50 protein-coding genes and 2 tRNA genes are annotated in these 54,775 nt (G+C 49.3%); 40 read left to right on the forward strand and 12 right to left on the reverse strand.

Annotated features, from left to right (window positions below):
* The first annotated feature begins 45 nt into the window (after positions 1–45).
* Positions 46–122: transfer RNA gene (locus tag UF06_RS06180), tRNA-Met, on the forward strand.
* Positions 123–164: 42 nt separating this feature from the next.
* A tRNA-Met gene (locus tag UF06_RS06185) sits at positions 165–241 on the forward strand.
* 522 nt (positions 242–763) lie between these two features.
* Here the strand turns inward: UF06_RS06185 and queG are convergent.
* Positions 764–1,885, reverse strand: a complete 1,122-nt coding sequence (gene queG, locus UF06_RS06190) for a tRNA epoxyqueuosine(34) reductase QueG (protein ID WP_045569670.1) — start codon at positions 1,883–1,885, stop codon at positions 764–766.
* Between the two features lie 192 nt (positions 1,886–2,077).
* On the opposite strand from queG, the gene tsaE reads away from it, so the two are divergent.
* The 8 genes from tsaE (at position 2,078) to hflC (ending at position 11,176) form a co-directional block, all read left to right on the forward strand.
* Positions 2,078–2,542 (forward strand): tRNA (adenosine(37)-N6)-threonylcarbamoyltransferase complex ATPase subunit type 1 TsaE, encoded by a 465-nt coding sequence (gene tsaE / locus UF06_RS06195; protein WP_039436869.1) that lies wholly within the window; start codon positions 2,078–2,080, stop codon positions 2,540–2,542.
* Between the two features lie 11 nt (positions 2,543–2,553).
* Positions 2,554–4,245, forward strand: coding sequence for an N-acetylmuramoyl-L-alanine amidase (locus UF06_RS06200; RefSeq protein WP_242401993.1), 1,692 nt, complete (start codon positions 2,554–2,556; stop codon positions 4,243–4,245).
* An 8-nt stretch (positions 4,246–4,253) separates the two neighbouring features.
* Positions 4,254–6,233 (forward strand): DNA mismatch repair endonuclease MutL, encoded by a 1,980-nt coding sequence (gene mutL, locus UF06_RS06205; protein ID WP_045569672.1) that lies wholly within the window; start codon positions 4,254–4,256, stop codon positions 6,231–6,233.
* Positions 6,230–7,162 (forward strand): tRNA (adenosine(37)-N6)-dimethylallyltransferase MiaA, encoded by a 933-nt coding sequence (gene miaA / locus UF06_RS06210; RefSeq protein WP_045569673.1) that lies wholly within the window; start codon positions 6,230–6,232, stop codon positions 7,160–7,162. The genes mutL and miaA overlap by 4 nt, the downstream gene beginning before the upstream one ends.
* Positions 7,163–7,353: 191 nt before the next feature.
* Entirely contained in the window at positions 7,354–7,617 is a 264-nt protein-coding gene (hfq, locus tag UF06_RS06215) for an RNA chaperone Hfq (RefSeq protein ID WP_039431220.1), read from the forward strand.
* A 41-nt stretch (positions 7,618–7,658) separates the two neighbouring features.
* The gene (hflX, locus tag UF06_RS06220) at positions 7,659–8,948 is read left to right on the forward strand and encodes a ribosome rescue GTPase HflX (RefSeq protein WP_045569674.1); all 1,290 of its coding nucleotides are present in this window, start codon (positions 7,659–7,661) and stop codon (positions 8,946–8,948) included.
* A gap of 45 nt (positions 8,949–8,993) precedes the next feature.
* On the forward strand, positions 8,994–10,193 hold the full coding sequence (gene hflK, locus UF06_RS06225; RefSeq protein WP_045569675.1) for an FtsH protease activity modulator HflK: 1,200 nt from the start codon (positions 8,994–8,996) through the stop codon (positions 10,191–10,193).
* A 2-nt stretch (positions 10,194–10,195) separates the two neighbouring features.
* Positions 10,196–11,176, forward strand: coding sequence for a protease modulator HflC (gene hflC, locus UF06_RS06230; RefSeq protein ID WP_045569676.1), 981 nt, complete (start codon positions 10,196–10,198; stop codon positions 11,174–11,176).
* Between the two features lie 47 nt (positions 11,177–11,223).
* On the opposite strand, the gene UF06_RS06235 is transcribed toward hflC, so the two are convergent.
* Positions 11,224–11,415, reverse strand: a complete 192-nt coding sequence (locus UF06_RS06235) for a DUF2065 domain-containing protein (protein ID WP_045569677.1) — start codon at positions 11,413–11,415, stop codon at positions 11,224–11,226.
* A gap of 175 nt (positions 11,416–11,590) precedes the next feature.
* Here UF06_RS06235 and UF06_RS06240 point away from each other — a divergent pair, with 175 nt between their 5' ends.
* On the forward strand, positions 11,591–12,889 hold the full coding sequence (locus UF06_RS06240; RefSeq protein ID WP_045569678.1) for an adenylosuccinate synthase: 1,299 nt from the start codon (positions 11,591–11,593) through the stop codon (positions 12,887–12,889).
* A 235-nt stretch (positions 12,890–13,124) separates the two neighbouring features.
* Positions 13,125–13,760 (forward strand): tetratricopeptide repeat protein, encoded by a 636-nt coding sequence (locus tag UF06_RS06245; protein WP_045569679.1) that lies wholly within the window; start codon positions 13,125–13,127, stop codon positions 13,758–13,760.
* Between the two features lie 90 nt (positions 13,761–13,850).
* Here UF06_RS06245 and hmpA read toward each other — a convergent pair whose 3' ends face one another.
* Positions 13,851–15,035 carry an NO-inducible flavohemoprotein gene (hmpA, locus tag UF06_RS06250; RefSeq protein ID WP_045569680.1) on the reverse strand — a complete coding sequence of 395 codons (1,185 nt, stop codon included), beginning with the start codon at positions 15,033–15,035 and terminating at the stop codon, positions 13,851–13,853.
* Positions 15,036–15,181: 146 nt separating this feature from the next.
* Here hmpA and nsrR point away from each other — a divergent pair, with 146 nt between their 5' ends.
* The 9 genes from nsrR (at position 15,182) to UF06_RS06295 (ending at position 29,601) form a co-directional block, all read left to right on the forward strand.
* Positions 15,182–15,607 (forward strand): nitric oxide-sensing transcriptional repressor NsrR, encoded by a 426-nt coding sequence (gene nsrR / locus UF06_RS06255; protein ID WP_045569681.1) that lies wholly within the window; start codon positions 15,182–15,184, stop codon positions 15,605–15,607.
* An 85-nt stretch (positions 15,608–15,692) separates the two neighbouring features.
* Entirely contained in the window at positions 15,693–18,152 is a 2,460-nt protein-coding gene (gene rnr, locus UF06_RS06260) for a ribonuclease R (protein WP_045569682.1), read from the forward strand.
* 39 nt (positions 18,153–18,191) lie between these two features.
* The gene (rlmB, locus tag UF06_RS06265; RefSeq protein ID WP_045569683.1) at positions 18,192–18,935 is read left to right on the forward strand and encodes a 23S rRNA (guanosine(2251)-2'-O)-methyltransferase RlmB; all 744 of its coding nucleotides are present in this window, start codon (positions 18,192–18,194) and stop codon (positions 18,933–18,935) included.
* 81 nt (positions 18,936–19,016) lie between these two features.
* Positions 19,017–19,703: a phosphoglycolate phosphatase gene (locus UF06_RS06270; protein WP_082069592.1), complete on the forward strand. Its 687-nt coding sequence runs from the start codon at positions 19,017–19,019 to the stop codon at positions 19,701–19,703.
* A gap of 135 nt (positions 19,704–19,838) precedes the next feature.
* Positions 19,839–20,855 (forward strand): tryptophan--tRNA ligase, encoded by a 1,017-nt coding sequence (gene trpS, locus UF06_RS06275; protein WP_045569685.1) that lies wholly within the window; start codon positions 19,839–19,841, stop codon positions 20,853–20,855.
* 474 nt (positions 20,856–21,329) lie between these two features.
* Positions 21,330–22,418 (forward strand): hypothetical protein, encoded by a 1,089-nt coding sequence (locus UF06_RS06280; protein WP_045569686.1) that lies wholly within the window; start codon positions 21,330–21,332, stop codon positions 22,416–22,418.
* A 23-nt stretch (positions 22,419–22,441) separates the two neighbouring features.
* Positions 22,442–25,633 (forward strand): ExeM/NucH family extracellular endonuclease, encoded by a 3,192-nt coding sequence (locus UF06_RS06285; RefSeq protein WP_045569687.1) that lies wholly within the window; start codon positions 22,442–22,444, stop codon positions 25,631–25,633.
* 112 nt (positions 25,634–25,745) lie between these two features.
* The gene (locus UF06_RS06290; protein ID WP_045569688.1) at positions 25,746–28,658 is read left to right on the forward strand and encodes an ExeM/NucH family extracellular endonuclease; all 2,913 of its coding nucleotides are present in this window, start codon (positions 25,746–25,748) and stop codon (positions 28,656–28,658) included.
* 46 nt (positions 28,659–28,704) lie between these two features.
* The gene (locus tag UF06_RS06295) at positions 28,705–29,601 is read left to right on the forward strand and encodes an endonuclease (RefSeq protein WP_045569689.1); all 897 of its coding nucleotides are present in this window, start codon (positions 28,705–28,707) and stop codon (positions 29,599–29,601) included.
* An 85-nt stretch (positions 29,602–29,686) separates the two neighbouring features.
* Here UF06_RS06295 and UF06_RS06300 read toward each other — a convergent pair whose 3' ends face one another.
* Positions 29,687–30,958, reverse strand: coding sequence for an FAD/NAD(P)-binding oxidoreductase (locus tag UF06_RS06300; RefSeq protein WP_045569690.1), 1,272 nt, complete (start codon positions 30,956–30,958; stop codon positions 29,687–29,689).
* A 171-nt stretch (positions 30,959–31,129) separates the two neighbouring features.
* On the opposite strand from UF06_RS06300, the gene UF06_RS06305 reads away from it, so the two are divergent.
* From UF06_RS06305 to UF06_RS06325, 5 genes are all read left to right on the forward strand, one after another.
* The gene (locus UF06_RS06305) at positions 31,130–31,708 is read left to right on the forward strand and encodes an aminodeoxychorismate/anthranilate synthase component II (RefSeq protein WP_045569691.1); all 579 of its coding nucleotides are present in this window, start codon (positions 31,130–31,132) and stop codon (positions 31,706–31,708) included.
* 367 nt (positions 31,709–32,075) lie between these two features.
* Positions 32,076–33,287, forward strand: coding sequence for an aspartate aminotransferase family protein (locus UF06_RS06310; protein WP_045569692.1), 1,212 nt, complete (start codon positions 32,076–32,078; stop codon positions 33,285–33,287).
* Positions 33,288–33,386: 99 nt separating this feature from the next.
* A complete protein-coding gene (gene astA / locus UF06_RS06315) occupies positions 33,387–34,406 on the forward strand; it encodes an arginine N-succinyltransferase (protein ID WP_045569693.1) in 1,020 nt (339 codons plus the stop codon).
* 17 nt (positions 34,407–34,423) lie between these two features.
* Positions 34,424–35,881, forward strand: a complete 1,458-nt coding sequence (astD, locus tag UF06_RS06320; protein WP_045569694.1) for a succinylglutamate-semialdehyde dehydrogenase — start codon at positions 34,424–34,426, stop codon at positions 35,879–35,881.
* A gap of 183 nt (positions 35,882–36,064) precedes the next feature.
* Positions 36,065–36,856: a DUF1338 domain-containing protein gene (locus UF06_RS06325; RefSeq protein WP_045569695.1), complete on the forward strand. Its 792-nt coding sequence runs from the start codon at positions 36,065–36,067 to the stop codon at positions 36,854–36,856.
* A 75-nt stretch (positions 36,857–36,931) separates the two neighbouring features.
* Here UF06_RS06325 and crp read toward each other — a convergent pair whose 3' ends face one another.
* The 6 genes from crp to UF06_RS06355 form a co-directional block, all read right to left on the reverse strand.
* Entirely contained in the window at positions 36,932–37,564 is a 633-nt protein-coding gene (gene crp / locus UF06_RS06330) for a cAMP-activated global transcriptional regulator CRP (RefSeq protein ID WP_011079297.1), read from the reverse strand.
* 242 nt (positions 37,565–37,806) lie between these two features.
* Positions 37,807–38,676 carry a phosphoribulokinase gene (locus UF06_RS06335; protein ID WP_039436832.1) on the reverse strand — a complete coding sequence of 290 codons (870 nt, stop codon included), beginning with the start codon at positions 38,674–38,676 and terminating at the stop codon, positions 37,807–37,809.
* A gap of 130 nt (positions 38,677–38,806) precedes the next feature.
* Positions 38,807–39,019, reverse strand: coding sequence for a YheU family protein (locus tag UF06_RS06340; protein ID WP_045569696.1), 213 nt, complete (start codon positions 39,017–39,019; stop codon positions 38,807–38,809).
* A 43-nt stretch (positions 39,020–39,062) separates the two neighbouring features.
* On the reverse strand, positions 39,063–40,040 hold the full coding sequence (locus UF06_RS06345) for a hydrolase (RefSeq protein ID WP_045569697.1): 978 nt from the start codon (positions 40,038–40,040) through the stop codon (positions 39,063–39,065).
* A gap of 171 nt (positions 40,041–40,211) precedes the next feature.
* Positions 40,212–40,694: a TIGR02444 family protein gene (locus UF06_RS06350; RefSeq protein WP_045569698.1), complete on the reverse strand. Its 483-nt coding sequence runs from the start codon at positions 40,692–40,694 to the stop codon at positions 40,212–40,214.
* On the reverse strand, positions 40,691–42,613 hold the full coding sequence (locus UF06_RS06355) for an ABC transporter ATP-binding protein (RefSeq protein ID WP_045569699.1): 1,923 nt from the start codon (positions 42,611–42,613) through the stop codon (positions 40,691–40,693). Before UF06_RS06355 ends, UF06_RS06350 begins: the two co-directional genes overlap by 4 nt.
* A gap of 165 nt (positions 42,614–42,778) precedes the next feature.
* Between UF06_RS06355 and kefG the strand changes: the two genes are divergently transcribed.
* From kefG to UF06_RS06380, 5 genes are all read left to right on the forward strand, one after another.
* Positions 42,779–43,357 carry a glutathione-regulated potassium-efflux system ancillary protein KefG gene (gene kefG, locus UF06_RS06360; protein ID WP_045569700.1) on the forward strand — a complete coding sequence of 193 codons (579 nt, stop codon included), beginning with the start codon at positions 42,779–42,781 and terminating at the stop codon, positions 43,355–43,357.
* Positions 43,341–45,143, forward strand: coding sequence for a glutathione-regulated potassium-efflux system protein KefB (gene kefB / locus UF06_RS06365; RefSeq protein WP_045569701.1), 1,803 nt, complete (start codon positions 43,341–43,343; stop codon positions 45,141–45,143). Before kefG ends, kefB begins: the two co-directional genes overlap by 17 nt.
* A gap of 8 nt (positions 45,144–45,151) precedes the next feature.
* The gene (locus UF06_RS06370; RefSeq protein ID WP_039439307.1) at positions 45,152–45,352 is read left to right on the forward strand and encodes a YheV family putative zinc ribbon protein; all 201 of its coding nucleotides are present in this window, start codon (positions 45,152–45,154) and stop codon (positions 45,350–45,352) included.
* Between the two features lie 93 nt (positions 45,353–45,445).
* Positions 45,446–46,048, forward strand: a complete 603-nt coding sequence (slyD, locus tag UF06_RS06375) for a peptidylprolyl isomerase (protein ID WP_045569702.1) — start codon at positions 45,446–45,448, stop codon at positions 46,046–46,048.
* A 134-nt stretch (positions 46,049–46,182) separates the two neighbouring features.
* Positions 46,183–47,124 carry an isoaspartyl peptidase/L-asparaginase gene (locus UF06_RS06380; RefSeq protein ID WP_045569703.1) on the forward strand — a complete coding sequence of 314 codons (942 nt, stop codon included), beginning with the start codon at positions 46,183–46,185 and terminating at the stop codon, positions 47,122–47,124.
* Positions 47,125–47,162: 38 nt separating this feature from the next.
* Here UF06_RS06380 and UF06_RS06385 read toward each other — a convergent pair whose 3' ends face one another.
* Both UF06_RS06385 and UF06_RS06390 read right to left on the reverse strand, forming a co-directional pair.
* Positions 47,163–47,390 carry a SlyX family protein gene (locus UF06_RS06385; protein ID WP_045569704.1) on the reverse strand — a complete coding sequence of 76 codons (228 nt, stop codon included), beginning with the start codon at positions 47,388–47,390 and terminating at the stop codon, positions 47,163–47,165.
* Position 47,391: 1 nt separating this feature from the next.
* Positions 47,392–48,372 (reverse strand): lipoprotein, encoded by a 981-nt coding sequence (locus UF06_RS06390; RefSeq protein WP_045569705.1) that lies wholly within the window; start codon positions 48,370–48,372, stop codon positions 47,392–47,394.
* 129 nt (positions 48,373–48,501) lie between these two features.
* Here UF06_RS06390 and fkpA point away from each other — a divergent pair, with 129 nt between their 5' ends.
* The 9 genes from fkpA to UF06_RS23805 form a co-directional block, all read left to right on the forward strand.
* Positions 48,502–49,284 (forward strand): FKBP-type peptidyl-prolyl cis-trans isomerase, encoded by a 783-nt coding sequence (fkpA, locus tag UF06_RS06395; RefSeq protein ID WP_045569706.1) that lies wholly within the window; start codon positions 48,502–48,504, stop codon positions 49,282–49,284.
* 150 nt (positions 49,285–49,434) lie between these two features.
* Complete coding sequence (locus UF06_RS06400; protein ID WP_039431150.1) at positions 49,435–50,157, forward strand: transcriptional regulator; 723 nt, start codon at positions 49,435–49,437, stop codon at positions 50,155–50,157.
* The gene (gene tusD, locus UF06_RS06405) at positions 50,154–50,549 is read left to right on the forward strand and encodes a sulfurtransferase complex subunit TusD (RefSeq protein ID WP_045569707.1); all 396 of its coding nucleotides are present in this window, start codon (positions 50,154–50,156) and stop codon (positions 50,547–50,549) included. Before UF06_RS06400 ends, tusD begins: the two co-directional genes overlap by 4 nt.
* A complete protein-coding gene (tusC, locus tag UF06_RS06410; RefSeq protein WP_045569708.1) occupies positions 50,546–50,902 on the forward strand; it encodes a sulfurtransferase complex subunit TusC in 357 nt (118 codons plus the stop codon). Before tusD ends, tusC begins: the two co-directional genes overlap by 4 nt.
* A 9-nt stretch (positions 50,903–50,911) precedes the next feature.
* Positions 50,912–51,187 carry a sulfurtransferase complex subunit TusB gene (gene tusB, locus UF06_RS06415; RefSeq protein ID WP_045569709.1) on the forward strand — a complete coding sequence of 92 codons (276 nt, stop codon included), beginning with the start codon at positions 50,912–50,914 and terminating at the stop codon, positions 51,185–51,187.
* A 175-nt stretch (positions 51,188–51,362) separates the two neighbouring features.
* A complete protein-coding gene (gene rpsL, locus UF06_RS06420) occupies positions 51,363–51,737 on the forward strand; it encodes a 30S ribosomal protein S12 (RefSeq protein WP_039436813.1) in 375 nt (124 codons plus the stop codon).
* A gap of 112 nt (positions 51,738–51,849) precedes the next feature.
* Positions 51,850–52,320: a 30S ribosomal protein S7 gene (rpsG, locus tag UF06_RS06425; RefSeq protein ID WP_011079316.1), complete on the forward strand. Its 471-nt coding sequence runs from the start codon at positions 51,850–51,852 to the stop codon at positions 52,318–52,320.
* A 75-nt stretch (positions 52,321–52,395) separates the two neighbouring features.
* Entirely contained in the window at positions 52,396–54,495 is a 2,100-nt protein-coding gene (gene fusA, locus UF06_RS06430) for an elongation factor G (RefSeq protein WP_045569710.1), read from the forward strand.
* 152 nt (positions 54,496–54,647) lie between these two features.
* Positions 54,648–54,775: GTP-binding protein (locus tag UF06_RS23805; RefSeq protein ID WP_228842096.1), on the forward strand; the 128-nt coding region annotated here is incomplete at its 3' end.

A 54,775-nucleotide genomic window follows, 5' to 3' on the forward strand; every position in this document is an offset into this window, starting at 1 on the left:
AAGTAAAATGGTGTAGCTCTTATCGTGCTTAACGGTAATATCGGACGCGGGATGGAGCAGCTTGGTAGCTCGTCGGGCTCATAACCCGAAGGTCGTTGGTTCAAATCCAGCTCCCGCAACCACATTCAAAGCTCTCACTGTGCTTAACAGTGACACAATACGGACGCGGGGTGGAGCAGCTTGGTAGCTCGTCGGGCTCATAACCCGAAGGTCGTCGGTTCAAATCCGGCCCCCGCAACCAATTTCTTCTGGCTTATAAGCCATCGCTCTTTAGTAATGCTGAGAAGCATGAACCCCAAAGAATGAAATAAATATCCGGAAAACGCTTTCGGATATTTTTTTGTTGCCTCTTGTTTTTGAGTCACTTATTTAGCCTAGCTTTCTCAAGAAAACTGGGCATTTCCCTATTTCGCTAACAGACTTATCCACAGAAATTATATTGTGGATAACTTAGTTGATAACATGTTCTGCAGTAGTTGACTTTCTTCTGAAAAAAGGATCTTTGCTCTCCCCTTTAATAAGCTGTTAGTGGCTAATTCTGTTAACTATATGTTTTTTATTGTTTTTTATTGTGATGGTTAGTCATTCATGCGTTATATTTGGATCATAATGGCATCTTTTTTTGATCCTAGTCATTGATTGGATATGTGCTTAACTTTTCCGAGAAGGCTGTAGAATGCGTTGCTCCTGGATTTTTTCCACATTTTGGAAAATTGAGAGGGAGGTCAAATATTGCACTGTGTTTCTGTGCTCTGCCCACGCCTCATGCGTCCCTAGGCAGACCTTTTTCAACGATACGGATTAGCCTTTGGTTTTTGATATCGATAGTAGAGTGATCGGCCGATTGGTTCAGTTGTTCTGCTAGAGCCCAATCGATGTGAACATCCAGTAGTTCATTTTGTCCCTTGCGTTCTTGTAATGCTTGCACAATTTTCAGTGAATAAGGGGCGTTCCCCATGGCTATCGCCAAGTTTCTCAGCCACTGCAAGTGACCAATGCGACGGATCGCCGAACCTTCCATCTTTTTCAGAAAGGTGGGCTCATCCCATAGAAACAAATTCACAAGGTCAGCTTGACGTAGCGAGTCACGGCGATGGAAGTCGCTCTGCTCGGTGAGTTCCGCTTCACGATTCCAAGGGCAAACTAACTGACAATCGTCACAGCCGTAAATTCGGTTGCCCATTGCTTTGCGAAATTCCTCAGGAATGACCCCAGAAAACTCTATGGTCAGGTAGGAGATACAGCGTCTGGCATCGACGATTTTGTCGTCGACGATGGCTTGGGTTGGGCACGAGGTGATACACGCTTTACATTTCCCACAGTCATCGTCACTTGGTTCGTCGACAGGTAAAGGCAAATCGATCAGCAGTTCGCCGAGGAAAAACCAAGAGCCAGCTTCTTTATCTAAGATCAGTGAATGTTTTCCAGTCCAGCCAAGTCCGGCTTTTTGCGCCAAAGGTCGCTCCAAAATGGGGGCTGAATCGACAAAAGGCCGATAACCGAAGGCACCGACCGCATTTTCAATACGTTTGCCGAGTTCACTGAGCTGCTTTCTAACTAGCTTATGATAGTCACGGCCCAGGGCGTAGCGGCTGATGTAGGCTTGAGTTTTGTCAGCCAGATTTGCAGCAAACTGCGCTTGTGGAGGAAGATAGTTGATGCGCACGCTGATCACTCGGATGGTTCCGGGGAGCAACTCGTCGGGGCGAGCACGCATCATGCCGTGTCTGGCCATCCAATCCATGCTGCCGTGATAGCCTGCATCTAGCCACTTTTGCAGCTCGGCCTCGTGTTCACGCAGATCAACATCGCAGATCCCGACTTTTTGAAAACCGAGTTCGGCTCCCCAAATTTTGATCTGTTGCGCGAGTTGCTGGTAGTCCATGCGAGTTGCCTGAAGAAAAACGGACGCGGATCTTACTGGATCTTCGGCCAAGGTTCTAGCTTAGTGAGCGATCTCGGAGGATTTTTCCACGAAATGACATTTAGGCGCTTGTCTCTCAAAACAGACACAGTTTACTATTCCTGTTCTTTTGATTTTTATATAGTCAGTTCCCAGATTCAGAGACCGATGATCATGCACGTAAAGCAGTTCGAACTTAAAGATGAGCAGGCCACCATTAATCTTGGCGCACAGCTTGCCAATCTTTGCTCCCAACAAACCACCATTTATTTGCATGGGGACTTGGGTGCAGGAAAAACCACATTCAGTCGTGGTTTTGTTCGTGCTTTGGGCCATGAGGGCAATGTTAAAAGCCCAACCTACACCTTAGTTGAACCCTATCAGTTAGCCAACTGGCAGGTGTACCACTTCGATCTATATCGTTTGGCTGATCCTGAAGAGCTGGAGTTTATGGGGATTCGCGACTACTTTACCGCCGATGCCGTCTGCTTGGTCGAATGGCCAGAAAAAGGCGCGGGGTTGCTGCCCGAGCCGGATTTAGATATCGATATTCGCTATCAAGGTGAAGCTCGCATCGCACAACTAACAGCAAACAACCCGTATGGCATTGAGCTGCTCAGTAAATTGGAGTTAAGTTGAGTTTAAAGTGCATCAAAACCGCTGCGATATGGCTGTCAGCGGTTTGTCTTCTTCTGCCAGCGTGGGCTTTTGCTAACGTTCTGCAAAGTGTCAGGGTTTGGCCTTCTCCGGATGAAACCCGCGTGGTGATCGATTTGGCGGATGAGGCGGATTTCAGTTATTTCTCCCTCACAAAGCCAGACCGTTTGGTGGTTGATTTAAAGAAGACGAGTTTGGGCGCAAAACTGCCAGTCACGGTGGCAGACAGCCCGGTATTGAGCAAAATCCGTAAAAGTTCGCCCCCAGAATCGGGCACTTACCGACTGGTGTTTGAACTGAAAAAGCGTTCTCAGGCAGAACTGTTTAAGTTGGCACCGACCCCTGGCGGCGGTTATGGTCACCGTTTGGTGATCGATTTACCGCACAAAGAGCGCACAGCGAACGCATCGGCCTCACCGACACCCAGCGTCAGTAAAGACATTCAATCTGTCCATCGAGCGGAAGATATTCTGATTGTGATTGATCCGGGACACGGCGGTGAAGATCCCGGCTCTATTGGCCCAACACGTCGATACGAAAAAAATGCCACTTTAAGTATCTCAAAAAAGATCGCGGCAGAGCTCGACGTCGTGCCGGGAATCAAAACCCAGCTCACTCGCTCTGGCGACTATTTTGTCAATTTAAACCGTCGCGTTGCGATTGCGCGCGAAAACGAGGCTCACTTCCTTATCTCGATTCACGCCGATGCGTTTACCTCGCCACAACCTCGGGGTGGGTCGGTATTCGTTCTCAATACACGTCGCGCCAATACTGAGATTGCTCGTTGGGTCGAAAACCACGAGAAACAGTCGGAGATTTTGGGCGGGGCAGGCACTGCATTTGCGAACGTCAACGACAAAAACGTTAACCAAACCTTGCTGGATCTGCAATTTAGCCATTCGCAGAAAGAGGGTTACAAGCTTGCTACTGAGATCCTCGGCGAAATGGGCAAGGTAGCAAAGCTGCACAACGAAAATCCGATCAATACCAGCCTAGCGGTGCTACGTTCACCACAAATCCCATCGGTGCTGGTCGAAACGGGATTTATCTCCAATCCTACCGAAGAGAAACTGCTGTTCCAACGTGCTCACCAAGACAAGCTCGCGAAAGCCATTGCTAAAGCGGTGATTAAATATTTGCAAGATAACCCACCGGAAGGAACGGTTTTCTCTGCCAATGCGAAACCGATTTGGCACACGGTGAAGCGCGGCGAATCGCTGTCGCTGATCGCCAAACAATATGGCACAACGACGCAAGCGATTATGCGGGACAATAAACTGAAAAGTTCCACTTTGGCGATTGGGCAGACGCTACGCATTGATAATGGCGCGCCGACCGCGGCGATCATTCCGGAAAAGCCAAATACAGTGGAAACGGAGCGCATTACACATACTGTCGGCCGTGGTGAGTATTTAGGCAAGATTGCCGAGCACTATAAGGTGGGTGTCGATGATATTCGGAAGGAAAACAATCTTAAGTCCGATATCTTATGGGTTGGGCAGAAGCTAAAAATCACCGTCAGTTTAAAAGACAAGCCGATCCGCAAACACAAAGTGGTGCGCGGCGAGTATCTGAGCAAAATCGCGGCTAAGTATGATGTCAGCGTTGCCAGTATCCGCTCGGCCAATAATCTGCGTTCCGACGAACTCGCGGTTGGGCAGATATTGATTATTCCCAACAAGTAGGCGGGCGTATGGCAATCAAAATATTACCCGCTAGGCTCGCCAACCAAATTGCTGCCGGGGAAGTGGTTGAAAGGCCCGCTTCGGTGGTGAAAGAGTTAGTGGAAAATAGCCTCGACTCCGGGGCGACTCGCATTGATATCGATATCGAGAAAGGCGGCGCTAAGCTGATTCGAATTCGTGATAACGGTTCGGGTATTTGCAAAGACGAACTGGGTCTGGCGCTCAGCCGTCATGCGACATCGAAAATTCATACTTTAGATGATTTAGAAGCGATCATGAGCCTTGGTTTTCGCGGTGAAGCGCTGGCGAGTATCAGCTCTGTCTCACGTCTTACGCTCACGTCTCGTCCGGCAACCCAAGAGCAAGCTTGGAGTGCGTATACGGAAGGGCGTGACATGCAGGTAAATCTGCAACCGACCGCTCACCCGATCGGCACAACGGTTGAAGTGTTAGACCTGTTTTTTAACACCCCTGCGCGGCGCAAATTCCTGCGCACGGAAAAAACCGAATTTGCCCATATTGATGAACTTCTCAAACGTATTGCACTCAGCCGTTTCGATGTCAGCATCACACTGCGTCACAATGGCAAGGTGGTTCGGCAGTATCGAGCGGCGAAAACGCCCAGCCAAGCAGAAAAGCGCTTGGCTTCAGTTTGTGGCAACGCGTTTGTTCGCCATATGTTGGCGATTGAACTGGAGCATCAAGGGTTAAAACTTCATGGTTGGATCACCACGCCAGAGGGCGCGCGCCAGCAAAGTGATTTGCAGTATTGTTATGTGAATGGACGGATGATGCGCGATAAGCTCATTAACCATGCGATCCGTCAGAGCTACGAAAACAGTTTAAAACCGGAACAGTTCGCCGCCTATGTGCTGTTTATTGAACTGGATCCTCATCAGGTCGATGTCAATGTTCATCCAGCCAAACATGAAGTGCGCTTTCACCAAGCGCGCTTAGTGCATGACTTCATCTACCAAGCGCTGGCCAGTGCTTTGGCACAAAGTGACGTGATTGAAGCGCCGCAGATAAGTGCTTCCGCGTTTCATCATCCCGCCGAGCCAGAAAATGAATCCGCGGCCGATGAAGCGGTTGATGCAGTACCAGAGTCGGTTTATCAAGCGATAGATAAGTCGCCTGCTTATCCTCGCAAGCAAGTGGCGCGTGACAGTGAAGCCGCCTCGGGCGTTGCCGAAGCTTTTGTGCCTCCCACTCGTGGCGAAAAAGCGCCAGCGCGTCAGGCTTGGCAAGAATCTCGTCCATCCTCATCGGGGCGTGGTAACTCAGAATATCATCCCATAGAGACGCCCTCTAAACAGCAAGTCAAAGCTTACCAAGATCTATTGCAGACGCCGGATGTGCCTTCTCCTCCAGAGACAATGACGCGCGTTGAGTCTTTGCAAACGCAGACATCTCATGCGCCGAGTGAGCTGGGTAAGGCTGTCGCGATTGTAGAGCAAGTCTACGTGCTGATGGGCAGCAAATCAGGTAGTTTTCTACTGTCTCTGGCTAGGGCAGAGTATTATCGCTGCCTAGGTCAGCTCAATACCACTGCACAAGCATTAAAATCTCAACCCTTGCTGGTGCCGCTGTCACTCAAATTGACCTCAGAGCAGATGTCAGCCTCTGCGCAGCTAGAGCAAACTTTTGCTCGTTTTGGCCTTCAGTTTAAACCACGCAATGACAGAGCCTTGCTCGTGATGGGTGTCCCTGCGCCGCTTCGGCAACAAAACCTACAACTTCTGATCCCAGATCTGCTATCTTACGCAGCTTCATTTGCTCAGGAAGCTAGGAATGAAGGTTGTGCTTCGTCGCTAGCCCATTGGCTCGCTCTGCGCATCACCAAAGTGAAAAGTCACTATACTCTTTCTGAAGCAATTCAAATTATTTCGGAACTCGAACAGCTCTGGCAGGGTCTACTTCCATTGCAAGATGGCAAATTGCTCACAGAGATCGATTTCTCAGCGACGATAGCAAAACTGAAACCATGACAGACAGATTACCTTTGGCCTTGTTTTTAATGGGGCCTACCGCATCGGGAAAAACGGAACTGGCCATCCGCCTACGTCAGAAATATCCAGTTGAGATCATCAGTGTGGACTCCGCGCTGATCTATAAAGGTATGGATATTGGCACGGCGAAGCCGGACGAGCGGGAGCAGCAGTTAGCGCCGCATCGATTGATCGATATCTTGGATCCGGCGCAATCTTATTCCGCGGCGGATTTTCGCCGAGATGCGTTGCAAGCGATGCACGAGATTGCTGCGCAGGGGAAAATACCGCTATTGGTCGGCGGTACTATGTTGTATTTTAAGGCGTTATTAGAAGGTTTATCACCATTACCTGCCGCAAACCCTGAAATACGTCAGCAAATTGAGCAAGAGGCATTGACTAAAGGTTGGTCAGTATTGCACGATGAACTCAAAGAGATCGATCCTGTGTCGGCGGCGAGAATTCATCCCAATGATCCACAAAGATTATCTAGGGCATTGGAAGTTTTTCGCATTTCAGGTAAAACTCTTACTGAGTTGACGCAAACCAAAGGCGAAAGCCTGCCGTTTCGAGTCAAACAGTTTGCAATAGCTCCTAAGGATAGGGCAGAACTTCATCGTCGTATTGAGCTGCGCTTCGACAAAATGATGGAAGCGGGATTTGAACAAGAGATGAAAACCTTGCACGCACGCGAGGATCTTCATCCGGATCTTCCTTCTATTCGATGTGTCGGTTATCGGCAGATGTGGGACTATTTAGACGGGAATGGCACTCTAGCCGAAGCGATTTATCGCGGCATCTGCGCCACCCGTCAATTGGCCAAGCGACAGATTACCTGGCTGCGCAGCTGGGATAGCCTAACTTGGTTAGATAGCGAGGACATTGAACAGTCATTAGAAACTCTTTCAGAAGCCATAGCATCTGATTGAGATAGCTGTGTATAATGTGATCGTTTTTGCGTGAATACACTCACTGAAGGATCGTTATTGGCGACGTTAGTGACAACTGGCTAATAACTAGAGTGTTATTTTGTTCGTTTAGCTCAGATGCAAAGGCAGTCTCTTTTGCAGTGCACCACTAGCTAAATAATTACAACTACAAATTAAATAAGGAAAATAAAATGGCTAAGGGGCAATCTCTACAAGACCCATTTCTAAATGCACTCCGTCGTGAGCGTATTCCAGTGTCTATCTATTTGGTAAACGGCATCAAACTACAAGGTCAGATTGAATCATTTGATCAGTTTGTCATCCTACTAAAAAACACCGTTAACCAAATGGTTTACAAGCACGCTATCTCTACCGTTGTACCGGCACGTCCAGTAAGCCACCACAGCGGTGAGCGTAGCCCATCGGATCGTCCACAAGATAAATCTGAAGATTAATCTTTTCGTCGATCGTGTTACTACATTAAGGAGTTGATTGCTTGTTTGACCGTTATGAATCCGGTGAGCGAGCCGTACTTGTTCATATCAACTTCACGCAAGAAGGTGAGTGGGAAGACTTGGCAGAATGCGAAATGCTAGTCTCCTCTGCTGGGGTAACGACACTGCAAGTGATTACGGGCAGTCGACGTTCCCCGCACCCGAAATACTACGTCGGAGAGGGCAAGGCTCAGGAGATTGCACAGGCAGTGCAAATGACTGGTGCTGAAATTGTGGTTTTTAATCACGCCCTCTCTCCTGCCCAGGAACGCAACCTCGAAAGACTATGCCAGTGTCGTGTTATCGATCGCACAGGCCTAATTCTTGATATCTTCGCTCAACGAGCACGAACCCATGAAGGTAAACTTCAAGTCGAACTGGCTCAACTGAGACATATATCTACTCGCTTAATTCGTGGTTGGACGCATCTGGAAAGACAAAAAGGTGGTATTGGTCTGCGAGGACCGGGTGAAACCCAGCTAGAAACAGACCGCCGTTTATTGCGTGAGCGGATCAAAGCGATTCTTCGCCGCCTAGAAAAGGTATCGAAGCAACGTGAACAGGGGCGTCGTGCTCGAAATCGCGCCGAAATACCCACCCTTTCATTGGTCGGGTACACCAACGCGGGTAAATCTACCCTATTTAACCGCATTACCGAAGCCGGTGTTTATGCCGCGGATCAACTGTTTGCCACGTTGGATCCTACGCTGCGTAAAATCGACTTGATGGATGTTGGCCCTGCAATTTTGGCTGACACCGTTGGCTTTATTCGACATCTGCCACATGATTTAGTGGCTGCATTTAAAGCCACCTTGCAAGAGACGCAAGAAGCTGACATTTTGTTACATGTTGTTGATGCCAGTGATGAGCGTTTTCGTGAGAATATTCAAGCTGTTCACGATGTGTTGACGGAAATTGATGCACATGAAATCCCGACTTTGGTCGTGATGAACAAGATCGACAACATGGAAGATCAGCATCCACGTATCGAGCGTGATGATGAAGGTGTTCCTCGTGTTGTTTGGGTCTCAGCAATGGAAGGAAAGGGCATCGACTTGTTGTTCGCGGCGCTCACCGAACGGTTAGCGTCCCAGATCATCGAATATCAGTTGCGAATCCCTCCACAGCATCAAGGAAGACTTCGCAGTATATTTTTCCAAATGAAGTGTATTCAGCAGGAAGGATACGACCAAGATGGTAACTTGTTGATCGATATTCGAATGCAGCAAGTAGATTGGTCTAGACTTGAAAAAAAAGAAGGGGCAGTTTTGCGTGACTTTATCGTTACTTAAAGGACTGCTACAGTATAACGTCATATCAAATGATGGAGCTTTCTAATGGCGTGGAATGAGCCTGGAAATAACAACGGCAATAATGGCCGCGATAATGACCCTTGGGGTAACAATAATCGCGGTGGCCAGCGTCCGGGGGGCCGAGACCAAGGGCCGCCGGATTTGGATGAAGTGTTTAACAAGCTAAGTCAAAAGCTGGGTGGCAAGTTTGGCAACAAAGGAGGCAAAGGCCCTTCATTCTCTGGTGGTAGCGCAATTGGCTTTGGAGTCATTGCTGCAATCGCTGTTGCAGTGTGGTTCTTTTCTGGTTTCTATACGATTGGTGAAGCTGAGCGTGGCGTCGTGCTGCGCTTAGGTAAGTATGATCGTATCGTTGATCCAGGTTTGAACTGGCGTCCTCGCTTTGTTGATGAAGTGACTGCCGTTAACGTACAAGCGATTCGCTCACTGCGTGCATCGGGTTTGATGTTGACCAAAGATGAAAACGTGGTCACTGTCGGCATGGATGTACAATATCGCGTGTCTGATCCATACAAGTACTTGTATCGTGTGACTAATGCTGACGATAGCTTACGCCAAGCAACCGACTCAGCGTTACGTGCCGTGGTTGGTGATTCTTTGATGGACAGCATCTTAACCAGTGGCCGTCAGCAAATTCGCCAAAGTACCCAAACGACCTTGAATCAAATCATTGATAGCTATGATATGGGCTTAATGATTGTCGATGTCAACTTCCAGTCGGCTCGTCCGCCAGAGCAAGTGAAAGATGCGTTCGATGATGCGATTGCGGCGCGAGAAGATGAAGAGCGTTTCATTCGTGAGTCTGAAGCGTATAAGAACGAAATTCTGCCTAAAGCAACAGGCCGAGCAGAACGTTTGAAGAAAGAAGCGCAAGGTTATACCGAACGCACGGTTAACGAAGCATTGGGTCAAGTGGCACAGTTTGAAAAACTGCTCCCTGAGTACCAAGCGGCTCCAGCGGTTACCCGTGATCGTCTCTACCTTGATACGATGGAAGAAGTGTACTCAAACACATCGAAAGTGCTGATTGATTCGCAATCGAGTGGCAATCTGCTCTATCTGCCGATTGATAAGCTGACCAGCCAAAGTGGTCAAGCAGAGAGTAAGCGTAAAGATCCGTCTTCGGCGGCGTACGACCAGATTCAACTAGAGTCTCAGAGTAACAGTGATGATGTGCAGAGTACGCAGTCGCGCAACACTGGCTCACGTCAAGGGAGATACTAATCATGCGTAAATTAATGATCCCTGTGTTGGTGATTGCCCTTGCGTCACTACTTATGTCCTTGTTTGTTATCCCTGAAGGTGAGCGCGGTATTGTTGTCCGTTTCGGTCGTATTCTGAAAGATAACAATGAAATTGCTCGAATCTACGAACCGGGTTTGCATTTTAAAATGCCACTGTTTGATCGAGTAAGAACGTTAGATGCGCGCATCCAAACAATGGATGGCCGCTCTGACCGTTTCGTGACTTCAGAGAAAAAAGATGTGATCATCGATACCTATGTCAAATGGCGTATTGAAGACTTTGGTCAATACTACTTGGCAACGGGTGGTGGCAATGCATTGACGGCACAAGCACTGTTAGAGCGTAAAGTGACAGACATTCTTCGTTCTGAAATCGGTTCTCGTGAAATCAAACAAATTGTTTCGGGCCCACGTAATAAAGATGTCTTGCCGGAAAGTGCTGATGACGAAGTCGTCACGACTGAGGCTGCGAAACAAGCATTGGAAATCGATGGTCAGCGTGACCAAGTGATGGAAAATGTGTTGGAAGATACGCGTAAAGGCGCACTGAAAGATTTAGGCGTGAGAGTGGTTGATTTCCGTATTAAGAAAATCAACCTCCCAGATGAGATCAGTGAGTCTATCTATCGTCGTATGCGTGCTGAACGTGAGTCAGTAGCTCGTAAACACCGCTCTCAAGGTCGTGAAAAAGCCGAAGTCATTCGCGCTCAAGCTGAACTTGAAGTGGCGACTATCTTAGCGGAAGCGGATAAAACGGCTCGCGTAACTCGCGGTGATGCTGATGCTAAAGCGGCGAAGATCTACTCTGAAGCGTACAACAAAGATCCTGAGTTCTTCAGTTTCTTACGCTCTCTAAGAGCCTATGAGAAATCCTTTAGCTCCAAGAACGATATTCTGGTTTTGGATCCGAAGAGTGATTTCTTCCAGTATATGAACAGTGGTAAAGGCGTTGAAGCTAAGTAAGCGCTAAACCGCACAAATCGAAAGGCTCCCGTTGTTGGAGCCTTTTTTTATCCGTGACTCATCATGTAAGCAATCACAGCCCCTGCAACCACTAGGCAACCGCCAATACGGCGCAACTGATGGTCGGGTTGTTCACTGAGCTGTGCCACCATGCTGCGCCATCCTCGAGGTGCGAGCAAAGGTCCCAGCCCTTCAACAATCAAAACAAGCCCCAATGCGATCCAAAGTGAATCTGCCATAGAATAAATACCCATCTAAGAAGCAAGAGAGCATGGTAGCAGTGAAGCGTGTGATGAAAAAGTATGCATGTGTTTTTTCACTCTTTTGGACCCTGGCTGTGTGAACAAAAAATGACTGCAAGACGCGTAATTCGGTGCTAGAATCCTTTTTTAACTATCAATCAGATTTGGAAAGATGGCAAATAACGTAGTCGTTCTGGGCACCCAATGGGGTGACGAAGGTAAAGGCAAAATCGTTGACCTTTTGACTGAAGATGCAAAGTATGTGGTTCGCTACCAAGGCGGTCACAATGCTGGTCACACTCTTGTAATCGACGGTGAGAAAACCGTTCTCCACTTAATCCCATCAGGTATTCTGCGTAATAACGTTAAATGCGTTATCGGTAACGGCGTTGTGCTTTCACCTGAAGCGCTCATCAAAGAGATGAAACCTCTTGAAGAGCGTGGTATTCCAGTTCGCGAACGTCTGTTCATTTCTGAAGCTTGTCCTCTGATTCTTCAATACCACGTTGCGCTCGACCAAGCGCGTGAAATTGCGCGTGGTAAGAAAGCGATTGGTACTACGGGTCGTGGTATTGGTCCAGCGTACGAAGATAAAGTGGCTCGCCGCGGTCTGCGCGTGGGTGACTTGTTCGATATGGTATCCTTTGCAGAAAAACTGAAAGAAGTGATGGAGTACCATAACTTCCAACTCGTGAACTTCTACAAAGCGGAACCAGTAAGCTACGATGAAGTGCTTGAGCAAGCAAAAGGTTATGCTGAGCTGCTTACGTCTATGGTGATTGACGTGACTGACGAACTTGACGCAGCACGTAAGCGTGGCGACAAGATCATGTTCGAAGGTGCTCAAGGAACGCTACTCGACATCGACCACGGTACTTACCCCTACGTGACTTCATCTAACACCACTGCTGGTGGTGTGGCTGCAGGCTCTGGTTTTGGTCCTCGTTACCTAGGTTACATTCTGGGTATCGCAAAAGCTTACTGTACGCGCGTTGGTGCCGGCCCATTCCCAACCGAACTGTTTGACGATGTCGGTGAGCACTTAGGTGTGAAAGGGCATGAGTTTGGTGCAACCACTGGTCGTAAGCGTCGTTGTGGCTGGTTTGACGCTGTTGCGATGCGTCGCGCGATTCAAATCAACTCAGTGTCTGGTTTCTGCCTGACTAAGTTGGATGTACTGGATGGCCTGAAAGAGCTGAAAATTTGTACCGCTTACCAAATGGAAGATGGTTCAATTCTAGAAGTCTCTCCAATGGCGGCTGAAGCGTTTGAGAAAGCGACGCCACTCTACGAAACCATGCCGGGTTGGTCAGAGAGTACTTTTGGCGCTAAATCACTGGCAGATTTACCAAAAGCGGCGATCGATTACATCAAGCGTATCGAAGAACTCACTGGCGTACCGGTAGACATTATCTCTACTGGCCCAGATCGCAATGAGACCATCATTAAGGTTCACCCATTCGAATCTTAATCTTTGCTCACGAATGATAAGAAACCGACCACGATGGTCGGTTTTTTTATCCCAACAGTTTGTCTTGTGCTTTTTTTGAGCTAACTGGTGCAAATGTCATCACGGCGTGGCAATCTATTGCCTGTGGATGGCAACTTTTGTCTAAAGCTGTGCGATACGGTGCCGATAATGTTATCAAGCCCGCGAGATCCTCCGGAGATCCTGGTTGCCAGATAAACATTAAAGAGTGATGAATATGAAATTACGAACGGTGGCTGCTTCGCTACTGTTGGTGTTGAGTGCTCCTTTTACTAAAGCCAGTGTTGCTGATGTCGGGGTGCCAGTACCCATCTATACCGAAGCAGAGCTTATCAAGCTGATTGAGCAGAATAAGCACCTGGAACGAGTACGGGCAGACAATTGTCAGCTGGTGGAAGATATTGTCGCGCGTGCTACACGGATCAGCTTACCCGCGTACGAGTTTCTGTACGGTGATATGTTGGCGTGGGGTGTGTGTGTTGACCAAGACGTCGAACTCGGTCTCTACTACATGGAAAATGCCGCGCATCAAGGCTTACCTGCTGCGCTAGAGCAATTGGGTCGTTACTATTCACGTGGAACTTTGGTGCAACAAGATAAAGAGCGCGCCATTCCTTACTTACGTGAGGCCGCTGCCATGGGCAATTTAAATGCTCGGATACACCTAGCGGAGCTACTACTTCGTGATTATGGCAGCCCTTTAGACTACGAAGACGCCTATCGCTGGCTATATAACTCCGTCACGGCGGATCAAAGGCAGCATCAGCGCATCTCAATGTTGCGGCAAGGTTTGGAGCAGCGCATGCCAGAGAACATTATTGCCAGAGCCAAGCGGCGCGACACCTTCTGGTAGCAATCAAATTTTCTCACTCTTTATAATAAAGCCCACTTCGCTGAGTGGGCTTTGTTGTTTCTGTTGAGTCTTAATGTTCAACTAGCCAAGTTACATCACTTTATGTGGGCCAAAACACTCGTAATGGATTCGCTCGCTGGTGAGACCAAGCGTGACCAACTGCTTGGCGGCATATTGCATAAAGCCAATGGGTCCACAAAGGTAAACTTGCGCATGCTCTGCTTGTAGCTTGTCGCGAATCTCATCAAGATTGACCAAACCCGTGAAATGGAAATCATCGCCGAGACGGTCTTCGGTACTTGGCTGATGGTACCAAATTGCCGTCTGTCCTTGTTCGAGCTTGGAAACTAAAGCCTTGGCGTGTTGTTTAAAGGCGTGCTGCTGGCCATTTTCCGTTGCATGCACCCAAGTAAGCGGCGCTCGATGCTCAGATAAGCTTTCCAGCATAGCAAGCATTGGAGTTAGACCGACACCTGCAGAGATAAGCACGACTGGAGTTTGGGGCGTGATGTCGAGGTAAAAATCCCCCGCAGGTGCGGTGAGCTTGACTGTTTCGCCTACTTGCAGTGTATCGTGCAGATAGTTGGATACCAAACCGCTGGGCTCACGTTTCACAGAAATACGATAGACCCCCTCTTGTGGCGCACTTGATAAACTGTATTGACGGATCTCTTGATGCTCAAGGCTTGGGTGCTGGATATGAATGCCAATGTATTGCCCCGGTTTATAGCGAGCAACATTTAAGCCATCGGTGGGTTTGAAAACGAAGCTGCAAATGGTGCTGCTTTCATAGTGTTTATCGATCAATTCAAATTCGCGTACTCCACGCCATCCGCCTTCTTGCGCTTCATTATGCTGATAAATCTGCTCTTCTCGGGCAATAAAGACATTGGCTAGCACGCCATATGCTTCGGCCCATGCATCGAGCACCGCTTCTCCTGGCGAAAAAAGTTCATCAATGGTGGCAAGCAAGTGGCTGCCAACAATCTGGTATTGTTCGGCAGAGATGAGAAAGCTGGAATGCTTGTGGGCGATTTTTTCGACCGCTCCTAGTAGGGCAGGAAGGTTGTCGATGTTGTTGGCATACGCGCAAATTGCATTAAACAAAGCTTCTCGCTGATCGCCGTTACGCTGATTACTCATGTTAAAAATTTCTTTGAGCTCGGGGTGATGGGTAAACATGCGTTGGTAGAAATGCGCGGTCAATTGAGGACCCGTTTTTGCCAGAAGTGGCGCGGTGGATTTAACAATCTGGATGGTGTTTTCGCTGAGCATAGCGGACTTCCTTTGAAGAGAGTGAGCAGTTTTTTATTAGTAATAAGTTTTAAGTTGCATTATCAATGCATGTTTAAAGTTGTATCTCAAATGTATCTTTCACGCAAGAAAAGTTTTAGACTTTCAAAACAACACAGGAGAGCAAAATGCAACTGACCAGTTTTACCGATTACGGTTTACGTACCCTGATTTATCTTGCTTCCTTACCAGAAAATCAATTGACTAATATTACCGAAGTAACTGATCTATTTTCAGTTTCTCGAAACCATCTAGTGAAGGTGATTAATCGTCTTGGTCAACTCGGCTACATCCAAACCGTGCGAGGAAAAAACGGCGGTATTTGTCTCAATCGTCCGGCTAGCACGATCTCGGTCGGGGAGGTAGTGAGAGACTTAGAACCTTTGGTACTGGTGAACTGTTCAGCCGAGTTTTGTCACATCACCCCTGCATGCCGTTTAAAAGAGCGATTGGCGCGTGCAAAACAAGCGTTTTTAGCGGAACTGGATCAATGCACGATTGACGATTTATTGAGTGATAATGCAGAACTGATGATTCTTCTTGCTAGAGCGTAGCCATTCTTTTTCAAAGCAATTCTGTAGCTTATCGAGAGACTCGGATATACTAACGCTATACCTTCCTTGCTAAATAGGCGTGCCTATGTCAGACGTAATTCAAAACGATCCTTTTGCTGATCGTGAATCAGAAAACTACGAAAATCCCATTCCGAGCAGGGAGTTCATTCTTGAATTCCTCGCGCAGGCTGGCGTTCCGATGAATCGCAACGATTTGTTTGAAGCGCTGCATCTCAAAGATGAAGAACAGTACGAAGGGCTAAGACGCCGCTTGCGTGCCATGGAGCGCGACGGGCAATTGGTGTTTACGCGTCGTCAGTGCTATGCCTTGCCTGAAAAGCTGGAAATGATCAAAGGTTACGTGATTGGACACAAAGACGGGCACGGCTGGGTAAGGCCGGATGGCAGCACCAACAAAGATGATGACATCTTGCTGCCACACCACCAGATGCGTAGCGTGATTCACGGCGATTATGTTTTGGTGCAACCGACCGACAACAGCAAGCGAGGGCGTCGTGAAGGTCGTCTTGTGCGCATTCTTGAAGAGCGTCAATCGCAAATCGTCGGCCGTTTCTTCCTTGAGTATGGCTACTCTTATGTGGTGCCAGATGACTCGCGCATTAGCCAAGATATTCTGATCCCGAATGAACTGAAAGCGGGTGCGCGTATGGGCAACGTGGTCGTTATTGAGATCACCGACCGTGGCGCCCGCTCTCGTGGCATGATGGGCAAAGTGGTGGAAGTCTTAGGCGAGAACATGGCGCCGGGCATGGAGACGCAGATTGCGATTCGCACCCACCAGATCCCACACGAATGGCCGCAGGAAGTGGAAAAGCAAATCGCCAACTTAGGCGAAGAAGTGCCTGAAGAGTCCAAAGTTGGGCGCGTGGATCTGCGCCAACTGCCACTCGTTACCATTGATGGTGAAGATGCCCGCGACTTCGACGATGCCGTTTACTGCGAGAAGAAAAAAGGCGGTGGCTGGCGCTTGTGGGTAGCGATTGCCGATGTGAGTTACTACGTGCGTCCAGATACGGCGCTCGACAAAGAAGCCATTAACCGCGGTAACTCCGTCTACTTCCCGTCTCAGGTTGTTCCGATGTTGCCGGAAGTACTGTCAAATGGCTTGTGTTCTTTGAACCCCCAAGTCGATCGCCTCTGCATGGTGTGCGAAATGACCATTTCTGACACCGGCAAACTCTCAGGGTACAAACATTACGAAGCCGTGATGAATTCGCACGCCCGTTTGACTTACACCAAGGTGAGCGAAATTCTTGAGGGCGATGAGGAGTTACGTGAACGCTACGCAGCGTTAGTACCGCATCTGGAAGAGCTGCATGCGATGTACAAAGTGCTCAAAGCGGCTCGTGATCAGCGCGGTGCGATTGAGTTTGAAACGGTGGAAACCAAGTTCATTTTCAACCCTGAGCGCAAGATAGAAAGCATTGAACCTGTGATTCGCAATGACGCACACAAGATCATCGAAGAGTGTATGATCATGGCGAACATCGCTTCGGCCTCTTTGGTGGAAAAAGCCAAAGAGCCCGCTCTGTACCGCGTTCACGAATCTCCTGGAGAGCTGCGTTTGCAAGGTTTCCGCGATTTTCTCAGCGAGCTAGGGCTTGATCTGAAAGGCGGCTTAGAACCCTCGCCGACCGATTACGCTGATCTGGTCAAACAGATCGGTGAGCGAGCCGATAAAGAGTTGATCCAAACCATGCTGCTGCGCTCGATGAAGCAGGCGGTATACAATGCCGACAACGCGGGTCACTTTGGCTTGGCGCTGAAGCGTTACGCGCACTTTACCTCGCCTATCCGCCGCTATCCGGATCTCTTGCTGCATCGTGCAATCAAATACCTGATTGCCAAAGAAGAGGGGCGTAATCAGGACCGTTGGACGCCGACGGGCGGTTATCACTACTCTTTCGATGACATGGATTTCTACGGTGAGCAGTGCTCGATGACTGAACGCCGTGCTGATGATGCGACTCGCGAGGTGGCTGATTGGCTTAAGTGTGAGTACATGCAAGATCACGTTGGCGATGAACTCGACGGTGTGATTGCCAATGTCACCAGTTTTGGTTTCTTTGTGCGCTTAACCGAGCTGCACATCGATGGCTTAGTGCACATTTCGACGTTAGCGAACGACTACTATCAGTTTGATCCGATTGGCCAGCGATTGATCGGAGAAAGCTTCGGGCACATCTATCGTCTCGGCGATGCCGTGAAAGTGAAGGTGCTGTCGGTCAATCTGGACGCTAGACAAATTGACTTTGAATTGGTTGAAACCAGCCGTAAGCTACGCGGCGAAGGGAAAACCGCGAAAAAACGTGTTGCTGAAGCGAAAGAAAAGGCCAAAGCGAAGAAAAAAGGCATCGCTAAGGCCTCTGGCAAAGCCATGCACCATGAGCCAGTGATCGAGCCGACCAAACGTCCTGCCCCCGTTGAAGGGGCAGACAAAAAGCAGAAAGTAAAAAAAGCGCGTAAGAAAAAACCACACAGTAAGCCAAAGAAAACCAAGCACAACGCAAAAGCGGCTGAGTGAGCAGGCAGTGGTCTTCTACACGAGTAAACAGGTTAAGCAATGAGTAATGAATTTATTTACGGTATTCACGCGGTAAAAGCGGTTTTAGCGCGTGAGCCAGAACGTTTTATTGAAGCCTATGTGCTGAAAGGCCGTCAGGACGATCGCCTGATGCCGATTTTAAGCGAGCTGCAAATGGTGGGTGTTTCCATTCAGCAAATGGCACGCAAAACCTTAGATGACAAAGCGCATGGCGCGAACCATCAGGGCATTATCGCCAAAGTGAAACCCGCTAAGCAGTTGAACGAAAACGATCTGGATGACATTTTAGCTCAGCATACGACGCCACTATTGCTGGTGTTGGATGGGGTGACCGATCCGCATAACTTAGGCGCGTGTCTACGTAATGCGGACGCGGCTGGTGTGGCTGCGGTGATTGTGCCGAAAGACAAATCAGCGCCAATGACCGCGACGGTGAGCAAAGTGGCGTGCGGCGCAGCCGAAACGGTGCCGCTTATTCGCGTGACCAACTTAGCGCGCACCATGCGTCATCTGCAGGAAAAAGGCATCTGGTTTGTTGGCACGGCCGGTGAGGCGACGCACGATATTTATCAGGCTAAATTGACTGGCCCGCTGGCGATTGTCATGGGCGCTGAAGGAGACGGCATGCGCCGTTTGACGCGGGAAACGTGCGATGACTTAATCAAAATTCCGATGGCGGGCAGTGTCTCTAGCCTCAATGTGTCGGTGGCGTCAGGTATTTGCCTGTTTGAAGCGGTGCGTCAGAGACTGGCGTCACAATAATCGGACAGGTATAGTACCCGCAACGGTCATTTAGAAAGGATGGGCATGCCCATCCTTCGTTTTTTAGAGAGTTTCCATTTTATGTTTCAACAAGACATTCAACTGATCGCTTTCGATCTTGATGGTACATTGCTTGACAGCGTGCCTGATCTGGCGGTCGCCGCAGATCAAGCGGTGCAAGCCTTGGGCTTTCCTAGTGTGAGTGAAGTGCAGGTGCGCGATTACGTTGGCAACGGGGCTGATATCTTGATTGGTCGTGCGCTGAGTCAAAGCTTGACCATTGATCCGAGTTTGAGTGATGAGCTACGTGGCAAAGCGCGCGAGCTGTTTGACGATTTCTATCAGCAGACAGGGCATCGCTTGAGTCATTTGTACCCGATGGTCAAAGAGACGCTGCAAGAGCTGCATCGTGCGGGCATAAAAATGGCTTTGGTTACCAATAAACCGAGCAAATTTGTTCCTGATGTTTTAGTGCAACACGGTATCGCCGACTATTTTGTGGATGTGATCGGTGGAGATACTTTTGCTGAGCGCAAGCCCAACCCGATGGCGCTCAACTGGCTGCTGGAAAAGCATCAATTGGATGCTGCGCAAATGCTGATGGTCGGCGACTCAAAAAACGACATTCTTGCGGCGAAAAATGCTGGTTGTGCCTCGTTTGGTTTGACGTATGGCTATAATCACGGAGAGCCAATAGCCAACTCCAACCCTGATTATGTCGCGGATTCTTTAGCCCAACTGATTGATGTGGTGCTCGTTTCTGCTTGAAGTGCGATTCGTCTCAGCCCAACGCAGTGAAAACCACTAGAAAAATACTCATCAATGAGTACACTGAGGAAACCGTGCGCCAAGTCTGCACGGTTTTTCATTTATTTAAGATTAAGAAGTCAAAGGAAGCATTTCATGAGCAAACCCATTGTATTGAGTGGTGTTCAACCGTCAGGTGAACTAAGTATCGGTAACTACTTGGGTGCTCTACGTCAATGGCAGCAGATGCAAGACGACTATGATTGCCAATATTGCGTGGTTGATCTTCATGCCATCACGGTTCGCCAAGATCCGAAAGCATTGCATGAGGCGACTCTGGACGCTCTGGCTATCTGTCTCGCAGTTGGCGTTGATCCGAAGAAGAGCACGCTATTTGTTCAGTCCCACGTGCCGGAGCATGCTCAGCTTGGTTGGCTTCTTAACTGCTACACACAGATGGGCGAACTGAGCCGTATGACTCAGTTTAAAGACAAATCTGCCCGTTACGCCAACGATGTTAACGTTGGTTTGTTTGGTTACCCAGTGTTGATGGCGGCAGATATCCTCCTTTACGGTGCGCACCAAGTACCCGTGGGCAGCGATCAAAAGCAACATCTAGAACTGGCACGCGATATTGCCACTCGTTTCAACAATATCTACGCACCAGAAAACCCGATTTTCACTATTCCTGAGCCATACATTCCAACCGTGAACGCACGCGTGATGAGCTTGCAGGATGCGACGAAGAAGATGTCGAAATCGGATGACAACCGCAAAAACGTGATCACTCTGCTGGAAGATCCAAAATCGATCCTCAAGAAGATCAACAAAGCGCAAACGGATACCGAAACGCCACCGCGCATCGCCTATGATTGGGATAACAAAGCGGGCATCTCGAATCTGATGGGGTTGTACTCAGCAGCGACGGGTATGAGCTTTGCAGAGATCGAAGCCAAGTACCAAGGCGTGGAAATGTATGGTCCATTTAAGAAAGACGTTGGTGAAGCACTGGTGGCGATGCTTGAGCCGATTCAAGCCGAGTACCATCGCATTCGCCAAGATCGCACTTATATGAATGAAGTGATGCGTCAAGGTGCAGAAAAAGCGTCGGCACGCGCCGCACAAACATTGAAACAAGTTTATCAAGCCGTGGGTTTTGTGACGCGTCCATAAATCAGAAATATTTTGCAAATAATAAAAGGTCGCCAATCAGTGCGGCCTTTTTTATTATTTCTTGCTCGCACTAATATACCTATCGCTAATATATCCCGCCTCTTTATCATATTTGAAAATTCAAAACTGAGCGTTTGCTCTAACTTTGAAAATGTTGAGTTATTGTTGATTATATTAACAACGATATTTGTTGAAAGTATAAAACCCTTCGTATTAATACTTTTATAATTGTGAAACATTTCGCATTTAATATGCTTATCTCTTTTCTTTTTGCATAAAAGAGAGACATTAGTCCAGTTTAGATAAGATCTGGTTAAACGGAACCTCTCCTCGCAGCGAAAGAAGCGAGCACGGCTTTGTGTGCCTAAAATTTGACCGATAAATATCCTGTTGGCCAATCAATGAAATAACAGAGCCCTGTTTACCATACAGAACATCATTCCAAGTTGGATTTTAAGATACAAGGAAATAGCAATGTTAAAACGAAATGCAGTGGCAATAGCGATATCTTCGCTATGTATGGCGACCGCAGTGAATGCTGCCACTATTTATCAGGATGATAATGGTGATTACCTGAAATTATATGGTGAAGTCGGCGTTGGCGGTCATATCGGGGCAAATTTTGAATACGGCGAGTTTTTCAAAGACCAAAGCTTCATCGACGACTCATTCGCTACCATGGGCGTTCGCGGCAAAAACGATCGCATGCACTACCGTTTAGAGCTCGATTACGAACGTGAAAACTGGGCAGGTGGTTCGGGCGATTTAGTGCTGAGTATCGACAAACTTTTTATCGGCTATGACGTGGTTCAAAGTCAGCGATTTAGCCAATACGTTGAAGTGGGCCTGACCGATACGGCGTTTGATGACTACGACAACTGGGGTGACCTGACCTTTGATACCACGGTGGAAACTGGCGAAGCAGGCGACCAAGACATCACGGCCAAGTACGAAGGGCAATTCTTCACCTACCTCAAAACGGGTGTCTCTTATACCTATGGTGGTAAATCTTCTTCTGGTGACGAGTTAGGCGATATTGTTAACGGCTATATTGGTTTCTTCCACGACAGCTTCTCTGTCGTGCTTGGCCTAGAAGGCCGTGGTGGTTCAGACGGTGCAACAAAATACGGCGAGCAACGCCTAGTTGGTCTGGGCGCTCGATTTGCTGTCACCGATACCATCCATCTTGGTATCAATGGTTTCTTCGAGAAAGAAGATATTGCACAGAACAAAGACTTACAGTCTGTAGATACTACTACAGGGAAGAAAACCTACATTCACAATGAATATGAAACAGAAGAAAACAAGGGCTACCTTGCTTCTGCAAAATACATTTTCAGCAAGAACTTGGAGTTCACTGCTTCCTATAACTTTGAAGAGTATGAGAAGTGGGGAAAAAACAATCAGAAGTTAAATGCGAACCAGTATAGCTGGGGTGATAGCCGCACGTGGGGCACCGTTGGCGTGAACTACAAACCAACCAAATCCAGTGTGATTGCGCTTGAGTTAAACGCAGGTGAAGCCGCACAAGATGCCTATGCGTATGCGCGCGTTTACTTCTAATCGTGTCAGAGGGAATGAGAAAAATGAATAGAAAAATGACTTTACTTGCTGGTGCGATTAGTAGCGTATTAAGTGGCGCGGCGCTAGCGGATATTAACCACATTTTAATTTCGGAATATGTCGATGGTTCAGGTAGTTATGCTAAAAACACAGCCGTTGAGCTGACCAATACAGGTAGCACAGATTACACCTTTGACGACACTGTCGGCCTTTTCTATAGCTCTTATAAGAACCAGGTATTGGTAGCGGGTTCTGGTGATGGTCAAGGCAAAGGCAACGGAACGTCGATTTTGACCGGTAAGACTATTCCTGCTGGTAAGAGTCTGGTGATTGTCAATGGCGATGCAACTGCGGAACTCACGGATTATGTCGAGCAAAATGGCGGCATTTTGCTGAAAACAGGTAACTGGACGACAGACAAATATGACTCATTGAACTTCAATGGTGGTGAAGCGGTTTGGATCGGTAGCAAAGATGCGCCGCTTGATATCATCGGTGAAAACAGCAACAACTGGGGCGCGGACGTTACCTACAAACGCGTTAATACCGCGATGACGCAGAATGCGGCATTTGTGGAAGCGAACTGGGCTGCTGAAGCGGTGGACACTTTCGCTGATCTGGGTAAGCCAACGTTTGTTGAGCCACCTGCGCCGCCAACACCTCCGACTGAAGTCACTCTTGCTGAAGTGCAAGGTTCGGGGATGTTCTCGCCATTGATTGAGAAAGAACATGGCAGCGATCTTAAGGAAGATAAGTTCTACGAAACCGAAGAAAACTATAAGTTGACCGCACGTGTTAGCCATGTGTTGATCAGTGCCAACAACGGCATCTCGAAAGGTTTCTTCCTCTACGATGAAGACAACAATCCAGCCACCTCCAACGGTCTTTTTGTTTACTCGAACAAAGCCAATGCAGATATGGTGGGCCAAGAGATCACGGTGACCGGTAAGGTACGTGAATACTTCGGCCAAACGCAGTTTAAACTGGAAACGGATGGCGAATGGGTCGTTACCGACAGCAATAAAGTTACGATTGCGCCTGCGGAAATGAAACGTCTTGAGTCCGATGGTGCATCTTTTGCTAAAACGCTGGAGCGTTACGAGGGCATGCTGGTTAAGCTGGTTGAAGACATGGATGATGCCAAAGAGGGCAATCAAAGCATGCATGTCGCACGTGCCTTTAACTTCGACTTCGAGCTTCTAGACAAAAAGCAGTACCGAAACAACATGGTGCTTGCGTACGAACGTCCGAACTTCCACCCGAACCAAGATCACGTGGCAGGCAGTTTCGAATCTCTAATGCAGCTAAATCAAAACAGAGATCGTACTCTGTTTGTCGACAGTGCGGTTGCGCCAAAGAACGGTGAGATCCCTTATTATCCAGCGTTTAATAGCGACCCACAGAAAAACTATATTCGCATTAACGATACGGTCAAAAACCTTGAAGGTGTCATGACCTACAGTTACGACGAGTATCGTTTAGTGCCAAGTAATCAGTTGAGCACTAGTGACATTGTACACAATACGCCACGTACGACTGCGCCAAGTATCAATACCGATAATGGTTCTGACGGCTTTGTGATTAAAGTGGCAACGCAAAACGTACTCAACTATTTCAACTCGCCATTCGGTGGGTCAGATAACACGTTTGGTGATAACCGTGGTGCCAAATCCTCGCTGGAATTTGAACGTCAGCAGGCAAAAATTGTTGAGGCTATCTATGGCTTGAATGCCGACATCGTCGGTCTGATGGAAGTGGAAAATAATGGTTTTGGTGACTTTGGCGCAATCAAAACCTTGTTAGCAGCCATCAATGCTAAATATGACTATGAAAATTATGGCGATCGCAATCATGCTCGCTCTATTCATAATCGCTATGTCTTTGTTGGCTTTGATAAAAATGGCGACCAAGTGTTGGATGATCTCGACACCATCGGCAGTGATGCGATCACCACAGGCGTTATCTATCGCCCTTCAAAAGTGTCACTACAGTTTGGCAAAGTTATCTCGATGCCTGAGCAGCATGCACCGATGATTGAATACCCTGAAGGGGGCGCGATTGTTGGTGAAGATGGTGAGATCCGTGAAAGCGGCGCCAACTTCCAGCGCAATACCATTGCTGCGACCTTTGGCGTGCTCAATACTGGTAAGAAACTGACCGTTGCCATCAACCATTTGAAATCAAAAGGCTCAACCTGTTATGAAGATTGGGCAGGATGGCAGAACTGGGCGAATTTCAACCCAGTGACCGACGATGTTCGCGATGACGACTACCAAGGTGCGTGTGAGAACGTCCGTGTTGCGGCCGCGGTGCATCTGGGCGAAGAGATGGCCAAGCTATCGGGTGATAAAGTGCTGCTGGGCGATATGAACTCCTACGCGCACGAAGATCCTATGTTGGTTCTGACCAGTAACCCAACGGGCAAAGCGCTGTACGCTGCAGGTTATACCTACATCGATGGCCAGCCACAGTATGGTCCTGAAGGTGCTCGCATCACCAAGACGTATGGCTACCTGAATGCAGTCGATCTGTTTACTGCGCAAGGCGAAACCTCATGGAGTTACTCGTTTAACAATGAAATTGGTTCGCTTGACCATCTCTTGGTTTCGCCATCAATGAAAGATCGCTTAGTGGATGCGAAAGATTGGCACATCAACGCGCCAGAATCGAACCTCTACGATTATGGTAACTACAAGAAAGAACCGAGTGAACAGAGCAATCCATTCTATGCTCAAACGCCGTTCCGTTCATCAGACCATGACCCAGCGCTACTGGTGATTGGTTATAAATATGGTGAAGCGGGTGAGAACCCAGTCACTGTCGCGGTGAAAAGTGGCCGAGCGGACATTGCTTTCCCAGTGTCAGCCAAAGCGAAAAAAGGTGATGTAGCCGAGATCGCTATCTCGCCTCGCCCTGCAGGCGTCGCGCTACCGAAAGTAACTTTGAGCAATGATGGTGCGCAAACGGTGATGTTTGACGTGGTTGGCCTGAATGCGGGCGAGTACACCTTCACCATGACACTCAAACGTGATGCGGTTGAGAAGAGCGCAGCGCAAGAGACCGTTGAAAGCAAAGCGCTGGAAATGTCGGTGGTTAAACGTGACTCAAGCAATGTGAAGCCAGTGTATCCAGAGAACGACGGTTCTGGTGGTAGTTTTGGCTTTGGTGCCCTGCTGTCACTCCTTGGCTTAGGCCTGCTACGCCGTCGTCGTTGATCGGCTCTGAAAGGGTTGGCGCTGCTGCGTCAGCCCTTTTTTCTTTCTCAAGTGGATGGCTCAACACGAGCACTCACACATCAAAAAACTTGTTTACCGATGAGGGTTAACAATGAAAAAAAGTCTTATTGCCGCCGCTATTGGGGCGGTGGTTGCACCGAGCGTGCATGCCAATATCGTCATCTCGGAGATCACTGAAGGCAGTGGTAACAACAAAGCGATTGAGATTGCAAACGTCGGCGCAGCGTCAGTGCTGCTTGATGGCTACACCGTGGAACTGGCGGGCAACGGCAAAGATTGGGGAAATAAGCTCTCTCTCGATGGCGTGACCTTGGCCTCTGGGCAAACCTACGTGATCATCAATAGCGGAGCGGCTGCGGACCTCAAAGAAAAAGGGGATATTGCATCTGATGTTACTTATTTTAACGGTAACGATGACGTCGCGATTAAGAAAGATGGCACTATCATGGATATTGTCGGGAATCGAGATGGGAAAGATTTCAACAAAGATGTTACGTTAAGACGCACCGACTTCTCACCATCCACCACTTATGATGCGAATAAATTTGCCACCGTGGATATGAACGATTGGAGTGATTTTGGCAACGTGGAGATCGGCGGTGGTACCAATCCCGATCCTGACCCAGATCCCGATCCAGATCCACAGCCGCAAGTGCTGATCAGTGCTCTGCAAGGCAGCGGCTGGGCATCGCCTTATACCGATCCGGCCAACGGCAAGTTTATCTCTAGCGAAAGCTTTACCGTTGAAGGGGTGATCACGGCGATTCAAACGCAAGCGTTGGACGGGGATTTACCAGTCGGTTTCTTCATGCAAGATGAAACGCCAGATAGCGATGCGAAAACGTCGGACGGTATTTTTGTGGCGGCCAGTGTGGATGGGCTTGCCGTTGGCGACAAAGTACGTGTTACAGGTCCTGTTGAGGAAAACTACGGCTGGACACAAATGCCTGCGACCGCAGTCGAGAAAATCGGAACGGGAAGCGTGAGCGCGGTCGCGGTGACGACACTCAGCGACGACGCAGAGTTTGATTTTACCTTAGAACGCTACGAAGGCATGTTGGTGAAGCTGACTTCCACCACCGACATGAAAGTGTCTCGCAGCTACAGTTTTGATGAGGGACCACAGCGTTACAACTTGGTGCTGACTCAGGGCAAAGTGAATGTCCACCCGAACCAATCTTTCTTCCCCGGCACACAACAAGCAGCGCAAGCGGCTGATTGTAATGATGATGCCCGCCTAGTGGTGGAATCATTTAGCAAAGACACTCAAGGTCAACCTAGTTGGTATCCTGAGTTTGGTAAAACAGACATCGACCAAAATGGTTCGAGTGAAGATTACATTCGAGTGGGTGACCGCGCGAGCAACCTGCAAGGTGTGCTCGGCTATTCTCACTCTGACTACCGTCTGTATGTGACAGAAGAGGCGAACAACGACACCTTTATCGCTCGTGGCAACAACCGTACTCAGGCGCCTGTGCTGAAATCAGGCGACGTGCGCATTGCGACGTTCAATACCGATGAATACTTCAATAGCTTGGTTGGTAATGGCGAGGCGAATCCGTATCTCAGCGCAGGGCAAACTGCGGGGGCAGAAAATGCCACGATATTGCAACAGCAAACGGCTAAATTGGCTGCGGCATTGGTTGCACTCGATGCGGACATCGTTGGTGTGATTGGGGTAGAAAACAATGGCTTTGGTGAAAGCTCTGCGATCGTGCAGTTGGTGTCTGCCGTCAATGCCAAACTGCCAGAAGCGAAAAAGTATGAGATAGTCAAAGAGAAAGATCTTACGCACATCGGTCGCTTGGCGAGCAGCAACTATGTCATCTATCGCCCTAGCGTTGCGGGTATAAAAGCCACTCAGGTGATTGCGATGCCAGAGCAGCGCTTGGAGGGTGGGCAAGTCATCGCTCAGCCAGATGCGCTGGTGCCTGAGTTCTCTTTTAAAGATCGTGACGAAACACTGACGGTTGCCGTAACGCAATTTGTCGATAAAGATCAAGCGTGTTTGGAAGATACCTCCAATAGCGATAAACAGGGTGCATGTGAGAACTTGCGCGTCTCTGCTGCCGATTATCTTGGCCAGAAACTGGCTGACATCGACGGTGAGAAGGTGATTCTCGGTAACCTCAATAGCTATGGCAAAGAAGACGCCATCACCGTTCTGACCAATCGCACCTCGTTGCCAGCGGGTTACAAAGTCATCAAAGCCGCAGCTCAAACGTTTGTCGATGACAAAGCGTTTGATAGCGAAAGCCGTGTGATCGAGGCCAGCTACGGATACGAAAACGTGCTCGATATTGTTGCACCAAAGAGCTTCAACAGTTTGAACGGTGATGAAAGTGGCAATTTGGATTACATCCTCACTTCCGCCGGTTTGAAAGCGAACGTATTGGATGCTGGCCATTGGCATATCAATGCCGCTGAATCTGCCTTGTTTGCGGCTGATCACAGCGTAGGACAGAACTATGCAGATGCCTACCGCGCGGCAGAAATCGATCCTGTTGTGGTGGACATTGCCTTTGCGGGTAAGCCGCTCGATCCTGTCGACCCAACGCTGCCTGGTGATAAGCCGATCGTTGTTGGGACGCCGATTGCACTGCCAAGCGAACCCATCAATGAGCCGCGTCTCGAAGCGCCGTCAACGGCTGGTTTTAAATATCTTGTCGATCTCACCGCGTACACGGGTTCTTCTTATCTCAAAGTGGGTGATGAAGTGGTGGTGAGCTTTAGTGACGCCAATGCGGCTTTTGTCGCTACCTCGTCCAGTGTTGCCAAAGACGTGTTGGATGAATTTGAGATCGCACTAGGTTGGACCGAAGTGCCTATCACGGGTATTGCCGCTGGTGAATATACGGTGACCACCAGTATTGATGGCACGGTATTAGAGCGTAAACAAGTGGCGGTTGCTGATAACAGCAGTGACTCGGATGGCGGTAGTACAGGCTTAGGCGCGTTGTTGGCGTTACTCGGCCTTGGCTTCTTACGTCGTAAGTTCAACTAATTCGCTGCCTAAAGGAGAGGAGTGCTTGCACTCCTAAGCAAAAGATATGAAAAAGACATTATTGACTTTACTGATTCCATGCGCGTTTAGTGCGAGCGCCGCTTACCAGCAAGCCCACGATCCTCATGTGGTGGGCGGGTTACCTACCGTGACCTGTCAGATGGAAATCGTGACACCGCCGGTCACACCGGGAGAAACCCATAACCCGGATGGTTACTACGACAGCGCGCTCGATCTGAGCGGAGATGCCCTGAAAGCGGCGCTAAACCAAATCATCTCTACTGGCATCATCAAGCTACCGTACTCTTCGAGCAGCTTTGATGTGTGGGATGCACTGGATATCACCGATGAAGATCCAAACAACAGTAACAATGTGATTCTACTCTATACCGGACGTTCACAAGCGAAAGGGCAGAAATCAGGTCAGGGCTCGCTGGGTCAAGATAACTGGAACCGCGAGCATACCTATCCGAAATCGAATGGTGGCTTTGATAACAGCAACGCTTACGCATACACCGATATCCACCACCTGCGTCCAGCGGATGAATCGGTCAATGGTAGACGAGGTAATCTGGAGTTCGATAACGGCGGCTCTGCGGTAACAGAAGCGCCCGGAAACTACGTTGACAGTGACTCATTTGAGCCACGTGATGCCGTGAAGGGCGATGTGGCGCGTATGATGTTCTACATGGCGACTCGCTATGAGGGCAAAGACAGCAGCGATCCGGCTAATCCAGATCTTGAGCTCGTACCTGCGGTCACCAACAATGGCACCGCGCTGGGCAATGTGTGTGTGCTGCTGGAGTGGAACAGCCAAGATCCGGTGGACAATTTCGAGTTTGAACGCAACGCCAAGATTCAGAAGATTCAGGGCAACCGCAACCCGTTCGTAGATAACCCACACTGGGCCGAGTCTATCTTCCGCAAAGATTGTACGCAGTAGATTTCGAACGGGATATAACCCTTACTATCCAAGGCCAGCGCATGCTGGCCTATGTCCACCCATCCATCACTTCTCTGTTTAACACTCACTTAGTGCGTTCAATGCCTGCCGCTTTCAAAATGTACTTCTCATAGATTGGCTCGCTGGTGCCTTTTTTCACTTTGTAGAGGAAATACTTTTCGAAGGCGATTTTGGCTAAATGCACCCATTGTCCCATCCCGGTCCAGTTGGTATTACGTGGGGGATTCTGTGGTAGGGCAACAAAGGCCGCGCCTTTATCTCCCATGTCAGCAAGGCATAGTGCGTTCAAGGTCGGTTTGGTATGCATCTGTTCGCCTTTTTCTAGGCTGAGAATGTTTTCCACAATCGTCGTCGTCATGGATTCAATCATAAAGCCCGTTTTTGGTGCACCGACAGGAACCGGTGTTTCTTCCAAGGGAGGGATGGCTACACACACGCCAGCCGCAAAAATTTCAGGGTAGACAGGGCTGCGTTGATATTCGTCGGTGAGTACAAACCCTTTGGGATTGCAGAGCTCAGGAACCGCAGCAATCGGCGCTGCACCTTTAAACGGTGGTAGAAACATTGCCATGGTGAAGGGCAGGTGATGTTCAAAATCCACTTCACCTTTGCGATTGAGTTCTTCAATGTGTGCCGTACCGTCCTCAAAGTGCGTGGTTCTGGCGTTGCAGATCCATTTGATGCCCCTCTCGCGAAACTCATGTTCCATCAGCGCTTTGGAATCCCCTACGCCACCCAATCCCATATGACCCACGTACGGTTCACTGGTTACAAAGGTCATTGGAACACGGTCGCGCACTTTCAGTTTTCGCAATTGGCTTTCCAGAGAGAGAATGTATTCGTAGGCCGGGCCGAAACAACTTGCGCCTTGCAGTGCCCCAACGATGACGGGGCCTGGGTTTTCAACCAACTGTTGATAGGCTTGATGGGATTTAACAGCGTGATCAACCGTGCAAATCGATTGGGTAAAGCCATTTTCTGGTCCGGCTCCCGGTACGGCTTCAAATGCCAATTTAGGCCCTGTGCAGATCACCAAATAGTCGTAATGATATTCTTCACCATCGCCCGTTTTTAGTCGGCATGCTTTGGCATCAATGTGTGCCACACCAGAGACATTGAAAGGAATATTAAATTTTTTTACATAAGGCGTGAGTTCTAAAACGACTTGCTCTTTGGTGCGTTCTCCCAATGCCACCCATGGATTGGATGGAATAAAATGAAACTCCGATCCTTCGTTAATGAGCATGACTTCATGATCGCTGGGCAATTTTTGTCTGAGTTCATACACGACCGACATGCCACCTAAACCGGCACCAATGACTATGGTTCTCTTCATTTTTAATTTCCTTTATTAGCTATTGCTAAAGTAATTTTAGGAAAATAATGATGAACTGCCAAAGCGGAAGTGTCGTCTGGATCATAAAGTGAAGGAAAAGCGTGTTATTGATTGAATCTGTAAGCCGGATTCGTAGAATGCTAAAGTTTTCATCTAGGCTAAGACAAATTTATGCTGCTGATCATCGACAACTACGACTCGTTTACATACAACCTCTACCAGTATTTCTGTGAACTGGGTGCTGATGTGCACGTGGTGCGTAATGACGAGATCGATATTGCCGAGATCGAGCGTCTTCAACCGACCCATCTGGTGATTTCCCCCGGGCCATGTACGCCCAATGAGGCGGGTATCTCTTTAGCGGCGATCACACACTTTGCGGGTAAACTGCCGATCCTCGGCGTCTGTCTTGGCCATCAGGCGATCGCCCAAGCCTTTGGTGGGGAAGTGGTACGCGCACGGCAAGTAATGCATGGTAAAACCTCAGCCATTGAGCACAATGGGAAAAGTGTCTTTCGCGGTTTGAACAATCCACTTACCGTTACCCGCTACCATTCGCTGGTGGTCAAAAATGGCACCTTACCTGCCGACTTTGAACTCACTGCTTGGACGACGCTGGCAGATGGCAGTATCGACGAAATCATGGGCTATCAGCACAAAACGCTGCCGATTGACGCCGTGCAGTTTCATCCTGAGTCGATCAAAACCGAGCAAGGGCACGCGTTGCTGGCCAATTTTCTCGCTCGTTGAGTCGCGCCTAACCCTGATCTTGATCACCATTCTTAACATTTTCTTCATCTTTTTTTCAGCCAAGGCGAAGTGCAAAACTATTCGCCACTTTTTGCTTTCCCCTTCCCATTTTGCCATTAAACCAAGTGATTTGTTGATCGATTAAAAAAATGCTTCATAATTTGCGGAATATGATGCATAAATAATCATGAATAGTGACTATTGGGTATTCCTCCGGGCTGTAAAAAGAATATTTCACTATTGAATTCGTTAATTAATTGTAAATACAATGCCGCATCAGCTTAAATGCAAAACAATATTTGCCGGCCAGTCACAGTCGGTTGGATTCGCTCTCTGCTAGGCGTGCGGTATCAAGAAGGAATGTGCAATGACAGTGGAAATGAAAGTAGATCGTGGTTTGTTTGATGAGGTGATGGTGCCTTGCTACAACCCAATGGAGATGATCCCAGTGAAAGGTGAAGGTTCACGTATTTGGGATCAAAACGGCAAGGAATACATCGATTTCGCGGGCGGAATCGCGGTGAGTTGTCTGGGCCACTGTCATCCGGTTATGGTTAAAGCGCTGACTGAGCAAGCGGGTAAACTGTGGCATTTAAGTAATGTCATGACCAACGAGCCCGCATTGCGACTGGCGAAAAAACTGACCGAAGTGAGCTTTGCCGAGCGCGTCTTCTTTGCCAACTCGGGTGCGGAAGCGAACGAAGCGGCGCTGAAACTGGCTCGTCGTTACGCAGCGGACGTTTACGGTGCGGAAAAATCTGAAATCATTGCTTTTAAACAAGGTTTCCACGGACGTACTTTCTTTACTGTGACCGTCGGTGGTCAAGCAGCTTACTCAGATGGTTTCGGTCCAAAACCCGGCGATGTGACGCATCTGCCTTACAACGATATCGATGCCCTGCAAGCGCACATTTCCGATCGCACTTGTGCGGTGATGATGGAACCGCTGCAAGGGGAAGGCGGTATCGTGCCACCGACGCCTGAGTTCGTGCAAACCGTGCGCGAGCTGTGCGACAAGCACAATGCCCTGCTCATTTTTGATGAAGTGCAAACGGGCAACGGACGTACAGGTGATTTTTATGCTTATCAAGGCCTTGGTGTGACGCCTGATATTCTCAGCACCGCCAAATCACTCGGTGGCGGCTTTCCAATTGGCGCGATGCTGACGACAGAAAAACTGGCCGCGCACATGAAAGTGGGCACTCACGGTTCGACTTACGGTGGTAACCCGCTCGCTTGTGCAGTCGCGGAAGCGGTGGTGTCGGAAGTCTCCAAGCCAGAAACCTTGCAAGGCGTGAAAGAGCGCGAAGCACTGTTTCGTGAAGGGTTAAGCAAAATTAACGATAAATATCAGATTTTCTCTGAAATCCGTGGCAAAGGCTTGTTGCTCGGCGCGGCGCTTAATCAAGAGTGGCAAGGCCGCGCACGCGATATTTTGGTTGCTGCGGGTAAAGAGGGACTGCTGGTGCTGGTGGCGGGCATGAACGTGGTGCGCTTTACACCATCACTGGTGATCACTAAACAAGAAATAGAAGAAGGCTTGGCGAAACTGGATAAAGCAATCGCCACTCTGGTTTAAACGCTTCTCAAACAGACGCCTACCCAGGAAGCGGCGGGCGTCTACATCACATCCTAGGTAGTAAACCTAGGGCCTTCTATGCATCTGGAGGGAGTATTGATGCTAGTTGTTCGCCCTATTGCAATGTCGGACTATGACGCACTGCACACATGTGCAGTGGAATCGGGACACGGATTCACATCTCTGCCGGTTAATGAAGAACTGTTAACCAATCGAATTACACACTCTGAATACAGCTTTGCCAAACACGACGTTTGTGAGCCGGGCGATGAAGGCTACCTGATGGTCGGCGTTGATGCCGAAAGCGGTGAAGTCGCCGGAACCACAGGTATTGAAGCGGCGATTGGTTGGGACGTGCCTTTTTACTCGTACCACATCAGCAAAATTGTCCATTCCTCGCCAAAACTTGGCGTCAACAACGTGGTGAAGCTGCTCACTTTTGGCAACAACTACACCGGTTGTAGTGAAATTTGTACCTTGTTCTTGCGGGAAAAATTCCGTGAAGGGCTCAACGGTCGCTTGATGTCGAAATGCCGCTTTTTGATGATGGCCGAACATCCGCATCGCTTCTCGAAAACCATTTTCGCCGAGATGCGTGGGGTGTCGGATGCCAATGGCAACTCGCCATTTTGGCAATGGCTTCAGGACCATTTCTTCTCCATCGATTTCACCATGGCGGATTACCTCACTGGTATCGGCAAAAAAGGCTTCATCGCCGATTTAATGCCTAAGCTGCCGATTTACATCAACCTGCTGAGCCCAGAAGCGCAAGCGGTGATCGGCGTGGTACATGAAAATACTCGTCCAGCGCTCAAGCTGCTTGAGAAAGAAGGCTTTACCAGCCGTGGTTACGTTGACATCTTTGATGGCGGCCCCACGGTGGAGTGTGACCTACGTAATATTGAATCGGTACGCCACTCAGTGCGAGCGAAAGTGCGCGTTGCGGAGCACTCCAGCTCGCAAGACTTTTTAATAGCCAATACCTCATTTGAAAACTTCCGCGCCACGGCAGCCAAAGCCGCGTATGACCAAGCCTCTTCCAGTGTGATTTTGTCACCGAAAGTGGCCCAGGCTCTGATGGTGGAAGATGGCGAATACGTACGCATGCTAGCGCAGTAATGATTAAGGGAAAGACGATGACACAGTGGATTGCAGGTGAATGGGTAGAAGGGCAAGGCGAAGAGTTCACCTCCTTGTCGCCTTATGACAACCAAGTGGTTTGGCGTGGCAAAGGTGCCACTGAGCCGCAAGTCGAGCAAGCAGTGAAAGCGGCGCGTCACGCCTTTCTGAGCTGGAAGAAGCTCACGTTTGCCGAGCGCGAAGCCTACGTGCTGGCCTTTGCCGAGCGTGTTAAAGCGCGCAGCGAAGAGATTGCTCAAGTGATCGCCAAAGAGACCGGCAAACCGCTGTGGGAGACGCGCACGGAAGCGGCAGCGATGGCAGGCAAAATTGCCATTTCGATCCGCGCTTATCATGAACGCACTGGCGAGTCGCAAAAAGAAGCCGCTGGCAACCAAATTGTCTTGCGCCACCGCCCACTGGGTGTGATGGCCGTCTTTGGCCCGTATAACTTCCCGGCGCACTTACCAAACGGTCACATTGTGCCCGCACTGTTAGCTGGCAATACCGTGGTGTTTAAACCGTCCGAGCAAACGCCTTGGACGGGAGAGCTTGCGATGAAACTGTGGCAAGAAGCGGGTCTGCCAAGTGGCGTGCTAAACCTAGTACAAGGTGGTAAAGAGACTGGGATTGCCTTGTCGCAGTCCAAAGGCATCGACGGCCTGCTGTTTACTGGCAGCGCCAACACGGGCCATCTGCTGCATCGTCAGTTTGCTGGTCAACCCGGCAAGATGCTGGCACTGGAAATGGGCGGCAACAACCCGATGGTGATTTCAGAGCAGTACGGCGATCTTGAGGCGACGGTTTACACCATCATTCAATCGGCATTTATCAGTGCTGGTCAGCGCTGTACTTGTGCACGCCGTTTGTATGTGCCGCTGGGGGAAAAGGGCGACGCACTCATTACTCGTCTGGTTGACGCGGTGCAAAAACTTAAAGTTGATCAGCCGTTTGCCGACCCTGCGCCTTTTATGGGGCCACAAATTTCTGAGGCGGCCGCGCGCTTTATCTTAGACGCACAGGCCAATCTGCAGTCGCTCGGCGGTGAAAGCTTAATTGAAGCCAAAGCGGGCGAGGCCGCCTTTGTTTCACCGGGAATTATTGATGTCACTCAGATCGCAGATTTGCCTGACGAAGAGTACTTTGGACCACTGCTGCAAGTGGTGCGCTATCAAGGACTCGAGCGTGCGGTTGAGCTGGCGAATGACACCCGTTTTGGTTTGTCGGCTGGGTTAGTCTCGACCGACGATAACGAGTGGGCGTACTTTGTCGATCACATCCGTGCTGGCATTGTCAATCGCAACCGCCAACTGACGGGCGCCAGTGGCGATGCGCCATTTGGCGGACCGGGCGCGTCGGGCAACTTACGCCCGAGTGCTTACTATGCCGCCGATTATTGCGCGTACCCAATGGCATCAATGGAAGGGGTGCAAACGGAACTACCCGCCACGCTTAGCCCGGGTGTGGAACTTTAATAACGATAACGACCTTTAGGTCTCTGACCTGCGCTACTTCGAGCCATCATTGGTAGTGCAGGCTTGTTTGCTTTCAAACCATGAACGTCACAGGTTGAGGATTGCGGCGGTGATTTCTGCACGCACCGCCGCAGTCCACTCCCGATACTCTGATAATGTGAACCGATACAACAAGGAGGCGTTATGACGCCAGCTGTGTTATTTGAATCGCTATGGAACGACTATATCCAACGCCTGTGTCCTTCCGCGGCGAAAGTGCATCAACTATTGCAAGAAGATGTAGCCCTGATCAACGACCATATCGCGCTACGAACGTTTAACGTCGAGCCGCTTGGCATTGAAACTCTGGCGAAACCGTTTATCGAATTAGGCTACAAAGCGTGTGGCGACTATCTGTTTGAAAGCAAAAAATTAGTAGCCAAACATTTTGAGCACCCTGATCCGACTCAGCCTAAAGTCTTCATCAGTGCGCTGAAAATCGATGAATGCTCAGAGGCGCTGCAAGCGATTGTGAAAAAACTGGTTGCTCAAGTGGATACAAGCCAATTGCAAGGCCACGAGTTCCTTTACGCTGGTCGCTTGTGGGACTTGAGTTTTGCGGACTATCAAACGCTGGCAAAAGAGAGTGAATATGCCTCTTGGTTGGCGGCGCATGGTTACGGCGCGAATCACTTTACGGTCAGCGTCAATCAGCTCAAAGCATTTGACTCGGTGAAAGGCGTGAACGATCACTTACGTCAAGCGGGCTTTACCATCAATGAAATTGGCGGTGAAGTGAAGGGCACGCCGGAAGTGCTGCTGGAGCAATCTTCCACGATGGCAGATAAAGTGGCGGTGCAGTTTATTGAAGGCAGTGAAATCATTCCCGGTGGTTTTTACGAGTTTGCCAAACGCTACCCGATGGAAAACGGCGATCTGTACCCAGGTTTTGTGGCCGCGTCGGCAGACAAGATCTTTGAAAGCACCAACGGCTAAGACGCATCACGAACCAACAAAAAAGCCACCGCAGGGTGGCTTTTTGCAATTTGAACGTCGATTTCTGGCGTGAAATTAACGAGTCCCGTAAACAACAATGGTTTTGCCGTGCGCAGAGATAAGGTTCTGCTCTTCCAGCATTTTCAGAATGCGGCCAACGGTTTCACGCGAACAACCAACAATCTGACCAATCTCTTGACGAGTGATCTTGATCTGCATGCCGTCTGGGTGCGTCATTGCGTCGGGTTGTTTGGCTAGGTTCAGTAGTGTCTGAGCGATGCGGCCAGTCACGTCCAAGAATGCCAAATCGCCCACTTTCTGGCTGGTCACTTGTAGACGGCTTGCCATCTGTGCTGACAAGCGCATGAGAATGTCTGGGTTGACTTGGATTAACTGACGGAATTTCTTGAATGAAATTTCAGCCACTTCACAAGGAGATTTTGCACGAACCCAGGCAGTACGCTCTTGGCCTTCTTCAAACAAGCCTAGTTCACCGATAAAGTCACCTTGGTTCAGGTAAGAAAGAATCATTTCTTTACCTTCTTCGTCTTTGATAAGCACGGCAACAGAACCTTTCACTATGTAGTACAAAGTTTCTGCTTTTTCGCCCGCGTGGATCAGCGTGCTTTTTGAAGGGTACTTATGAATATGACAGTGTGAAAGAAACCACTCTAGTGTTGGGTCGGTTTGAGGTTTACCTAGAACCATAATATCTCACTTCCTCTGCAGGGTACGCTTGCCGCTATCCATATTTTAGCCAAGCCTTGTTATAGACTTGCTAGAATAAGAGCTCTTGATTGATGCTGCAAGCTATCTTGTGTTTCGGTTTGAAATAGTATCCTTTTTCGAAAACGATTTCTTGATTTTAATCGTGTCGAGAATGGGATTTTCTACGCAAAATTGTGCACATGATCACGGTATGAAAAGTAAGCGTGAACCGGCCTCAAATTTTAGCCAATTTTGCCTGTTTCAATCAGTTGTTGCAGGATTGGCTGTACAATCAGTTCCATAGCGAAACTCATTTTGCCTCCCGGCACCACTAAGGTGTTGTGTCGCGACATAAAGGAGCCGTCGATCATCGCCAATAGGTAAGGGAAGTCGACGTTCTTGATACCGCGCAGGCGAATCACCACAAAACTCTCATCCAAACTCGGGATGCCTTTGGCATTGAGTGGGTTGGACGTATCCACCGTCGGGACGCGCTGAAAGTTAATGTGAGTGCGTGAAAATTGCGGGGTGATGTAGTTGAGATAGTCGTCCATTGAACGCACAATCGAATCCATCACCGCTTCGCGCGAATGACCGCGATCACGCGTATCGCGCACGTATTTTTGAATCCATTCCAAGTTGACTATTGGCACCATGCCGATCAAAAAATCTACGTGCTGGGCAACGTTGACTTCACCATCGACCACCCCGCCGTGCAGCCCTTCATAGAAAAGTACGTCGGTGTTATCGGGCAGCTTTTGCCATGGGGTAAAGGTGCCGGGCATTTGGTTGTAAGGCACGGCTTCGTCAAAGGTGTGCAGATAACGGCGCACTTCACCCGTGCCCGATTTGCCGTACTGGCGGAAAAACTCCGACAGCGCCGGAAAATCGTTGGCTTGCGGCCCAAAGTAGCTGATATGTCGCCCTTGCTCGCGCGCTTTGCGGATCTCAACGTCCATTTCGGGGCGAGTGAAACGGTGAAAACTGTCCCCTTCAATCCAAGCGGGCTTGATGGACATCATATTGAACATTTTGCGAAATGCTTCTGACGTTGTCGTCGTGCCGGCACCGGACGAACCTGTGACGGCGATGATTGGATGCTTTGCTGACATGACAAACCCTGTCGTTGTAGTACTTACCTGTCGGGCCGGAATGTGGCTTCCGGCATGTGCAATCGTTTGGCCACTATAACACGTTCCACGTGCTTGTCATGGGATAAGGTGCGGTAAAAATCTCGGCCAACTAAAATTTTTGCTTGAGCTGAATATCAACGGTTTCATGCAGTTCCGAGAAAACGATCACCGCTTCACCTCGCTTGAGCTGGGTTTTTACTTGCTCGATTTTTTGCTCTAACGAGACTTCGCTTTCGCCATAGTCGGTGCCTTCACGCAGAACAAATTCGCGGATCAAATTGCTCAGCGCATCGGCACTGATCTCTTGCCAAGGAATGATCATAAATACCTCTTTACTTTATGCTCAATAAGGAAATGCCGCGCTATTATGCCGAAACCGCCAAGCTTTCATAGTAGCTCGGCAGCGATTCTTCTAACCAAAAGCGGGGATGCAGCGCGCTGCCGGTTAAAAAGCCGACATGGCCGCCATGATCAAACAGGCGATAGTCAATGTTGTCGGGTAGGACAAATTTGGGGATCACCGCATCGGTCATAAACGGATCGTCTTTGGCGTGAATAATCTGTGTAGGAATGCGGATTTCACGTAACTTGTGCAAGCCCGAGCACTGCTGGTAGTAATCGAGCGCATTCTTAAACCCGTGCAGTGGCGCGGTAATCAGATCGTCAAATTGGTACAAGCGGGTGAGTTTTTTGATCGAACGGGGCGAGATGGCCAACGCATTTGACAGCAGATGATGCTTTTGTAAGGCGTTCTTTTTCAGTGACGAGAGCAAATAACGGCGATAGATGCGAGAAAAGCCTTGCTCGATACGCTCTGAGCAAGCCGAAAGATCCAGTGGCGCGGAAACGATGGTGGCGGCGTCCACCAGAGGAGCGTCTTGATAAGTGGCGAGGTAATTGGCCAGCATGTTGCCACCAAGTGAGATGCCAAGTGCCACTTTGTGATTCTGCGGAAAATGACGCTGAAGGTGTTGCAAAAAATAGCGCGCGTCTTCGGTTTCCCCTGAGTGATACGCGCGCGCGAGGCGGTTAGGTTTACCGCTGCAACCGCGAAAATGCATCATCACGGACAGCCAGCCAGCGTTGGCAAAGGCGTACATCAGGCCATTGGCGTAGGGGCTAAAAAAGCTGCCTTCCAGACCGTGAAACAGCACAAAGAGTGGCTTTTTACTCGCACTTTCATTGCTCGGGTCTTCACTCCACGCGAGATCAAGAAAGTCGCCATCTGGGGTGTCCAGAGTTTGCCAAATGGGCTCAAACAGCGCTTTTTTGCGGATAAAGCGGGGCAGTAAGGTTTGCAGGTGAGGGTTTTTGATCCCTCTTGCGGCAGTAAATTGAGTCATACTTTTCACTCATGGTTCTGTTGCTGGCTCGCAATACGCGTTGTGATGTCCGCTGCGTGTGTCGCTCTCTTTTTCTCAACGTTGAGCCAACTTTATTAAGGCCCGATTGTTTAGGCGGGTCAATGTTCTGGCAGAGGCGAGCTCGATAACTCGGGCTCGGGATCACAGAAACTAACTGGATTTCGCCAAGGGGGCTGAGGGCGGTTTAAATGCCGCATAGAGGTGAGCCGCGCCTAAATGACGGCAGTAGATCTGGGTGAGTGGCTCAGTGTGATTGGCTCGCAGAGCCAGTGTGTTAATGCATTCGACCAGATCGGCTTGTTGCTGTTTTTCCAGTTGCAGCTCAAACTGCAACGCTTCGCGATAGAGGGTGTCAGGTAGGTGCTGTTTGCACTGACGACGTAATTCGCGATAGGTATGCAGCAGCGTTTCGGAGCGGCCTAAGCAGCTTTGCAACTTGTGCCACTCCTCTTCATCGAAACTGAGCTGTTGTTCATCCAGCCATTTGAGCAACAGCAACAGATTGACGTTGCCGTTAAACTGATTTTGCAAACTCAAACACGCCGCTTTCACTTCTTTCACGCCATAGTATTGCAGGCTGAATTGCCACAGCCGCTCAAGCGTAAGTAAAAGTGGGGCGTGTTGATTGCTCATTGACTGTTGAACTCCTGTTCCATCTGCTCTAGCACTTCCTGCTGGGCCATCCATTCCATTTCGACCTCTTCCAGTGCACTTTTGTTTTGCGCCTGAATGGCCAGTACTTGAGTAAGTTTAGCTTTGTTTTCGCCATCATACAGTGTGTTATCTGACAATTGCTGTTGAGCCTCGGCCAGTGCTTGCCCGAGCTTATCCATCTTCGCTTCAAGCTGTGTCAGCGTTTTGCGAATTGGCGCTGTGAGTTTACGAAAATCCGCTTCACGCCGTTTCTGCTCTTTTTTCGCTGCTGCGCTATTGTTGCCATCTTTGGCTGGCAGCTCGGCTTGCGCTTCTTTGCGTTCGGCTTTCTGTTGCTCTGTCAGCCACTTGTAGTAATCGTTGAGATCGCCATCAAAGGGAGCCACTTGGCGGTCGTGCACCAGATAGAGATCATCGGTGGTGGCACGCAGTAAGTAGCGGTCGTGCGACACAATCACCATAGCCCCTTCGAAAGTTTGCAAGGCCAACGTCAGCGCCTGACGCATGTCGAGATCAAGGTGGTTGGTCGGTTCATCGAGCAGCAACAGGTTGGGCTTTTGCCACACAATCAGTGCCAGCACTAAGCGTGCTTTCTCGCCGCCCGAGAAGGGAGCCACTTTTTCCAGTGCTTTGTCGCCATGAAAACCAAAACTGCCCAGATAGTTACGCAGTTCCTGCTCGGTTTTGTCTGGCGCTATCTGCATCATGTGTTGCAGTGGCGTCTCTTCTGGGTGCAACGTTTCCAACTGATGCTGCGCAAAATAGCCAATTTTGACCCCTTGAGAGAAAGTCAAATCGCCACCTTGCGCTTTGAGCTCGCCCGAGAGCAGTTTGATTAACGTCGATTTACCTGCGCCGTTGCGCCCAAGCAGACCAATGCGGCTGCCGGGAACCAGATTAAGGCGGATTTGTTGCAAAATCAGTTTATCACCGTAACCGGCGGAGACTTCATCCATCATCATGATTGGATTTGGCAGCGCTGTGGGCTCGCGAAATTCAAAGCTGAACGGGTTATCAAACTGAGCCGGCAGCACCTTTTCCAACTTCTCTAGCGCTTTGATGCGGCTTTGCGCTTGGCGCGCTTTAGACGCTTTGTAGCGGAAGCGGTCGATGTAGCTTTGCATGTGCGTCATCTGCTTCTGCTGTTTTTCAAACATCGATTGTTGCAAGATCAGCTTTTGCGCGCGTTGGTTTTCAAACGAAGAGTAGTTACCAGTGTATTCGTTGAGCTTCTGGTTTTCGATATGAATGATGCGATTGACGATCGGATCAAGGAAGTCGCGGTCGTGCGAGATCAGCATCAGGGTGCCCGGGTAAGATTGCAGCCAGCGTTCCAGCCACATTACCGCATCGAGATCCAAGTGGTTGGTGGGCTCGTCCAGTAGTAGCAAGTCGGAGCGACACAGCAGCGCTTGGGCCAAGTTTAAGCGCATCCGCCAACCACCCGAAAATTGGGTCAGGTTCCAGCTCATCTGCTCTTGGCTAAAGCCGAGACCATCAAGCAATTCTGACGCGCGTGCGCGAATACTGTAGCCGCCGATGGTTTCAATTTTGCCATGGATATCCGCGACTAAGGTGCCGTTGTCGGCTTCTTCTGCGGCAGCGAGTTGCGCTTCCAAGTCGCGATATTCGCGATCGCCATCAATCACATATTCAATTGCTCTGCGCTCAAGGGCTGGAGTTTCCTGAGCAACCCAAGCCAGTTCCCAGTGCGCTGGTTTGCTAAACGAGCCTGCGTCGGTAGAAAGCTCATCTTTAATCAGAGCAAACAGGGTCGATTTACCGCAGCCGTTCTTGCCGACCAGACCAATTTTGTCTCCCGGATGAATGGTTGCAGAAGTTTGATCCAGAAGCGGGAAACCGCCGCGGAGCAGTTGAATGTCGGAAAAGGTAATCATATCGCTGAGCTCAGTTGATGCCGAATAGTCTGTGCGTTTATCGCTGCGAATAGTAGGAGGAATGAGGATAAATGTCGATCATTATGCAAATTTGAGTATGATGATTAACATCAAGATAACACTTTGTTTTTCTACCACCGTTTGCTCCCAGGGAAGGTTCGCGGAATGTCAGAGAAAAAAATCGCCTCAGCCAGTCTGCCAAAAGTCCTGGTGCTTTACGCCCATCCTGAGCCACACAACTCGGTGGCCAACCAAGTGATGTTGAAAAAAATCGCCTCTCTGCCGCACGTGACCATTCGCGATTTGTACGGCCTTTATCCCGATTTCTTTATTGATGTGAGCCAAGAGCAGCAGCAGCTGCGCGAACATGAGGTGATCGTCTTTCACCACCCTATGTATATGTACTCCTGCCCGGCGCTGCTCAAAGAGTGGCTTGACCGTGTCATGAGCAAAGGGTTTGCTTTTGGCAGTGGCAATGCCCTTGAAGGTAAGTATTGGCGCAGTGTAATTACCACAGGTGGCAAGAAAGAGGCGTTCAGTGCCAAGGGGTACAACAAGTACCCGCTGGAGGAGATCTTACAGCCATTTGAGCTAACGGCTGCTCTGTGCCAAATGCATTGGCTTGAACCGCTGGTACTTTACTGGGCAAGAAACGTGTCCGATGTCGAGCGTTATCAACACGCCGAGCAGTATCGCCAATGGCTGCTCAATCCGTTAGGAGGCGTGCATGGCGTTGACCAGTGATTTTCTGCAAACCAGCGTGATCTTTCTCTCTGCGGCGGTCGTGGCTGTGCCGCTTGCGCAGCGTTTTGGCTTGGGCTCAGTGCTCGGTTACTTGCTGGCGGGCGTTGCGATTGGTCCTTGGGGGCTGGGAGTTATCAGCGATGTCGACGCCATTTTACACTTTGCAGAGCTGGGTGTGGTGCTCTTACTATTTTTAATTGGCCTAGAACTCAATCCGAAAAAACTGTGGCAGATGCGCGTGCCGATTCTCGGGCTTGGCGGTGCTCAAGTGCTCGTCACCACCTTAGTGATCGCCAGCGTCGTGAGCATGTTTGATCTGGCTTGGACGTCGGCGTTGGTGATTGGCATGGGATTGGCGCTCTCCTCGACGGCAATTGCCTTAAAAGTGCTGGAAGAGCAGGGCTTGGCCCGCACCGAAACCGGGCAGTCGGGATTCGCGGTGTTGCTTTTTCAAGACATTGCAGTCATCCCAATGCTGGCGCTGTTGCCTTTGCTTTCAGGCGGAGGCATGAGCGGCGATGGGTTGAGTGTCGTCGCGACCTTAGCGGGTGCTGGCGCGCTGCTCGTTGGCGGTCACTTTTTGCTGCGCCCGCTGTTTCGCTATGTGGTGATGACGGGAGGGCGTGAGCTGTTTACCGTCACCGCACTGTTGGTGGTACTGGGGATTGCAGTGTTGATGCAGCAACTCGGGCTCTCTATGGCGTTGGGCACCTTTTTAGCCGGTGTGCTGCTGGCTGAAAGTGAGTATCGCCATGAGCTGGAAATTGCCATTGAGCCTTTCAAAGGCCTGCTGCTTGGGCTGTTTTTTATCGCGGTCGGCATGGCGGTGAATTTGGGGCTGCTGGTGGCGTTTCCGCTGGAGATCCTCTTGGCCGTGCTCGGATTGGTCGCGGTGAAAGGCGCTGTGCTCTATCTGCTTGGGCGTTTAGTTGGCATGCGGGCGAAAGCGCGCAGCAAAATGGCAGCGATCCTCAGTCAGGGCGGGGAATTTGCGTTTGTGATTTTTACCGCTGCCAGCAAAGAGGGGCTGCTCAATGACAACGAAGTGGCATTTTTGCTGGTGGTGGTGAGTTTATCGATGGTCACGACGCCGCTCTTGCTCTCGTTGCAAAATGGCTGGTATGCAAGAACCTTGAATCAGGAAAGTGAAGCGCTCTCACCGGATGTGGTTGATACGGAGCCGCGTGTCATCATTGCGGGCTTTGGCCGTTTTGGGCAGATTATTGGCCGCCTTCTCTATGCCAACAAAATCAAAATCACCGTGCTGGAAAGTGATGCCAGCCAGATCAAATTGTTACGTAAATACGGCTACAAGGTGTTTTACGGCGACGCGACCCAGCTCGACCTTCTGCGTGCCGCGGGGGCTGAAAAAGCAGAAGCGCTTGTGATCTGCACCGATTCGCCGGATCAAGTGATGAATATTGTGGAGCTGTGTCGCCAACACTTTCCTAATCTCAAGTTAATGGCGCGTGCCCGTAGTCGGGTTGAAGCGTATCAACTGCTCGGGTATGGCATTCATACCTATTCGCGGGAAACGTTTCTCGGTGCCTTGGACTTGGGGCGGCAAACTTTAGTTGAACTGGGGATGCATCCTTATCAAGCCAAACGCGCCGAGGCGCATTTCCGCAAATTGGATAACGCGATGCTCAAAGAGTTATTGCCGCAGCACAATGAAGATAAAAAACTGGCTCAACGCGCCAAAGAAGCGCGCAAAGAGCTGGAAGAGATTTTTGCCCGGGAGATGGAAAATGATCGCCAATCCCGCAATTTCTGGGAAGAAAAGTAGTGAACCAAATGAAAAGTAAAAAACGCTTTATTGCCGGGGCAAGTTGCCCGTCCTGCCAGCAGCAAGACACCTTAATGTGGTGGACAGAGAACAACATAGAGTTGGTCGAATGTGTGGAATGCGATTTTAAAGAGCAGCGTATGCCCAAATCTGTAGAAAAAAATAAACACGCGAATCAGGAAATGATCGGCATTTTTAAGCCGGAATAATTGTGTTTCTCCATTTGATCCCCATAATAGCGGGATTGATCTTTCGTCCTGGCCTATCTTTCCGTCAGGCAAATTGACCTCTCTGGAGTAGTTATGAAAATTGAAAAGAACGTCGTTGTTAGCCTTGCGTATCAGGTAAAACTGGAAGATGGCATTGTGGTTGACTCTTCAACAACGGATGCACCGCTGGATTACCTGCACGGTCACAACAACCTAATCACTGGCCTAGAAAACGAGCTTGAAGGTAAAGTGGCGGGTGATAAATTCACCGTGACTGTCGCACCAGAAGACGCATACGGTGAGCACAGTGATGCACTGGTTCAACGCGTTCCAGCAGAAGTATTCCAAGGTGTTGAGCAAATCGAAGTCGGCATGCGTTTCCTTGCAGACACGGACCAAGGTCCAATCCCAGTAGAAGTAACTGAAGTTGACGGCGACGAAGTGGTGGTTGACGGTAACCACATGCTAGCGGGTCAAACACTGACATTTGACGTTGAAGTGATTGCAGTGCGTGAAGCAACGGCAGAAGAGATCGAGCACGGCCATATCCACCAAGGTGGCGGCTGCTGCGGTGGTCATGAGCATGATCACGACCACGATCATGAGGGCGGTTGTTGTGGCGGCGAAGGCCATGACCATCACCACCACGGTGAAAAAGATGGTTGCTGCGGTGGCGGTAGCTGCGGCTCTCACTAACCGCATTGGGCCTCCTCAAGCGTTCGCCTTGAGATGTTAAACCGATAATAAAGCGCAAGTTGAGTAATCAACTTGCGCTTTTTGTTTTTCTGCGCTGAGATAACCCGTCCCTTGTTAGTTGTTGAGTTGAGAGCATGAACAAACCTATTTCAATCGCCATTCATGGTGGCGCTGGCACCATTTTACGCACGCAAATGAGCGCTGAATTGAAGCAGGCGATCTTGAGCGATCTGCAGCGCGCCGTGCAGGCAGGCTACGCACTGTTGCAAGAGGGGGCCGATGCCCTGGACGCGGTGGTTGCCGCGGTCAAAGTGATGGAAGATTCACCGCATTTCAATGCGGGAAAAGGCTCTGTGTTGACTAACAACGAGATGGTTGAAATGGACGCCTCGCTGATGCATGGGCGCGATTTGCAAGCTGGCGCGGTCGCCGGAGTGCGTCACATCAAAAACCCGATAGAACTGGCGCGTGACGTGTTGCGAAAAAGCCCACATGTGCTGCTAATCGGTGAGGGCGCGGAGAAATTCGCTTTTGAACAGGGTCACGTTTATACCGAGCAAGATTACTTTTTTACTGATCGCCGTTACGAGCAACTACTGTCGATGCGCGAAAAAGGCTTGTTTGCCCTTTCCGAAGCCAAATATCCGGATGATAAAAAGCATGGCACCGTGGGAGCCGTGGCGCTGGACGCGCAGGGAAACCTTGCTGCCGCAACCAGTACCGGAGGAGTGACCAACAAAAAATATGGTCGGGTCGGTGATTCGGCGCTGATCGGCTGTGGCACGGTGGCAGAAAATGGGGTCGTCGCGGTATCAACCACGGGAGTAGGGGAGTTTTTTATTCGTAAACGTGTGGCCGAAGATGTGGCAGCGCGCATGCGTTATCTCCATGAAGATGTACATACTGCCTGTGAGCACATCATCCAAGGCGAGCTGAAAAGTATGGGCGGCGAAGGTGGGTTAATCGCACTGGACGCACACGGTGAGATTCACTTTGCCATCAACAGTTCGGGCATGTACCGCGCCTCAATAGACGTTGCGGGCAATCTGAGTGTGAAAATTTACGCTGACGAATAACCTTAAGTTCAAGAGCCTGCAAAGTGCGAGGCTCTTTCTCAATAGTGCGGTGGCGGTGGCTCTTTAGCGGGATCGGCCAAGTTCGACGTCTCCATGTTCTTCATCTTGCCAACCATATACTTCATCTGATGCTGCATTTTGCCGATCAATAATTGCTGTTGTGCCAAGGCATCATTGAGCTCTTCAATCGTTTGTTCCTGAAAAGCAAGCTGGCATTCAAGGTCGTGAAGCCGATTTTCCAACTGTGCAATGGTTTTGTCTGTCATGTTAATTCTCTAGTGTCCAAGCTTGCGCTATGCCAGCGGATGTCGCAGTAATTACTCTGCGCTTAGCATCGAAAGCGGCATCATACACTACCGCGCGCGGTGGGCGAGCATCTTTTAGCGGCTCAACCTCATAACTTTCCTTCCGCTTGCCGCTGGTGGTATTCCACAGTGCTACCTGCCCAGATGGCGTACCTGTGAGCAGCCAGCGACCATCGTCGGAAAAACGCGCCGTGGAGAAAATCAGTTGCCGCGCCCAGCTTTTAAGCTGTGTCACCTGTTCACCACTGGTTAAGTCCCAAATCACCGCCTGATTGCCGCCATCAGAGGTAAAGGCTAATTGGCCATCGCGCTGCAACGCTACCCGGTTGACCCGCTCTTCATGTTCGAAAGTACGCAAAATCAGCCCGGTTTCGGTGTCCCACAAATAGGCTTTATAGTCATTTCCTCCCGTCAAAGCAAAGCGGCCATTGGACGACAGGGCGACCGAATTGACTTTTTCTTGATGGGCGAGGAACTCCATGCGTCTGCCGCTGACTAAGTTGACGTAAATGGCTTTGCCGTTAGACAAACCAAGCAACACTTGTTCACCATTGCTGCTGATATCGGCATCGCGAATAATACCATCAGAGATAGACCAAAGACCTTGGGCCTGAGTCCAGCCCAAATCCCAAACCGCAAAGTTCATTTGTGTTGCGGTAATGGCAAAACGGCCGTTGTCTGAAATGCGAATATTGGAGACCACGTTGGCTTGTGGGTCTTGCGCGCCTAACTGAGAGAGCTCTTTGTTTTCCACCAGATCCCAAAGTACCAGTTGGCGAGAAGTTGAATAAAGCAGAGCAAAGCGTCCGTCACGGCTTAGTGCGAAACTGGTGGCGCCTTGCGGTTCTATCTCCCAGCGTTGTACGTCCTGCTTGGAAAAAAAACAGCCATTTAACACGGTGATGACAATCAACAGTAGCGAGGAATGAAAAATTCTTTGCATCACATCTAATATTCCGGTTTGTGTCCCAAGACATATCACTAGTATATTGGTATAACGATGGACTTCACCAATCTGTTACGAGATTTGTGCACAATAACCAATGGTTTAACCCATTAACTGGAGAGTTTAATGAAATCAGTTTTAAAAGTGTCACTGCTTGCAGCGACAGTTATGCTGGCGGTAGGCTGTCAGAATGAAGAAGCAAAACCAGACGCTGCGCCAAAAGTTGAGCAAGTGCAGGCTGAAACTGGTAAAGCGGTTCAATTTAATTCAGAAGATGACAAAGCGGCTTACGCCATTGGTGTCTCTTTTGCAAACTACCTAAGCGCCAGCTTAGACAAGCCAAGCGAAATTGGCATTACACTGAACAAAGATTTGGTTCTTAAAGGGATCGAACACGTATTTGCGGGTAACCCAGAGCTGAATGAAGCCGACACACGTGCTGCGCTAGAAGCGCTCGATAAGCGTGTTGCAGAGACCATGCAGAAGAAATCAGCGGAAAAAGCAGACGCAGCGAAAAAAGCGGGTGACGAGTTCCGTGCTGAGTTTGAGAAACAAGAAGGCGTGGTTAAGACCGAATCTGGCCTACTTTACCAAGTGCTGACACCAGCAGAGGGCGAGAAGCCGAAAGACACTGACACAGTGCAAGTGCACTACAAAGGCACACTCACCAACGGCGAGCAGTTCGACAGCTCTTACGATCGCGGTGAGCCAGCCACCTTCCCGCTGAACCGTGTTATCCCAGGTTGGACTGAAGGGGTACAACTGATGCCTGTGGGTTCTAAGTTCAAGTTTGTTATCCCGCCTGAACTGGCTTACGGCACGCAAGACACACCAAGCATCCCAGCAAACTCAACGCTGGTGTTTGAAGTGGAACTGCTGAAGATTGAAAATGGTGACGCCGCGCAGTAAATTATCGCGGTTTATCATCTACGAGGGCCTGAATTTTTTCGGGCCCTTTTTTGTTCTAAGTCACTAGTTCGAGAGTTTGCTAGGTGTTCTGTTCAAAATTTCTGATAAACTTACAGCAATTTGTTGATTTTTCGCTCGAAGGCTACAACAGTGACAACTACAGAAACATTAACTGCGGACATGTTGCTCGAGATGGAATCCGTTCACGTGAAACCATTTACCGAGCACGACAAAATCATTTTGCGATCTTATGAGGCGGTCGTTGACGGCATCGCCAGTTTGATCGGCCCTTTTTGTGAGATCGTTCTGCACTCACTTGAAGATCTCAACACGTCGGCGATTAAAATTGCTAATGGTGAGAATACCGGGCGTCAGGTAGGTTCACCCATTACCGATTTAGCACTGAAAATGCTAAGGGACATCGAGGGTTCGGAGCGCAATTTTTCCCGTTCCTATTTCACGCGTGCCAAAGGCGGCGTGCTGATGAAATCGATCACCATCGCGATTCGCAATGGGGAAAATCGCGTTATTGGCCTATTGTGTATCAACGTCAACCTTGATGCGCCGTTTTCTCAGGTACTGCAATCGTTCATGCCAACCGAAGAAGCCAAGCAAGCCGCGTCATCGGTCAACTTTGCCAGTGATGTGGAAGAGCTGGTGGATCAAACCGTAGAACGGACCATTGAAGAGATTAACGCAGACAAGTCGGTCTCCAATAACACCAAAAACCGCCAAATCGTCATGGAGCTGTTTGATAAAGGCATTTTTGATATCAAAGACGCCATCAATCGCGTGGCGGATCGCCTCAATATCTCCAAGCACACGGTCTACCTCTACATTCGTCAACGCAAGACCGAGGATGATGAGAAGTGAGCGTATTGACGTACACCCTCGTAGTCACTGGGCCAGTTTATGGTACTCAGTCGGCGCGCAGTGCCTATCAGTTTGCGAACGCGCTGATTGAGCAAGGCCACACCTTAGTGAGTGTTTTTTTCTATCAAGAGGGGGTCAGCAATGGCAGTGGCTTGACTGTGCCAGCGAATGACGAATTTGATTTGGTCAAAGCATGGCAAAAGCTTGCCAAACAGCACAAAGTGCGGCTGGAGACTTGTGTCGCGGCGGCGCTTCGTCGTGGTGTGGTCGGAGAAGAAGAGGCCCAGCAGCATGCCTTAACGCAGCATAATTTAGCTGAGGGTTTTACTCAGGCAGGGCTTGGCAGCCTCGCTGAAGCCATGTTAGTGCAAGATAGGGTGGTGCAGTTTTGAGTCAATTAACCTATTTATTTCGTACTGCGCCGCATAGCAGTGCCTCTGGCCGAGAAGGCATTGATGCACTTCTCGCCGCCTCTGCCTACTGTGAAGACATTCGCGTGATTTTTATGGGGGATGGGGTTTATCAACTCTTACAAGGGCAGCAGCCCGCTGGTGTTCTCAGCAAAGACTATGCACCGATGTTGAAACTGTTTGACCTTTATGACATCGAGCAAGTCTACGTTTGTACCCAGTCACTAATAGAGCGAGGGGTAGCGCATGCGGATTTGGTTATCGAAGCCCATCAAATCGATAAACTGCAGTTGCAAGCCAAACTTCAACAAGCCGGTAAGCTGCTTACCTTCTGAGAGAGAAATATGCTGCATATTGTCAAATCCGTCTCCGCCATTGCCGAGCTTATTTCGCTTGTCGCTGAGCAAGATGAGATCATTCTGATTGAAAACGCGGTCTATGCGGCGAACCCGCAGCATCGAGATTTTCAACAAATTCGCCCGTTTCATGTCTTTGTTCTTGATAATGACTTATTGGCCAGAGGTCTGGCAGAGCGAGTCAGCCCCTCGTTTTCACGGGTCGATTATCTCGGTTTTGTTACGCTGACAGCAAAGCATGATAACTCACTGACTTGGAACTAAGCCCTTATCCTCAAAGGGATGTCATCAAATATGCTTACGTGTTGGACAAAAAAGATTCGCATATTCCTTGACACACTTCTCACTGCTGCATAGAATTTTGCGTCCCTAACTCGCTCATGTGGGTTGGGGACTAGATTTTTCACAAGCTTACTTTAAGTAAATCAGGAGCTAGTTAATGGCAACTATTAACCAGTTGGTGCGTAAGCCACGTGCTAAGCAAGTTGTTAAAAGCAACGTGCCAGCACTAGAAGCGTGCCCACAAAAACGTGGTGTATGTACTCGTGTTTACACTACTACACCAAAAAAACCTAACTCAGCACTTCGTAAAGTTTGTCGTGTACGTCTGACAAACGGCTTCGAAGTAACATCGTACATCGGCGGTGAAGGTCACAACCTTCAGGAGCACTCAGTTGTGCTTATCCGCGGTGGCCGTGTTAAAGACCTTCCAGGTGTTCGCTACCACACTGTACGTGGTGCACTTGACTGTGCAGGCGTGAACAACCGTAAGCAAGCACGTTCTAAGTACGGTGTGAAACGTCCTAAGTCTTAATGCACTTCTTTTTAGTAAGAAGCGTTAAGTAAGGCCAAACACTAAAATTATTTTTAATTTTGAAGAAACTGAAAAGTTTTGGATAACCTGAAGAAGACAACGGAGAATATCCATGCCACGTCGTCGCGTTATTGGTCAGCGTAAGATCCTTCCAGATCCAAAGTTCAAATCTGAACTGCTGGCAAAATTCGTTAACATCCTTATGGTTGACGGTAAAAAATCTGTTGCAGAGAAAATTGTTTACACTGCACTAGACACCATGGCTGAGAAATCTGGCAAAGATCACTTAGCTGTATTTGAAGAAGCTCTTGAAAATGTTCGCCCAGCGGTAGAAGTTAAATCTCGCCGTGTAGGTGGTTCAACTTACCAAGTGCCAGTAGAAGTACGTCCGGTTCGCCGTAACGCACTTGCTATGCGTTGGTTGGTTGAAGCTGCGCGTAAGCGTGGTGAAAAATCTATGGCTGCTCGCCTAGCTGCTGAAATGCTAGATGCGTCAGACAACAAAGGTACTGCTGTTAAGAAACGTGAAGACGTTCACCGTATGGCAGAAGCGAACAAAGCGTTTGCTCATTACCGCTGGTAATGCCTTCTGTGCTGCGAGGTCCTCTCGCAGCACTTTTCTACACTCTAAGGATTCCCTTAGTAAGAGGATACAATCGTGGCTCGTAAAACTCCTATTGAGCGCTACCGTAACATCGGTATCTGTGCTCACGTAGATGCAGGTAAAACAACCACAACTGAGCGTATTCTGTTCTACACTGGCCTTTCTCACAAAATCGGCGAAGTTCACGATGGTGCTGCAACCATGGACTGGATGGAGCAGGAGCAGGAGCGTGGTATCACAATCACCTCGGCTGCGACGACTACCTTCTGGCGTGGTATGGAAGCACAATTCCAAGATCATCGCGTAAACATCATTGATACCCCTGGACACGTTGACTTTACTATCGAAGTAGAGCGTTCACTTCGTGTACTCGATGGTGCTGTGGTGGTGTTCTGTGGCGCATCTGGTGTTGAACCTCAGTCTGAAACTGTATGGCGTCAAGCGGATAAATATCATGTTCCACGCATGGTATTTGTTAACAAAATGGACCGTACAGGTGCAGATTTTCTACGCGTTGTGAAACAAATTAAAACTCGTCTTGGTGCTAACCCTGTTCCGATTCAACTTAACGTTGGTGCGGAAGAGGACTTTAAAGGTGTCATCGACCTAATCAAGATGAAATTCATCAACTGGAATGAAGCCGATCAGGGCATGACCTTCACTTATGAAGAGATCCCGGCGGATATGGTTGAGCTAGCAAATGAATGGCGCAACAACTTAGTTGAAGCCGCAGCTGAAGCCAACGAAGAGTTGATGGACAAATACCTTGAAGAAGGTGAACTGAGTGAAACAGAGATCAAGCAAGGTCTGCGCTCGCGTACACTAAATAACGAAATTGTTCTAGCCACTTGTGGTAGTGCGTTTAAAAACAAAGGTGTACAAGCGGTGCTGGATGCCGTCATTGAATATCTGCCATCACCAGTAGATGTACCAGCCATTAAAGGTGTGGATGAAAACGATAATGAAGTTGAGCGTCATGCTGACGACAACGAACCGTTTTCTGCGCTGGCATTTAAAATTGCGACTGACCCGTTTGTTGGTACGCTGACCTTTATGCGCGTCTACTCAGGCGTAGTCAATACGGGTGATGCGGTTTACAACTCGGTTAAGCAGAAGAAAGAGCGTTTTGGTCGTATCGTCCAGATGCATGCGAATAAGCGTGATGAGATCAAAGAAGTTCGCGCGGGTGATATTGCCGCCGCGATTGGTCTCAAAGATGTTACTACCGGCGACACACTTTGCGATGTTAACCACAAAGTGATTCTGGAGCGTATGGAGTTCCCTGAACCTGTCATCCAGATCGCGGTAGAACCACGTTCGAAAGCCGATCAAGAAAAAATGGGTATCGCGCTAGGTAAACTGGCGGCAGAAGATCCATCGTTCCGTGTCGAAACGGATGCAGAAACAGGTCAAACGTTGATCTCAGGTATGGGTGAGCTGCACCTAGACATCATCGTTGATCGCATGAAGCGTGAGTTCAGCGTGGATTGCAACGTAGGTAAACCTCAAGTTGCTTATCGCGAGACCATTCGTGGTAAAGCGGAAGTCGAAGGCAAGTTTGTTCGTCAGTCTGGTGGCCGTGGTCAATACGGTCATGTGTGGATCAAACTTGAACCTTCCGAACTTGGTGCAGGTTTTGTCTTCGTTGATGAAGTGGTTGGTGGTGCCATTCCTAAGGAATACATCGCTCCGGTCGCGAAAGGTATCGAAGAACAGATGAATAGTGGTGTTCTGGCTGGTTACCCAGTTTTGGATATTAAAGCTACACTGTTTGATGGTTCTTACCACGATGTCGACTCGAGCGAGATGGCGTTTAAAATCGCTGGTTCAATGGCATTCAAGAAGGGAGCGCTTGAAGCGCAACCTGTTATTCTTGAACCTATGATGAAAGTTGAAATAACCACACCGGAAGACTGGATGGGTGACGTAGTCGGCGACCTTAACCGTCGTCGTGGCATCATCGAAGGTATGGATGAAGGCGTTGCGGGTCTGAAGATCATTCGCGCCCAGGTTCCGCTGTCCGAGATGTTTGGTTATGCAACCGACCTACGTTCTGCAACTCAAGGTCGCGCCTCATATTCAATGGAATTCCATGAGTATGCTGAAGTCCCTAAAAATATTGCCGAAGCAATTATTGCAGAACGCGGTTACTAAACAGGACGTAAATCTGGGAAAAGTGTTCTCTTTTTTACAGATCAATACGCCCAAATATTGCGCTGACGAGCGTTGGCGCATAAAATATCAATTTCTGGCGCGTCATGATCAACAGAGATCGTGGCGAATCATAACTAGGAAGGAACACGATCGTGTCTAAAGAAAAATTTGAACGTACGAAACCGCACGTAAACGTTGGTACTATCGGCCACGTTGACCACGGTAAAACAACTCTAACTGCAGCTATCTGTACAACTCTTGCTAAAGTTTACGGCGGTAA

Origin of the sequence: Vibrio sp. S234-5 (assembly GCF_000960595.1) — a bacterium.
Classification (GTDB): Bacteria; Pseudomonadota; Gammaproteobacteria; order Enterobacterales; family Vibrionaceae; genus Vibrio.

Coding starts and splice junctions, on each gene's coding strand:
- queG (WP_045569670.1), bottom strand. CDS start 1,885: ATGGACTACCAGCAACTCGCGCAACAGATCAAAATTTGGGGAGCCGAA.
- tsaE (WP_039436869.1), top strand. CDS start 2,078: ATGCACGTAAAGCAGTTCGAACTTAAAGATGAGCAGGCCACCATTAAT.
- mutL (WP_045569672.1), top strand. CDS start 4,254: ATGGCAATCAAAATATTACCCGCTAGGCTCGCCAACCAAATTGCTGCC.
- miaA (WP_045569673.1), top strand. CDS start 6,230: ATGACAGACAGATTACCTTTGGCCTTGTTTTTAATGGGGCCTACCGCA.
- hfq (WP_039431220.1), top strand. CDS start 7,354: ATGGCTAAGGGGCAATCTCTACAAGACCCATTTCTAAATGCACTCCGT.
- hflK (WP_045569675.1), top strand. CDS start 8,994: ATGGCGTGGAATGAGCCTGGAAATAACAACGGCAATAATGGCCGCGAT.
- hflC (WP_045569676.1), top strand. CDS start 10,196: ATGCGTAAATTAATGATCCCTGTGTTGGTGATTGCCCTTGCGTCACTA.
- UF06_RS06235 (WP_045569677.1), bottom strand. CDS start 11,415: ATGGCAGATTCACTTTGGATCGCATTGGGGCTTGTTTTGATTGTTGAA.
- UF06_RS06240 (WP_045569678.1), top strand. CDS start 11,591: ATGGCAAATAACGTAGTCGTTCTGGGCACCCAATGGGGTGACGAAGGT.
- UF06_RS06245 (WP_045569679.1), top strand. CDS start 13,125: ATGAAATTACGAACGGTGGCTGCTTCGCTACTGTTGGTGTTGAGTGCT.
- hmpA (WP_045569680.1), bottom strand. CDS start 15,035: ATGCTCAGCGAAAACACCATCCAGATTGTTAAATCCACCGCGCCACTT.
- nsrR (WP_045569681.1), top strand. CDS start 15,182: ATGCAACTGACCAGTTTTACCGATTACGGTTTACGTACCCTGATTTAT.
- rnr (WP_045569682.1), top strand. CDS start 15,693: ATGTCAGACGTAATTCAAAACGATCCTTTTGCTGATCGTGAATCAGAA.
- rlmB (WP_045569683.1), top strand. CDS start 18,192: ATGAGTAATGAATTTATTTACGGTATTCACGCGGTAAAAGCGGTTTTA.
- UF06_RS06270 (WP_082069592.1), top strand. CDS start 19,017: ATGTTTCAACAAGACATTCAACTGATCGCTTTCGATCTTGATGGTACA.
- trpS (WP_045569685.1), top strand. CDS start 19,839: ATGAGCAAACCCATTGTATTGAGTGGTGTTCAACCGTCAGGTGAACTA.
- UF06_RS06280 (WP_045569686.1), top strand. CDS start 21,330: ATGTTAAAACGAAATGCAGTGGCAATAGCGATATCTTCGCTATGTATG.
- UF06_RS06285 (WP_045569687.1), top strand. CDS start 22,442: ATGAATAGAAAAATGACTTTACTTGCTGGTGCGATTAGTAGCGTATTA.
- UF06_RS06290 (WP_045569688.1), top strand. CDS start 25,746: ATGAAAAAAAGTCTTATTGCCGCCGCTATTGGGGCGGTGGTTGCACCG.
- UF06_RS06295 (WP_045569689.1), top strand. CDS start 28,705: ATGAAAAAGACATTATTGACTTTACTGATTCCATGCGCGTTTAGTGCG.
- UF06_RS06300 (WP_045569690.1), bottom strand. CDS start 30,958: ATGAAGAGAACCATAGTCATTGGTGCCGGTTTAGGTGGCATGTCGGTC.
- UF06_RS06305 (WP_045569691.1), top strand. CDS start 31,130: ATGCTGCTGATCATCGACAACTACGACTCGTTTACATACAACCTCTAC.
- UF06_RS06310 (WP_045569692.1), top strand. CDS start 32,076: ATGACAGTGGAAATGAAAGTAGATCGTGGTTTGTTTGATGAGGTGATG.
- astA (WP_045569693.1), top strand. CDS start 33,387: ATGCTAGTTGTTCGCCCTATTGCAATGTCGGACTATGACGCACTGCAC.
- astD (WP_045569694.1), top strand. CDS start 34,424: ATGACACAGTGGATTGCAGGTGAATGGGTAGAAGGGCAAGGCGAAGAG.
- UF06_RS06325 (WP_045569695.1), top strand. CDS start 36,065: ATGACGCCAGCTGTGTTATTTGAATCGCTATGGAACGACTATATCCAA.
- crp (WP_011079297.1), bottom strand. CDS start 37,564: ATGGTTCTAGGTAAACCTCAAACCGACCCAACACTAGAGTGGTTTCTT.
- UF06_RS06335 (WP_039436832.1), bottom strand. CDS start 38,676: ATGTCAGCAAAGCATCCAATCATCGCCGTCACAGGTTCGTCCGGTGCC.
- UF06_RS06340 (WP_045569696.1), bottom strand. CDS start 39,019: ATGATCATTCCTTGGCAAGAGATCAGTGCCGATGCGCTGAGCAATTTG.
- UF06_RS06345 (WP_045569697.1), bottom strand. CDS start 40,040: ATGACTCAATTTACTGCCGCAAGAGGGATCAAAAACCCTCACCTGCAA.
- UF06_RS06350 (WP_045569698.1), bottom strand. CDS start 40,694: ATGAGCAATCAACACGCCCCACTTTTACTTACGCTTGAGCGGCTGTGG.
- UF06_RS06355 (WP_045569699.1), bottom strand. CDS start 42,613: ATGATTACCTTTTCCGACATTCAACTGCTCCGCGGCGGTTTCCCGCTT.
- kefG (WP_045569700.1), top strand. CDS start 42,779: ATGTCAGAGAAAAAAATCGCCTCAGCCAGTCTGCCAAAAGTCCTGGTG.
- kefB (WP_045569701.1), top strand. CDS start 43,341: ATGGCGTTGACCAGTGATTTTCTGCAAACCAGCGTGATCTTTCTCTCT.
- UF06_RS06370 (WP_039439307.1), top strand. CDS start 45,152: ATGAAAAGTAAAAAACGCTTTATTGCCGGGGCAAGTTGCCCGTCCTGC.
- slyD (WP_045569702.1), top strand. CDS start 45,446: ATGAAAATTGAAAAGAACGTCGTTGTTAGCCTTGCGTATCAGGTAAAA.
- UF06_RS06380 (WP_045569703.1), top strand. CDS start 46,183: ATGAACAAACCTATTTCAATCGCCATTCATGGTGGCGCTGGCACCATT.
- UF06_RS06385 (WP_045569704.1), bottom strand. CDS start 47,390: ATGACAGACAAAACCATTGCACAGTTGGAAAATCGGCTTCACGACCTT.
- UF06_RS06390 (WP_045569705.1), bottom strand. CDS start 48,372: ATGCAAAGAATTTTTCATTCCTCGCTACTGTTGATTGTCATCACCGTG.
- fkpA (WP_045569706.1), top strand. CDS start 48,502: ATGAAATCAGTTTTAAAAGTGTCACTGCTTGCAGCGACAGTTATGCTG.
- tusB (WP_045569709.1), top strand. CDS start 50,912: ATGCTGCATATTGTCAAATCCGTCTCCGCCATTGCCGAGCTTATTTCG.
- rpsL (WP_039436813.1), top strand. CDS start 51,363: ATGGCAACTATTAACCAGTTGGTGCGTAAGCCACGTGCTAAGCAAGTT.
- rpsG (WP_011079316.1), top strand. CDS start 51,850: ATGCCACGTCGTCGCGTTATTGGTCAGCGTAAGATCCTTCCAGATCCA.